Origin of the sequence: Ensifer sp. Root1252, assembly GCF_001425885.1 — a bacterium.
Classification (GTDB): domain Bacteria; phylum Pseudomonadota; class Alphaproteobacteria; order Rhizobiales; family Rhizobiaceae; genus Ensifer; species Ensifer canadensis.
In genome coordinates, this window is the sequence record NZ_LMDT01000024.1 from 1 (window position 1) to 55,141 (window position 55,141).

The 55,141-nt window shown below is 60.6% G+C and carries 59 protein-coding genes and 2 pseudogenes (1 of these 61 cut by a window edge); 30 read left to right on the forward strand and 31 right to left on the reverse strand.

Annotated features, from left to right (window positions below; all coding sequences use genetic code 11):
- Together ASD02_RS24470 and ASD02_RS24475 are read right to left on the reverse strand one after the other, a co-directional pair.
- Nucleotides 1-441: pseudogene (locus tag ASD02_RS24470) on the reverse strand (3-deoxy-8-phosphooctulonate synthase); the annotation flags it as partial.
- Nucleotides 441-1,331 (reverse strand): VOC family protein, encoded by an 891-nt coding sequence (locus tag ASD02_RS24475; RefSeq protein ID WP_025426761.1) that lies wholly within the window; start codon nt 1,329-1,331, stop codon nt 441-443. The pseudogene ASD02_RS24470 and the gene ASD02_RS24475, both read right to left, overlap by 1 nt.
- A 993-nt stretch (nt 1,332-2,324) precedes the next feature.
- Between ASD02_RS24475 and ASD02_RS24480 the strand changes: the two genes are divergently transcribed.
- The 5 genes from ASD02_RS24480 to ASD02_RS24500 all read left to right on the forward strand — a co-directional run bounded on the left by ASD02_RS24480 (nt 2,325) and on the right by ASD02_RS24500 (nt 6,430).
- A complete protein-coding gene (locus ASD02_RS24480; RefSeq protein ID WP_025426760.1) occupies nt 2,325-2,969 on the forward strand; it encodes a lysophospholipid acyltransferase family protein in 645 nt (214 codons plus the stop codon).
- Nucleotides 2,966-3,916 carry a phosphatidate cytidylyltransferase gene (locus tag ASD02_RS24485; protein WP_025426759.1) on the forward strand — a complete coding sequence of 317 codons (951 nt, stop codon included), beginning with the start codon at nt 2,966-2,968 and terminating at the stop codon, nt 3,914-3,916. The genes ASD02_RS24480 and ASD02_RS24485 overlap by 4 nt, the downstream gene beginning before the upstream one ends.
- Nucleotides 3,913-4,299: a hypothetical protein gene (locus ASD02_RS24490; protein WP_025426758.1), complete on the forward strand. Its 387-nt coding sequence runs from the start codon at nt 3,913-3,915 to the stop codon at nt 4,297-4,299. Before ASD02_RS24485 ends, ASD02_RS24490 begins: the two co-directional genes overlap by 4 nt.
- A 3-nt stretch (nt 4,300-4,302) precedes the next feature.
- Complete coding sequence (locus ASD02_RS24495) at nt 4,303-4,956, forward strand: CDP-alcohol phosphatidyltransferase family protein (protein ID WP_025426757.1); 654 nt, start codon at nt 4,303-4,305, stop codon at nt 4,954-4,956.
- A gap of 280 nt (nt 4,957-5,236) precedes the next feature.
- Nucleotides 5,237-6,430 carry a DUF418 domain-containing protein gene (locus ASD02_RS24500; protein ID WP_063963221.1) on the forward strand — a complete coding sequence of 398 codons (1,194 nt, stop codon included), beginning with the start codon at nt 5,237-5,239 and terminating at the stop codon, nt 6,428-6,430.
- Nucleotides 6,431-6,571: 141 nt separating this feature from the next.
- On the opposite strand, the gene ASD02_RS24505 is transcribed toward ASD02_RS24500, so the two are convergent.
- The 5 genes from ASD02_RS24505 to ASD02_RS24525 form a co-directional block, all read right to left on the reverse strand.
- Nucleotides 6,572-8,200, reverse strand: a complete 1,629-nt coding sequence (locus ASD02_RS24505; protein ID WP_025426755.1) for a CTP synthase — start codon at nt 8,198-8,200, stop codon at nt 6,572-6,574.
- A gap of 149 nt (nt 8,201-8,349) precedes the next feature.
- Complete coding sequence (gene secG / locus ASD02_RS24510; RefSeq protein ID WP_025426754.1) at nt 8,350-8,820, reverse strand: preprotein translocase subunit SecG; 471 nt, start codon at nt 8,818-8,820, stop codon at nt 8,350-8,352.
- Between the two features lie 134 nt (nt 8,821-8,954).
- Nucleotides 8,955-9,725 carry a triose-phosphate isomerase gene (gene tpiA, locus ASD02_RS24515; RefSeq protein ID WP_025426753.1) on the reverse strand — a complete coding sequence of 257 codons (771 nt, stop codon included), beginning with the start codon at nt 9,723-9,725 and terminating at the stop codon, nt 8,955-8,957.
- Nucleotides 9,726-9,950: 225 nt separating this feature from the next.
- Nucleotides 9,951-10,433: a GNAT family N-acetyltransferase gene (locus ASD02_RS24520; protein WP_025426752.1), complete on the reverse strand. Its 483-nt coding sequence runs from the start codon at nt 10,431-10,433 to the stop codon at nt 9,951-9,953.
- Nucleotides 10,434-10,492: 59 nt separating this feature from the next.
- Nucleotides 10,493-10,984, reverse strand: coding sequence for a GNAT family N-acetyltransferase (locus tag ASD02_RS24525; RefSeq protein ID WP_025426751.1), 492 nt, complete (start codon nt 10,982-10,984; stop codon nt 10,493-10,495).
- A 155-nt stretch (nt 10,985-11,139) separates the two neighbouring features.
- Here ASD02_RS24525 and ASD02_RS24530 point away from each other — a divergent pair, with 155 nt between their 5' ends.
- The gene (locus tag ASD02_RS24530) at nt 11,140-11,751 is read left to right on the forward strand and encodes a TetR family transcriptional regulator C-terminal domain-containing protein (RefSeq protein ID WP_025426750.1); all 612 of its coding nucleotides are present in this window, start codon (nt 11,140-11,142) and stop codon (nt 11,749-11,751) included.
- A gap of 271 nt (nt 11,752-12,022) precedes the next feature.
- Here the strand turns inward: ASD02_RS24530 and ASD02_RS24535 are convergent, their stop codons facing one another.
- Nucleotides 12,023-12,403: a hypothetical protein gene (locus ASD02_RS24535; protein ID WP_057220549.1), complete on the reverse strand. Its 381-nt coding sequence runs from the start codon at nt 12,401-12,403 to the stop codon at nt 12,023-12,025.
- A gap of 264 nt (nt 12,404-12,667) precedes the next feature.
- Between ASD02_RS24535 and ASD02_RS24540 the strand changes: the two genes are divergently transcribed.
- Together ASD02_RS24540 and ASD02_RS24545 are read left to right on the forward strand one after the other, a co-directional pair.
- Nucleotides 12,668-13,282: a cytochrome b gene (locus ASD02_RS24540; protein ID WP_025426748.1), complete on the forward strand. Its 615-nt coding sequence runs from the start codon at nt 12,668-12,670 to the stop codon at nt 13,280-13,282.
- Nucleotides 13,283-13,285: 3 nt separating this feature from the next.
- Nucleotides 13,286-13,888, forward strand: coding sequence for a YceI family protein (locus ASD02_RS24545; protein WP_025426747.1), 603 nt, complete (start codon nt 13,286-13,288; stop codon nt 13,886-13,888).
- Between the two features lie 34 nt (nt 13,889-13,922).
- On the opposite strand, the gene ASD02_RS24550 is transcribed toward ASD02_RS24545, so the two are convergent.
- From ASD02_RS24550 to ASD02_RS24575, 6 genes are all read right to left on the reverse strand, one after another.
- A complete protein-coding gene (locus ASD02_RS24550) occupies nt 13,923-15,383 on the reverse strand; it encodes an aspartate aminotransferase family protein (protein ID WP_025426746.1) in 1,461 nt (486 codons plus the stop codon).
- A 5-nt stretch (nt 15,384-15,388) separates the two neighbouring features.
- The gene (locus tag ASD02_RS24555; RefSeq protein WP_025426745.1) at nt 15,389-16,399 is read right to left on the reverse strand and encodes an NAD(P)-dependent oxidoreductase; all 1,011 of its coding nucleotides are present in this window, start codon (nt 16,397-16,399) and stop codon (nt 15,389-15,391) included.
- On the reverse strand, nt 16,396-16,836 hold the full coding sequence (locus ASD02_RS24560) for a transporter (protein WP_025426744.1): 441 nt from the start codon (nt 16,834-16,836) through the stop codon (nt 16,396-16,398). The genes ASD02_RS24555 and ASD02_RS24560 overlap by 4 nt, the downstream gene beginning before the upstream one ends.
- 93 nt (nt 16,837-16,929) lie before the next feature.
- A complete protein-coding gene (locus ASD02_RS24565) occupies nt 16,930-18,252 on the reverse strand; it encodes an FAD-binding oxidoreductase (protein ID WP_025426743.1) in 1,323 nt (440 codons plus the stop codon).
- Entirely contained in the window at nt 18,249-19,691 is a 1,443-nt protein-coding gene (locus tag ASD02_RS24570) for a UbiA family prenyltransferase (protein WP_025426742.1), read from the reverse strand. The genes ASD02_RS24565 and ASD02_RS24570 overlap by 4 nt, the downstream gene beginning before the upstream one ends.
- A 129-nt stretch (nt 19,692-19,820) precedes the next feature.
- Nucleotides 19,821-20,753 carry a phospholipase gene (locus ASD02_RS24575; protein ID WP_051509160.1) on the reverse strand — a complete coding sequence of 311 codons (933 nt, stop codon included), beginning with the start codon at nt 20,751-20,753 and terminating at the stop codon, nt 19,821-19,823.
- Nucleotides 20,754-20,963: 210 nt separating this feature from the next.
- Here ASD02_RS24575 and parE point away from each other — a divergent pair, with 210 nt between their 5' ends.
- A complete protein-coding gene (gene parE / locus ASD02_RS24580; RefSeq protein ID WP_025426740.1) occupies nt 20,964-23,027 on the forward strand; it encodes a DNA topoisomerase IV subunit B in 2,064 nt (687 codons plus the stop codon).
- Between the two features lie 127 nt (nt 23,028-23,154).
- Here the strand turns inward: parE and ASD02_RS24585 are convergent, their stop codons facing one another.
- The gene (locus tag ASD02_RS24585) at nt 23,155-23,637 is read right to left on the reverse strand and encodes a GNAT family N-acetyltransferase (protein WP_057220550.1); all 483 of its coding nucleotides are present in this window, start codon (nt 23,635-23,637) and stop codon (nt 23,155-23,157) included.
- A 227-nt stretch (nt 23,638-23,864) separates the two neighbouring features.
- On the opposite strand from ASD02_RS24585, the gene ASD02_RS24590 reads away from it, so the two are divergent.
- Nucleotides 23,865-24,281 carry a hypothetical protein gene (locus ASD02_RS24590; protein WP_025426738.1) on the forward strand — a complete coding sequence of 139 codons (417 nt, stop codon included), beginning with the start codon at nt 23,865-23,867 and terminating at the stop codon, nt 24,279-24,281.
- 86 nt (nt 24,282-24,367) lie between these two features.
- Here the strand turns inward: ASD02_RS24590 and ASD02_RS24595 are convergent, their stop codons facing one another.
- Nucleotides 24,368-25,507, reverse strand: coding sequence for a DUF2336 domain-containing protein (locus tag ASD02_RS24595; RefSeq protein WP_057205100.1), 1,140 nt, complete (start codon nt 25,505-25,507; stop codon nt 24,368-24,370).
- A gap of 73 nt (nt 25,508-25,580) precedes the next feature.
- Here ASD02_RS24595 and ASD02_RS24600 point away from each other — a divergent pair, with 73 nt between their 5' ends.
- A complete protein-coding gene (locus ASD02_RS24600) occupies nt 25,581-26,285 on the forward strand; it encodes an aldolase/citrate lyase family protein (RefSeq protein WP_025426736.1) in 705 nt (234 codons plus the stop codon).
- A gap of 23 nt (nt 26,286-26,308) precedes the next feature.
- On the opposite strand, the gene ASD02_RS24605 is transcribed toward ASD02_RS24600, so the two are convergent.
- Together ASD02_RS24605 and ASD02_RS24610 are read right to left on the reverse strand one after the other, a co-directional pair.
- Entirely contained in the window at nt 26,309-26,911 is a 603-nt protein-coding gene (locus tag ASD02_RS24605; RefSeq protein WP_025426735.1) for a flavin reductase family protein, read from the reverse strand.
- A complete protein-coding gene (locus ASD02_RS24610) occupies nt 26,911-27,495 on the reverse strand; it encodes a nitroreductase (RefSeq protein ID WP_025426734.1) in 585 nt (194 codons plus the stop codon). The genes ASD02_RS24605 and ASD02_RS24610 overlap by 1 nt, the downstream gene beginning before the upstream one ends.
- A 99-nt stretch (nt 27,496-27,594) precedes the next feature.
- Here ASD02_RS24610 and ASD02_RS24615 point away from each other — a divergent pair, with 99 nt between their 5' ends.
- Nucleotides 27,595-28,599 (forward strand): hypothetical protein, encoded by a 1,005-nt coding sequence (locus ASD02_RS24615; RefSeq protein WP_057205104.1) that lies wholly within the window; start codon nt 27,595-27,597, stop codon nt 28,597-28,599.
- A gap of 47 nt (nt 28,600-28,646) precedes the next feature.
- Here the strand turns inward: ASD02_RS24615 and ASD02_RS24620 are convergent, their stop codons facing one another.
- From ASD02_RS24620 to ASD02_RS24645, 6 genes are all read right to left on the reverse strand, one after another.
- Nucleotides 28,647-29,486, reverse strand: a complete 840-nt coding sequence (locus ASD02_RS24620) for a lysophospholipid acyltransferase family protein (RefSeq protein WP_025426732.1) — start codon at nt 29,484-29,486, stop codon at nt 28,647-28,649.
- 183 nt (nt 29,487-29,669) lie between these two features.
- Nucleotides 29,670-31,652 (reverse strand): threonine--tRNA ligase, encoded by a 1,983-nt coding sequence (gene thrS, locus ASD02_RS24625; RefSeq protein ID WP_025426731.1) that lies wholly within the window; start codon nt 31,650-31,652, stop codon nt 29,670-29,672.
- A gap of 216 nt (nt 31,653-31,868) precedes the next feature.
- Nucleotides 31,869-32,423, reverse strand: a complete 555-nt coding sequence (locus ASD02_RS24630) for a DUF1697 domain-containing protein (RefSeq protein WP_057220551.1) — start codon at nt 32,421-32,423, stop codon at nt 31,869-31,871.
- 17 nt (nt 32,424-32,440) lie between these two features.
- Nucleotides 32,441-32,869: a DUF2267 domain-containing protein gene (locus tag ASD02_RS24635; protein WP_025426729.1), complete on the reverse strand. Its 429-nt coding sequence runs from the start codon at nt 32,867-32,869 to the stop codon at nt 32,441-32,443.
- Nucleotides 32,866-33,240, reverse strand: coding sequence for a membrane protein insertion efficiency factor YidD (gene yidD, locus ASD02_RS24640; RefSeq protein WP_025426728.1), 375 nt, complete (start codon nt 33,238-33,240; stop codon nt 32,866-32,868). The genes ASD02_RS24635 and yidD overlap by 4 nt, the downstream gene beginning before the upstream one ends.
- Nucleotides 33,241-33,243: 3 nt before the next feature.
- Nucleotides 33,244-33,690 (reverse strand): iron-sulfur cluster assembly scaffold protein, encoded by a 447-nt coding sequence (locus tag ASD02_RS24645; RefSeq protein ID WP_025426727.1) that lies wholly within the window; start codon nt 33,688-33,690, stop codon nt 33,244-33,246.
- Between the two features lie 343 nt (nt 33,691-34,033).
- Between ASD02_RS24645 and folE the strand changes: the two genes are divergently transcribed.
- From folE to ASD02_RS24660, 4 genes are all read left to right on the forward strand, one after another.
- Nucleotides 34,034-34,651 (forward strand): GTP cyclohydrolase I FolE, encoded by a 618-nt coding sequence (gene folE, locus ASD02_RS24650; protein WP_025426726.1) that lies wholly within the window; start codon nt 34,034-34,036, stop codon nt 34,649-34,651.
- A gap of 23 nt (nt 34,652-34,674) precedes the next feature.
- Entirely contained in the window at nt 34,675-35,127 is a 453-nt protein-coding gene (gene hisI / locus ASD02_RS24655; RefSeq protein WP_025426725.1) for a phosphoribosyl-AMP cyclohydrolase, read from the forward strand.
- Between the two features lie 134 nt (nt 35,128-35,261).
- On the forward strand, nt 35,262-35,486 hold the full coding sequence (locus ASD02_RS38505) for a hypothetical protein (RefSeq protein WP_146160899.1): 225 nt from the start codon (nt 35,262-35,264) through the stop codon (nt 35,484-35,486).
- 46 nt (nt 35,487-35,532) lie between these two features.
- Nucleotides 35,533-36,498, forward strand: coding sequence for a patatin-like phospholipase family protein (locus ASD02_RS24660; protein ID WP_025426724.1), 966 nt, complete (start codon nt 35,533-35,535; stop codon nt 36,496-36,498).
- A 158-nt stretch (nt 36,499-36,656) separates the two neighbouring features.
- Here the strand turns inward: ASD02_RS24660 and ASD02_RS24665 are convergent, their stop codons facing one another.
- Together ASD02_RS24665 and ASD02_RS24670 are read right to left on the reverse strand one after the other, a co-directional pair.
- Complete coding sequence (locus ASD02_RS24665; RefSeq protein WP_025426723.1) at nt 36,657-37,085, reverse strand: CBS domain-containing protein; 429 nt, start codon at nt 37,083-37,085, stop codon at nt 36,657-36,659.
- A 265-nt stretch (nt 37,086-37,350) separates the two neighbouring features.
- Nucleotides 37,351-38,082, reverse strand: coding sequence for a rhomboid family intramembrane serine protease (locus ASD02_RS24670; protein ID WP_025426722.1), 732 nt, complete (start codon nt 38,080-38,082; stop codon nt 37,351-37,353).
- A 344-nt stretch (nt 38,083-38,426) separates the two neighbouring features.
- Here ASD02_RS24670 and ASD02_RS24675 point away from each other — a divergent pair, with 344 nt between their 5' ends.
- From ASD02_RS24675 to ASD02_RS24700, 6 genes are all read left to right on the forward strand, one after another.
- Nucleotides 38,427-39,035 carry a PAS domain-containing protein gene (locus ASD02_RS24675; RefSeq protein WP_051509159.1) on the forward strand — a complete coding sequence of 203 codons (609 nt, stop codon included), beginning with the start codon at nt 38,427-38,429 and terminating at the stop codon, nt 39,033-39,035.
- Between the two features lie 106 nt (nt 39,036-39,141).
- On the forward strand, nt 39,142-39,750 hold the full coding sequence (locus ASD02_RS24680) for a PilZ domain-containing protein (protein WP_025426720.1): 609 nt from the start codon (nt 39,142-39,144) through the stop codon (nt 39,748-39,750).
- Nucleotides 39,751-40,587: 837 nt separating this feature from the next.
- Entirely contained in the window at nt 40,588-41,196 is a 609-nt protein-coding gene (locus tag ASD02_RS24685; protein WP_057220552.1) for a transglutaminase-like cysteine peptidase, read from the forward strand.
- Between the two features lie 325 nt (nt 41,197-41,521).
- Complete coding sequence (locus ASD02_RS24690) at nt 41,522-42,256, forward strand: hypothetical protein (protein WP_025426718.1); 735 nt, start codon at nt 41,522-41,524, stop codon at nt 42,254-42,256.
- 184 nt (nt 42,257-42,440) lie between these two features.
- Nucleotides 42,441-43,958, forward strand: coding sequence for a D-alanyl-D-alanine carboxypeptidase (locus ASD02_RS24695; protein WP_057205111.1), 1,518 nt, complete (start codon nt 42,441-42,443; stop codon nt 43,956-43,958).
- A gap of 75 nt (nt 43,959-44,033) precedes the next feature.
- Complete coding sequence (locus ASD02_RS24700) at nt 44,034-44,303, forward strand: hypothetical protein (protein ID WP_057220553.1); 270 nt, start codon at nt 44,034-44,036, stop codon at nt 44,301-44,303.
- 250 nt (nt 44,304-44,553) lie between these two features.
- On the opposite strand, the gene ASD02_RS24705 is transcribed toward ASD02_RS24700, so the two are convergent.
- Nucleotides 44,554-44,991, reverse strand: a complete 438-nt coding sequence (locus tag ASD02_RS24705; protein WP_025426715.1) for a DUF1489 family protein — start codon at nt 44,989-44,991, stop codon at nt 44,554-44,556.
- Between the two features lie 77 nt (nt 44,992-45,068).
- Nucleotides 45,069-46,469, reverse strand: a complete 1,401-nt coding sequence (locus ASD02_RS24710) for an L-serine ammonia-lyase (RefSeq protein ID WP_025426714.1) — start codon at nt 46,467-46,469, stop codon at nt 45,069-45,071.
- Between the two features lie 692 nt (nt 46,470-47,161).
- On the opposite strand from ASD02_RS24710, the gene ASD02_RS24715 reads away from it, so the two are divergent.
- The 3 genes from ASD02_RS24715 (at nt 47,162) to ASD02_RS24725 (ending at nt 49,471) form a co-directional block, all read left to right on the forward strand.
- Complete coding sequence (locus ASD02_RS24715; protein ID WP_025426713.1) at nt 47,162-47,854, forward strand: DUF599 domain-containing protein; 693 nt, start codon at nt 47,162-47,164, stop codon at nt 47,852-47,854.
- A 132-nt stretch (nt 47,855-47,986) separates the two neighbouring features.
- A complete protein-coding gene (locus ASD02_RS24720) occupies nt 47,987-48,994 on the forward strand; it encodes a DUF1624 domain-containing protein (RefSeq protein WP_057205114.1) in 1,008 nt (335 codons plus the stop codon).
- 3 nt (nt 48,995-48,997) lie between these two features.
- The gene (locus ASD02_RS24725) at nt 48,998-49,471 is read left to right on the forward strand and encodes an isoprenylcysteine carboxylmethyltransferase family protein (protein WP_025426711.1); all 474 of its coding nucleotides are present in this window, start codon (nt 48,998-49,000) and stop codon (nt 49,469-49,471) included.
- Between the two features lie 73 nt (nt 49,472-49,544).
- On the opposite strand, the gene ASD02_RS24730 is transcribed toward ASD02_RS24725, so the two are convergent.
- Both ASD02_RS24730 and mgtE read right to left on the reverse strand, forming a co-directional pair.
- Complete coding sequence (locus tag ASD02_RS24730) at nt 49,545-49,931, reverse strand: MerR family DNA-binding transcriptional regulator (RefSeq protein ID WP_025426710.1); 387 nt, start codon at nt 49,929-49,931, stop codon at nt 49,545-49,547.
- Nucleotides 49,932-50,001: 70 nt separating this feature from the next.
- Nucleotides 50,002-51,423 (reverse strand): magnesium transporter, encoded by a 1,422-nt coding sequence (gene mgtE, locus ASD02_RS24735; protein ID WP_025426709.1) that lies wholly within the window; start codon nt 51,421-51,423, stop codon nt 50,002-50,004.
- A 288-nt stretch (nt 51,424-51,711) separates the two neighbouring features.
- Here mgtE and ASD02_RS24740 point away from each other — a divergent pair.
- From ASD02_RS24740 to ASD02_RS24755, 4 genes and pseudogenes are all read left to right on the forward strand, one after another.
- A pseudogene (locus ASD02_RS24740) lies at nt 51,712-52,194 on the forward strand (peptide deformylase); the annotation flags it as partial.
- Nucleotides 52,195-52,342: 148 nt separating this feature from the next.
- Nucleotides 52,343-52,603, forward strand: coding sequence for a hypothetical protein (locus ASD02_RS24745; protein ID WP_025426707.1), 261 nt, complete (start codon nt 52,343-52,345; stop codon nt 52,601-52,603).
- Nucleotides 52,604-52,763: 160 nt separating this feature from the next.
- Nucleotides 52,764-53,126 (forward strand): hypothetical protein, encoded by a 363-nt coding sequence (locus ASD02_RS24750; RefSeq protein WP_025426706.1) that lies wholly within the window; start codon nt 52,764-52,766, stop codon nt 53,124-53,126.
- 448 nt (nt 53,127-53,574) lie between these two features.
- Nucleotides 53,575-54,345 carry an adenylate/guanylate cyclase domain-containing protein gene (locus tag ASD02_RS24755; RefSeq protein ID WP_025426705.1) on the forward strand — a complete coding sequence of 257 codons (771 nt, stop codon included), beginning with the start codon at nt 53,575-53,577 and terminating at the stop codon, nt 54,343-54,345.
- A 92-nt stretch (nt 54,346-54,437) separates the two neighbouring features.
- On the opposite strand, the gene ASD02_RS24760 is transcribed toward ASD02_RS24755, so the two are convergent.
- Nucleotides 54,438-54,644: a hypothetical protein gene (locus tag ASD02_RS24760; protein ID WP_025426704.1), complete on the reverse strand. Its 207-nt coding sequence runs from the start codon at nt 54,642-54,644 to the stop codon at nt 54,438-54,440.
- A gap of 126 nt (nt 54,645-54,770) precedes the next feature.
- Here ASD02_RS24760 and ASD02_RS24765 point away from each other — a divergent pair, with 126 nt between their 5' ends.
- On the forward strand, nt 54,771-55,141 hold the 5' portion of the coding sequence (locus tag ASD02_RS24765) for a cation diffusion facilitator family transporter (RefSeq protein ID WP_057220554.1). Its footprint extends 211 nt past the window's final position; the window shows 371 of its 582 coding nt (coding positions 1-371); its start codon is at nt 54,771-54,773; its stop codon lies off the right edge, out of view.

Genomic DNA, 55,141 nt, shown 5'->3' on the forward strand with positions numbered 1-55,141 from the left:
CTGGCCCTTCTTGACGTTGATGGTGCGGCCAGTCTTGGCAGCTGCCACCAGAAGGTCGGTCTGGCGCGACAGGAAGGCCGGGATCTGCAGGATGTCGACGGTCTCGGCGACGACGGCGCACTGCTCCTCGGTGTGCACATCGGTCAGGACCGGGAAACCGAACTCCTTCTTGAGATCGGCAAAGATTTCCATCGCCGTGTCGAGGCCGATGCCGCGCTTGCCAGAAAGCGATGTACGGTTGGCCTTGTCGAAGGACGATTTGTAGACCAGGCCGATATCCAGCGACTTGCATAGTTCGGCAAGCTTTCCCGCCATCATGAAGGCGTGCTCGCGGCTTTCCATCTGGCAGGGGCCGGCGATCAGCGACAGGCGCTCCCTCTGCGAGAAGGCGACCTGCTTGGCACCTTCACCGACGACTACTCTGGCATTCGTTTCCATCATCAAGCTCCAAACGCGAAGATCACCCCTTGCCCCGGCATTTCGGGGACAATGAGGCGTCCGCCCATTTCTGAAAATTCGATATCGTTGCGCGCGAAGAGCGCACGCGTCACTTCGAGGTCCGCGACGCGGAAGATCACGGCCCGGCCGCGCAAGCCGCGCTCGGCGCTGCGGACCGAACGGCCGAAGAAAGCCTCCATGCCGGCGGCGCTCAGCACAGAGATCTTGGCGTTCGTCGTCTCGATATCCATGCCGAAGGAGTGAGCCGCGACTTCGCGCTCATCGACCGCCTCTTGCAGCAGGTACTGGAAATCGGTCGGGTTCGTCTCCGAAAGCACGACCTCGGAAATGCCGAGCACGCTGTTGTCGTGCCGCTCGAGCGCGCCACGATCGATTGGAAGCGCGCGCACCCGCTGACAGCTGAACAGGAAGAAATCCGGCGAGCGCAGGTCGGCGGCAAAGGCCAGCCGGAAGGAGCCAAGCCCTTCCCGGCCATCCGGCAGCCGCATGGGCCGCGAGAACTCCAACATCTCGCCGCCCGAGATGCCACGGGCGCGAAACCGCATATGATCCGTCGCAGCGTCTTCAGTGCCGAGCACGATCGCTGACAGACCTTCCGGCCCCTGACGGAATCGGAAAGCCTGGTCGCGGGCGACGAAGGCGTTGCCGTCCAGGGCTGCCATTTCGCATTCTTCGCGCGAAGCGACGGCAAGCGGCTCAAGATAAGTGTTGTCGGAGAAGAAGACGCAGGCGTTTTCGGTGCCGAAGGGATGGCGAGCATCCTCGGCCACCGTGAAACCGAGATCATTGAGGCGACGCCGTGCCTGTTCAAGTGCGTCCACCGGTAGCACGAGATGATCGAGCGGGCGGGTGGTGCGCTTGGAGAGGCTCATGGCGGTTTCCCTGATGGTTTGCCGCTGTTTGCAACTTTTGTCCGGCGATTGCAAGCCGACTGGCGGCCATGGCACCGATTGCCCGTCTGGACCCAAACATCTGCAGAGAACAGAATCCATCCGCGCCGGGCACCGCCCGCCGCAGATTTATGGTTGCCACCAGGTGCCGAACTGCCCGAGCGTCAATAGTATCCCGGCGCCGCGGTGGCGTTGCCCGTATTCGAAGCCCCGAGACCGGGGGCGAATGTTTGCGGCTGCGCGTAGGTCGTATTGCTCGAGGACGTCGTGGCACAGCCCGAAAGCCCTAGCAGGGCGATCGTCAAAGGCACGAACAACAAAGTTATGAAGCGCATAGGTACTGACCCTTTCTTTAGCTGAAGAACAGAAAAGGCTGAAACCGGTGTTTTGGGGAGTACGTAACAGTAACACGACGTAACACGGCGACACGAGGGACTGGGAACCGCAGCGTCGCGTCGGCCGCTGCGGTTGTTCTCGTTACACCTGCGTTCAGCGCCCGAACAACGAGGTCGGGCCATTCGCGTCAAACACTAAGATCGCGTTTGATGGCGCAGGTCGCGATAAAGGTCGGCACAAACCTGTCGATCAGGAAACTGGCGCATTGAACGACGCTCCTCTTACAACACTCGAAAATTGGCGGCTGCGCTGCAAGCGGTCAACGTTCAGTAGAAGCCGCCTTTCGGTAAAAGACTGCGGTGTGACGTCGCATCGTTTTCAGCGTGTCAGCTAAAAACGTGCAGAGATCGAAGAATTTGCGGCGCCCACACGTCATCATCCCAGGAGCGACTTCGGCCGCTTGTGAAGCGGACGCAATCGCGTAAAGTCGGCCGATGCAGCCTGAGGTTACGATGGGCCTGCGCGTTTTTAGGGGCAACATTTGATCATTTCATTGCACGGCGGGGGACACATCCGGATACGCGGAGCAAGGCAACCTTCGATACCTGGATGCCTTCAACATGGAGTTGAGGCGGCATGATTCGCGATTTGATTGCCAAGCTCGCTTCGGTCGCCATCATGATGTTTGCCCGCGCACTGACAGCTGCCCGGGCACTCTGGCACGAAACCGGCCTGCCGCCGAGACAGAGCATCTATTTCGCCAACCACTCCAGCCATGGCGATTTCATCCTGATCTGGGCCGTGCTGCCGCCTTGGCTGCGCGACCGCGCCCGCCCGGTTGCCAGCGCCGAATACTGGCTGAAGTCGAAGCTGACATCGTTCATCGGCCGCGACGTCTTCAATGCGGTGCTGATCGAACGCGACCCCGCCGCGCGCACAAGCGACCCGGTCGAACAGATGGCGACGGCTCTGGACGAAGGTGCCTCGCTGATCGTGTTTCCCGAAGGCACGCGCAACCAGACCGAGGCCAAGCTGCTGCCATTCAAGAGCGGGCTCTATCACCTCGCACGCAAGCGGCCGGACGTGGCGCTTGTCCCTGTCTGGATCAACAATCTCAACCGCGTGATGCCGAAGGGCGAGTTCGTTCCGATCCCGCTGATCTGCACGATCAACTTCGGCGAGCCGTTGAAGGTTGGACCAGACGAGAGCAAGGAAGACTTCATCGCCAGGGCGCAAGCAGCACTGCTTTCCCTCGCCCCGGCACAGACGGATAACGACGCATGAGTACCACGACTTCCGATATGGTCACCCTGCTGCTCGGCGTCGGCGGCATCCTGCTGTTCGCCTCTTCGGTCGGTTACGTACTGCAGCGCAGGCTTTCGCCCGACGGCTCCAATGGAGCGATCGAGAACCTCAACGCCCGCATCAAGGCCTGGTGGGCAATGGTGTTCCTCATTGCCATCGCCTTCATCGCCGGACGTGTCGGGGTGCTGCTGCTTTTCGCCTTCTGCTCATTTGCGGCGCTACGTGAATTCATCACGCTGATCAATACGCGCCGCGCCGACCATTGGGCGATCGCTGCTGCCTTTTTCCTGGCCTTACCGATCAACTATTATCTGCTCTGGGCCGAAGAATACGGCATCTACGCGATCTTCATTCCTGTCTATGCCTTCCTGCTGATGCCGATCATTGCGGTCCTGCGGGGCGATACGCAAAACTTCCTGCTGCGGATTTCCGAAGTCCAATGGGCGTTGATGATCTGCGTGTTTTGCGCCTCGCACGTACCGGCCTTGCTGACGCTGCAGATACCCGGCTACGGGGGGCGCAACGTGTTGTTGATCGCCTTCCTGGTGATCGTCGTGCAATCGAGCGATGTGCTGCAATATGTCTGGGGCAAGCTCTTCGGGCGCACCAAGATCGCGCCGAAGCTCTCGCCGTCGAAGACAGTGGAGGGGTTCGTCGGCGGCGTTGCCAGCGCGACGCTGCTCGGCGCCTCGCTCTGGTGGATCACGCCGTTTACCCCGATCCAGGCCGGGGTGATGTCGTTCATCATCACGATGATGGGCTTCTTCGGCGGGCTGGTGATGTCGGCGATCAAGCGGGATCGCGGCGTCAAGGACTGGGGCCACCTGATCGAAGGCCATGGCGGCTTGATCGACCGGCTGGATTCGGTCGTATTCTCGGCACCGATCTTCTTTCATCTGACGCGATACTGGTGGTCGTTGACATGAGCGGCCACCTGCGCGCTTTTGCCCGCAGCAGCATCGTCCACGTGCTTTTTGCTTTCATAGCAATGGGCGGATGGGCGCTGTTTGCCAACAGGCACCACCCAATGCCGCGACCACTCGTAGCCGGCCTGGTGCAGGGCGCCCTTTCAGCCGCGCTGACACTGTGCCTGAAATCGGCCATCGACGCGCTGTCTCTTCGTTTCCGCGGCACTTCGCAGCTTTGGATGCCGCCGCTCCTCGCCTGCCTTGCTTCGACAAGCATCCTCGTCGCCGTGCACGCGGCAACCGGAACACCGGAAATTCTCAAAACCATTGCCGTGCCGCTGCTGGTATCGGGCAGTTATGCAGTGCTCTACAACTATTCGATCAGCCGCGGGGGAGCTTGACCAATGACAGAAACCGGCGACCGCAGGCCGTTGGCCAGCCGAAACACCCGCTGGGCGCAGGCAATCGCCCGACGCCTCGCCGCGATGTCGATCACGCCCAACCAGATATCGCAGGCAAGCATGGCGGCCGCGGCTCTGGCAGGCGTTGCTTTCTGGCTGACCAGCGAGACCCAGGACGGACTTCGCGCCCTGCTTTTCATCGCGGCGGCCCTGTTCTGCCAGATGCGTCTGCTCTGCAATCTATTTGACGGTATGGTTGCCGTCGAGGGCGGCAAGGGTGAACCGGACGGTCCGTTCTGGAATGAATTTCCCGATCGGGTCGCCGACCTCTTCATTTTCGCCGGCGCCGGCTATGGCGTCGGCCTGCCTGCGCTCGGCTTTGCCGCAGGCGCCTTCGCCGTGCTCACCGCCTATGTCCGCGAACTCGGCCGTGCCAATGGCGCACCGAGCGACTTTTCCGGCCCGTTGGCAAAACAGCACCGCATGGCGGTGATCACGTTGGCGGCCGTCGTTTCGGCTTTTGAAGGGTTGTGGCTCGGCGATGGCGAAGTACTGCTCGTCGCCCTTGTTGTCGTCTCGGTCGGGGCAGCCGTTACGGCATTGCGCCGCGCGCGACGCCAGACCGCCTGGCTGAAGGCCAAAGCCGCAGCAAACTAGCCTCCGCGGACCGCACCCCCCAACCTCAATCCGTTGAACGCCGTCGCCTGCATCGGCTCGGCGAACCCCTTGACGTCCTCGAAACTTATTATTAGATAGATTACTCTATTTATTATAACGCCACTGAGCCGCCCTTGAACGTTTTGCGCCACCCACTGCCGACCCCCCGGTTGGCGGAGCTACGTCGACCGTTCGCCCAACCATGCCCGTTCGGCGATAGGCGTTTTGAATCAGATGGATCCGGCCGGCCGCCACATCGCCTGCCGTTACGGAGATGACCATGACCACCCAAGACCGCATAGACGGGGTCGATGCGCTGCGCGGCTTCGCGCTGCTCGGCATTCTGCTCGTCAACATCATGGCCTTCGCTTCGGCATTTTACGGCCTCGAATTGCCTGACCCATCGTTCGATACCGGCCTAGACCGCGCGGTGCACTTCGCTGTCGCACTGTTCTTCGAAATGAAGTTCTACCTGCTCTTTTCCTTTCTCTTCGGCTACAGCTTCACCTTGCAGATGCGCTCCGCCGAAAAGGCAGGCGACGCCTTCGTGCCGCGACTCTTGCGGCGGCAGGCGGGGCTCTGGCTGATTGGCCTGACGCATGCGGTGCTTTTGTTTCATGGCGACATCCTGACGACCTACGCCGTCCTTGGCATCGCCCTGATGATGTTGCGCACGCGAAGCGATGCCAGCCTCTGGCGTCTCGCTCGCCTGCTGGTGATCAGTACGGCGCTTGCCTGGTTCGCCCTTGGCGTCGCCGCCGTCCTGGAGCCTCCAGTCCTTGAGCGGTACGCCATCATCGCCGCGGCTGCAGCGACGGAAGCGGCCTTTCGGGGCGATTGGCAATCCATCATCGGCCAGCACCTGACGGAACTGTCATCGGTCTGGGTCATCCTCGGCCTGTTGCAGGCGCCATCGGCGCTGGCCATGTTTCTTGTCGGCCTGATTGCCGGACGTCGGCAGATCCTGTCTCGGCCGCAGGAGAACCGCGCCCTGTTCCGTTGGCTTGTTCGCCTCGGCCTTTTCGTCGGCCTGCCTGGCGCCGTCATCTATGCCTATACCAGCGTCCAAATGGCCGATTCGCCTCAGGCGATCACCGGACTTGCCGTCGGGCTGTTGACCGCGCCGTTTCTGACGGGAGCCTATGTCGGCGCGATGATGCTGTTCCTCGATAGTGCCGCTGGACGGTGGCTGCGCAACCTGTTGGCGCCGGCCGGCCGGACCGCGCTTTCCAACTACCTGCTACAGTCGCTCATCTGCGCGCTTATCTTTCATGGCTACGGTTTCGGCTTGATCGGCCATATCTCGCCGCTCGAAACCGTATCGATGGCCCTTGTCGTCTACGCCGCCCAGCTTGTTCTTAGCCGCTGGTGGCTGCAACGCTTCGCCTATGGACCGCTGGAATGGCTGCTGCGCCTCATCACCATTTGGCGCGTGCCGCAATGGCGCAACCTTGCAAGCGCCGATCGGCGGTAGACCATTCTTTTCGGCGAGATCGAGATCGCACCCGGCGACCCTGCTCGCCGGGCGCTTCGGTGTCGATGCGGCATATGAAGCCAAAACGAAAACGGCCGGTCACGTAGGACCGGCCGCAATTTTCAGAACCGTGCTGACGGATCAAACGAAGCGCGACTGTTCCAGCGCCGCTTCGACGAAGCTCGCAAACAGCGGGTGCGGATCAAGGGGGCGCGATTTCAGCTCCGGGTGATACTGCACGCCGATGAACCACGGATGGTCAGGGTACTCGACGGTCTCAGGCAGAATGCCATCAGGCGACATGCCCGAGAAGACCAGGCCGCAGGATTCAAGCTGCGGCTTGTAATCGACGTTGACCTCGTAGCGGTGGCGATGACGCTCCGAAATATCGGCCGTGCCGTAGATGTCGGCAATCTTCGTGCCGGTCTTCAGCGACGCACGATAGGCGCCAAGGCGCATGGTTCCGCCGAGATCGCCGGAAGCCGAGCGCTTCTGAAGTTCGTTGCCCTTAACCCATTCGGTCATGAGGCCGACGACCGGCTCCTTGGTCGGGCCGAACTCGGTCGAGGATGCCTTGTCGATGCCGGCAAGGTTGCGCGCCGCTTCGACGACTGCCATCTGCATGCCGAAGCAGATGCCGAAATACGGCACCTTGCGTTCGCGGGCGAAACGCGCCGCGTTGATCTTGCCCTCGGAGCCACGCTCGCCGAAGCCGCCGGGAACCAGGATGCCGTGTACCTTTTCGAGATACGGCGCCGGATCTTCCTTTTCGAAGACCTCCGACTCGATCCACTCGAGCTTGACCTTGACCCGGTTGGCGATGCCGCCGTGATAGAGCGCTTCGGTCAGCGACTTGTAGGCGTCCTTGAGGCCGGTGTACTTGCCGACGATCGCAATGGTGACTTCGCCTTCCGGCGTACGGATGCGATCGGCAACTTCTTCCCACGCTTCCATGCGCGGCTTCGGTGCCGGCTCGATGCCGAAGGCGGCAAGCACTTCGTTGTCGAGGCCTTCCTTGTGGTAGGCGATCGGCACGTCGTAGATCGAAGCGACATCGAGCGCCTGGATAACCGCCGACTGGCGGACGTTGCAGAACAGCGAAAGCTTGCGACGTTCGGCCTCGGGAATTTCGCGATCGGCACGGACGAGCAGGATGTCGGGATGAATGCCGAGCGCCTGCAGTTCCTTGACCGAATGCTGGGTCGGCTTGGTCTTCAGTTCACCAGCCGCCGGAATGTAGGGCATCAGCGTCAGGTGGACATAAACGGCGGTGCCGCGCGGCAGATCGTTGCCGAGCTGGCGGATCGCCTCCATGAACGGCATCGCTTCGATGTCGCCGACGGTGCCGCCGATCTCGCACAGCACGAAATCATAGTCATCGTTGCCTTCGGTAACGAAGTTCTTGATCTCGTTAGTAACGTGCGGGATCACCTGAACGGTTGCGCCGAGATAGTCGCCGCGACGTTCCTTGTCGATGATGTTCTTGTAGATCCGGCCGGTGGTGATGTTGTCGGTCTTCGTCGCCGAACGCCCCGTGAAGCGTTCATAGTGGCCGAGATCCAGATCGGTCTCGGCGCCGTCGTCGGTGACGAACACCTCGCCGTGCTGGGTCGGGCTCATGGTGCCCGGATCAACGTTGAGGTAGGGGTCGAGCTTGCGCAGTCTCACCCGGTAGCCACGCGCCTGCAGCAACGCTCCAAGAGCAGCCGCAGCTATGCCTTTTCCGAGGGAGGAAACCACGCCGCCAGTGATGAATACATATCGCGCCATGGGAGTCACCGGTTACCTTTTAACAAACGATTCCGCCACCGAAAAATTCGCCTATCCGAATTTTTCCGTCTTCGAAGGGAATCAGATTTCACACAAAATAAAACCGGCGGATGGTGCCATCCGCCGGTGGGTTCATTTAAATTGCGACCTTATTGGCCGCTGGGAACTTGCGATCCCGTGTTGCCGTTGGCGCCGCCTGCAGGCGTTTGCGTTGTCGTGGCACCGCTAGCCGGAGCCTCGCCTGTGGTCGCCGGAGCCGGTGCTGTTGCACCGTTGCCGGTCGCAGGCTGCTGGGTCGCGCCGCCGGCCGGAGCCTGAGTGTTGCCACCGCCAAGCGAATCGAGGACGCCGCCGCCCGAGCTGGTGCCCGGAATACGGTCGAGGATGTCGGTCGCCTGCGGCTGGTAACGGGCGAGGATACCCATCGCCAGGGCCAGAACGAAGAACAGTGCCGCGAGGATCGCCGTCGTGCGGGTCAGCGCATTGGCAGTGCCGCGTGCGGACATGAAGCCCGAGCCACCGCCGATGCCGAGGCCACCACCTTCGGAGCGCTGAATGAGAACGACGCCGATCAGGGCAACGACGACCATGAGATAGATGACGAGTAGTACGGTCTGCATCAGCTTCCAGTCCTGCCCTTTGGGCAAACGAATCAAATCTTGCGCGGACTCGGGGCTTCCCGGGCGCAATTTTCGCGCTTCTTTATACCAAGCCGTCCGCTATTCCAACCCCCTGCCCGGCCTGTGCCGGACAATCAGGCCGTCAAATCTTCATAAGCCCGGTAGATGGCGAGGAAGTCTTCGGCTTTCAAGCTCGCACCACCGATCAGCGCGCCATCGACGTTGGCAACGCCCATCAATTCGCGGGCATTGGACGGCTTGACCGAACCGCCGTAGAGAATGCGCATCTTGCCGCCGGCACCACCGAACCGCGACACCAGTTCCTGGCGCATGAAGGCATGCGCCTCTTCGACGTCGGCAGTCGTCGGCGTCAGACCCGTACCGATCGCCCAGACCGGCTCATAGGCAATGACAGTGTTTTCCGCCGTGGCGCTGTCGGGCAGGCTTTCGGCAAGCTGACGCTTGAGCACGTCGAGCGTCTTGCCCACCTGTCGCTCGTCACCGGTTTCGCCAATGCAGACGATGGCGACCAGTTCGGCGGCGTGGGCGGCGTCCGTCTTGGCGCGCACCAACCCGTCATGCTCGGCATGGTCGGTGCGTCGCTCGGAATGGCCGACGATCACATGGGTGCCGAAGCAATCGGCGATCATTTCGGCAGAAACTTCGCCGGTATGTGCGCCGGACTGCTTCTGATGGCAATCCTGGGCGCCGATCATCAGCGGGCTATCGTCGCAAAGCGCGGTCGCAACATAGAGTAACGTCGCGGGCGGGCAGATCAGCGTCTCGACCTTGCTCGACAGATCGCCCTTGACCCCTTCGGCCATCGCCTTGATCTGATCGAACGATGCGCGCGTTCCGTTCATCTTCCAGTTTCCGGCGACGAGCGGGCGGATGTCAGGCGTCATGAAATTTCCTCCGGGTCAGGTCATTTTCTCGGCAAGCGGCCTAGCAAATGCAGCCGGCAAAGGAAAGCATCCGTCGCTGAATATTCCGGCAGGACCAAAACGATCGGCCCGGCCGGTGGTCTCTCGCATTGCAGCGCCGCGCGTTAAGTATGACGCGCAAAGGATGCTGTAACGCTTTCAACCTGCTGAATAATATCGTCCTTGGATCGATTCCGAATTAAGGATCTATATGCGGGCGACGGTGCGAGCCATGTGGATCACCGCAAAAGGCAATCCTTCATCATCCCTCTCCTGTCGGCCCGTGACGACAAAGCCGCGACGGTGATAGAATTCGACCGCGCTCGCGTTGTCGGCGTAGACGCTGACGTCGAGATGACCGAGCCGCGTCGCGGCGTGTTCGATCAGTCCGCGGCCGATGCCGGCGCCATGGACTTCGGGATCGACGAACAACCCGCCGACAAAATTGTCGATCAGCCCGATGAAGCCCGCCGGATGCCCACCGACCTCTGCGACCCAATTGTCGGCCATCGGCAGGTACGTGTCGCGGACGATCTGCAGCTGGGTGACCAGCCGCTCTTCGCCGAGAAAGGGATGCCCGATGCGCGAGGCGGACAGCCAGATGGCCACCAGCCGGTCACGATCTTCCGCGCGGTAAGGCCGGATCACCGTTTCTGAGAGCCGATTGGCCTCGTGTTGGTCGTTTTGCATGTCTCTCTCATAAGATATTCTGAGCGGCAACCCGCCGAGCGCCGCCAGTGATGCCTCTTTCAGGCCGCAAACTTGAGCACGGCCTCCGGCTCTTCGCCGTAGCTATCGCCTGTCAGAACAAAGCCCAACCCCTTGTAGAAACCTTCTGGGCTCGCCTCACCCAGTCCGTAGCTGGTGTAGAGCTCGCGGATGCCACGCGCCTTGAGGTCGCGCACGACGAGTTCGATCGCCTTCTTGCCGATGCCCTTGCCCTGAAATGGACGGGCTATCATGAAGCGCCAGAGGTAGACGCCCGGGCAATCGATGCCGTCGTCCCAATCCGATCCCTGGTGCAGCATGATGAAACCGACGAGCGTCTCCTCGGCGTAGATCGCGCGGAACCAGGCATTCTCGGAGAAATGCGCTTCCGCAATCGAGGTGCCGTTGTCGGCGACCATATTGCGCTGTCCTTCGCTCAGCGTTTCGCTGAGCTCGCAGACCTCGCAAACGGTAAGCGCGGAGATACGGCGGAAGGTAATTTCTGCATCAGACGGCAATGCATGTTCGCTCATAAGCGACTCCTGAAAATCAAATGGATGAAAACGAGGACCAAGCCAAAAAGGCCGGCCGCGGTTTTAGATCGTCCGCCAACGATTTGAGCCAACGCTCAAATTGGACATATGATCAAATCTGCGCTATGTCAATCGCATACAACCGGAGACTGAATATGGTGTACATGACCCGCCTCGCCCGGCGCGAGGCGATCATTGCGGCGGCCATCGCCGTCATGCTGAAGGACGGCTTCGACGGGATGACGACACGTCGGGTTGCAGCCGAAATGGGAGCGGCCAACGGCATCATCCACCATCACTTCAAAACGGCAAGCGACCTCAAGTGTGCGGCCTTCCTGCATTACGAGGCTGCGGCCCGTGCCGAGTTCGTGGAGATGCGCCCTGCACTCAGTGCGACGGCAGCGCTCAAGCTCTTCGTCAGTGACCACACGGACGATACACGGGAAAGCGGTATGCGGTTCTGGGCGGAGGCATGGCGGGCAGCCCAGGCCGACCCAGAATTGGCCGGCGCTTACGCCCGGGCCGTTTCCGGCTGGCATCGTCTGCTTTGCGGCATCATTGCGGACGGTGTCGCGGCGGATGAATTCCGTGCAGGCGTGCTCGCAGAAACGATCTCCTGGCGGATCCTCGGTCTCGGAATTGGCCTTTCCAGCATGGCAGTGCTGCCTATGCCGCTGCTATCGCCGACAACCGTGCGCCGCCTGATGATGCAGGCCGTCGCGGACGATCTCGGCATCTCGTTTCAGGAGATAACCGGGGCATCCTGACCTATACCAAACCTGCGCTGATATTGACCTATTGCGTGGGACCGTGTGCGGTCATCCGGCGAGGAGCGGACCTGAGAGCGATGCCTTGGCATCGGTCGAGGATTGCGACGCTGCCAGTGGGCGACAGACGGCCCGCCCGAAGGGCCGGGCACTTTTGCCCCTTGATGGCGTTGACAATCCTCACCGGACCACGCGGTCCGGCTGCGGTTATCTCCTTGCCGGAAACCAAAATCGCTCCGGCGCAATCGGTCAATATCAGCGCAGGTTGGTATTACGCCTTTGCCGCAAGTGCCTTGCGGATATCAGCCACGTGCTGTCGGTCGAACAGGTCGAACACCTCGTCCCCCGTCAGCCGTTGGACGTCCTGGATATGGGGATAGACATGCTCAGCCTCACCGAGCGCCAGATAGGAGCGGGCGATGGTCATCGACCCGAGCGGCTGGCGCAGTGAAAGCGTCCATTCGCGAACGAGTTTCGAAACAGCGATGCTCTCGCGGTGAAGCCTGACATCGTGGAGCGCGGCACCGTAACCGCCTTTGACCCAATAATAGAGGTCTTCCCCCTCGAAGTTCGCGTCCGCCAGTTGCGCCGCATTGCTCGAGCGATTCTGCGAACCGATGCTCCGCCCCCAGCGCGATGCCGGCGTTGGCATGTTTCAACACCACGTTTTCAAGTGGGATCATCTCGGTCGTCGCGCTATTCTGCGTCATGTCTCATGTTCCGCAATACGTTGGATCTGCAACCATCAGACCAGCCCGTCGACTGCCCTGCGCGGAGCAGATGAGATATCTTTCGACTGTATCAACAGGATCGGCCTGCGAATTTACGGTATCGTCGGAGAATAAAAGATGGGGCCAACGGGTCTTATCCGGGTGACGAAGGCGAATATTTCGTCCGAATGCCGCAGGAGCGTGCCATGCTGCAAAACAGCAAGTCTACATTCGGCTGGGTGACGATCATCCTCCATTGGCTGATCGCCATGTCGATCCTTGGCCTACTGGCACTCGGCTTTGTCATGCGCAGGCTATCCCTGGATCCAGCCCTGCAGTTCTCGCTCTACCAATGGCACAAATCCTTCGGCTTCACCGTGCTTGCCCTCGCCGCGCTACGCGCCGTCTGGCATGTGCTCGATAGGCAACCACAGGCGCCTTCAGGCCTTTCCGTGCTCGAACGACGCGCGGCCCGGACCACGCATGCAATCCTGATCGGCCTGACCATAGCCGTGCCCCTTGCCGGTTGGGCGGTTGCGTCGACCTCGACGCTGAACATTCCAAGCTTCTATTTCGACTGGTTCGTCATCTCGCATCTGCCGATGGCGAAATCGGAAGCAGCCGAGAGCTTCTGGACGTCGACCCACGCAATCCTCGCCTACGCGACGCTGGCTCTTGTCGCGCTCCACGCGATGGCCGCGCTCTACCATCACATGGTGCGCCGCGACGAAGTTCTGGTTCGCATGCTGCCGACGCGACTGCTGCGGCGCGGCGAGGTCGAAAAGACCAAGGGCAGTCAGGTCATTGCCAAGAGGAAGTGAACCATGATCAAGCAGCAATCGAAGGCAACGCCAACAGCATTGGCACTTGGCGTCGTGCTTGCCACGACGTTCGGACCAAGCGCCACAAGTGCCAGTGCGCCGCAACTCTCGGACGCTGCCGGCAGCTACGGCATCACCGGTGCGTCACGTGTGCATTTCTCCGTTGCGCAAGTCGGTGGCGGCGGCATCATCGGCGACTTCGGCAAGTTCTCCGGCAATTTCCGTATCGATGGCAATAACATCGCCCGTTCGTCGGTCGAGTTCACCCTCTACCCGGAAAGTGTCGAGACGGGAGAAAGCCGCGTCGAAGATTTCCTGAAGTCGAGTGCGGTCTTCGACAGCGCGACCTATCGCACCGTCACCTTCCGCTCGACCAGCGTCAAGCAGACCGGCCCGGACACGGCCGCCGTCGAAGGCACGTTGACGGCGCGCGGCAAAGCGCGGAAGGAACGGTTCTCCGTCAAGCTGATGGACTGGAACAGCCGGTCGATCTCCTTCATAATCCGCGGCAGCATCTTTCGCTCACCCTACGGCATGGACGTCGGCACGCCGATCTATTCCAATGTCGTCGAATTCGACATGAACATAAAAGGGCAGAAGCACTAAGCTCCTGCCCTTCGAGGTATTTTTGGGTTTCCGCTCAGCCGCCGATCTGGCTACCGAGGAAATCCTTGACGATATGCACGATGCCGCGGCCAAGAAGCTCATCCAGTGCCGCGATGAACTGGTCGACGTGCGCGCGCTCGCAGATCAGCGGCGGCTCGAGCCGGATGACATTGCGATTGTATTCGGTAAAGGCAACCAGCACGTCGTAGTCGCGCAGAAGCAACGCACCGATGAAGCCAGAGAGCGAGCCCTTCAGCTTGTCATCCAACACGGAAACGACCGGACGCAGAACCATCGGCAACGTCTGGCTGAAATCCTGGAACTCCAGGCCAACCATCAGTCCCTTGCCGCGTACGTCCTTGATGATCTTCGGATATTTTTCCTTCAGCGCCTGCAGGCGTTCAAGCAGATAGTCGCCGCTGTCAGCGGCGCGATCGATCAGATGATCGTCGTAGAGCACATTGATGCCCTCGATCGCGGTGACGCAGGCTTCGCCCATGCCACCGAAGGTCGCCATGGCGTGGATCATCGCCGTCTTCGATGTGCCATAAGCCTTCATGTAGACGTCGCGGCGGGCGATCATTGCGCCAACCGCCGCCTTGCCGGCACCGAGCGACTTGGCGAGCGCGGTGACGTCAGGAATGACGCCATAATGCTCGAAAGCATAGAAGCGACCCGAACGGCCATAACCGCACTGCACTTCATCAGCGACCCACAGGACGCCATAGCGATCGCAGAGCGCACGCAGCTGCTGCCAGTACTCGGCCGGCGCCTGGATGATGCCACCGCCGCCCTGGATCGTCTCGAGCACGATCACGCCGATTTCGGGATCGGACTTGAAGGCGTTCTCGACGGCTTGGATATCGGCGAAGGGAACGCGGACCGTGTTGTCGGCAACCCTAAACTCGGCGCGGTAAAGCTGGCCGTCGGTAATGGCAAGCACGCCCTTGGTTTTCCCATGGAAGGAATTTTCCGCGTAGACGACCTTCGGACGCTTCGGGCCGGCGGCGCGCTCGGCGAGCTTGACGGCTGCCTCCATCGCCTCGGAACCGGAGGAACCGAGGAAGACCATGTCGAGATCAGCAGGCGAGCAGGCGGCAATGTTCTTGGCGAGCGCCGATGCATATTGCGACATGAAGGCGATCGCAATTTCGTGGCGCTTCTCGTCCTGGAACTTCTGGCGTGCTTCGAGAATACGCGGATGGTTGTGGCCGAAGGCCAGCGAACCGAAGCCGCCGAAGAAGTCGAGAATCTTCCGACCGTTCTGATCGGTGTAGTACATGCCCTCGGCGCTTTCGATCTTCACCTTGTGAAAGCCGAGCAGCTTCATGAAGTGAAGCTGACCAGGGTTGAGATGGTCCTTGAAGGCGGTCGTGATGTCCCCGATCGACATGGCTTTCGCCTGCTCGACCGTGATCAGATTTGGCCTTGCGACCCCGCCTTCGATCGACGGCGCCGAGACGCCTGTGCGGTTCGGTCTATCCAGCATTGTCATTCCCCTCACTCGGCCGGTACGGCTGCGGCGTTTTGCATGGCAGCGCCGGATTTCTTGGCCCGATACTCGTCATAGGCGGCAATCAGCATGTCGCCATCGTTGAACTCCGGCCGCCAGCCGAGCTGATGCTTCAGCTTGCCCGTTTCACGGACGCAAAGTTCGTCGGCAATCAGGTACTGCTCCGGATCCATGATCGGCTTGTTGATCAGATCGAACAGCGCCAGTGTCTGCTTCACTGCGAAGCCAGGCGTCGGCAGCAGGAAGGACTTTGAATCGGCGTGCTTGATCAGGTTGCCGAGAAGCTCACGCACCGAAGGAGGACTATCCGAGCCGAGGTTGTAGGCCTCGTTGGGCACGCCACCCTTCCAGGCGAGCCGCGCCGCTTCGGCGCAGTCGAACACCGAGATGAACTGGTACGGTACCCTGCCCGAACCGATCATCGGCACCGGCAGGTTCATGTCGATCAGCTTGAACAGTTTTTCGAGGATACCGAGGCGGCCGGGTCCGATGATCAGGCGTGGGCGGAAGATCGAGATGTTCATGCCCTGCTTGCGCCATTGAGCGGCAAGTTGCTCCGTTGCCCACTTCGATTTTCCGTATTCGCCGAGCGGCTTTGCCGGATGGTCCTCGGTCTGCGGCGACTGCACCGTGTGGCCGTAGATCATGTCCGTGGTGAACTGAACGAGACGCGACGCATTGGCTGCGCCCATGGCCTTCATGATGTTCTCGGCACCGTAGTAGTTGACCGGCCAGAAGAAATCCCAGCGCTTCGAACGGATCTGCAACGGTGACAGCATCTTGGCCGCCATGTTGTAGACCATGTCGTCAGGGCCGATACCGACCTTCAGCACATCGCTCATCTGCGTCACATCGCAATGGACGAAGCGGGCACGGTTGTAGTGCGGCAGATCGGACTTGACGATATCGGCGACCACGACCTCCTCGCCATCCTGAACGAGGCGCTGCGCCAGATGCCGGCCGACGAAACCGTCGCCACCAAAGATAATATGCTTCATGACTTGCTCCCGAAATCTGCTGTTCTTGCACCAGCCGTATCGATCGACTTTTCGTCGCCATGGGATGACATGCCCGACTGGGCGATCAGAACCGTTCCAACGCAGATGAGCGCGATGCCGGCGATGCGCCAGGCATTGAGGTCCTCGCGGAAGACGAAGTAGGCGAAGATCGCAACCGCCACATAGGCCAGGCTCAGGAACGGATAGGCGAAGGAAAGCTCTACCTTCGACAGCACATAGAGATGCGATGCCATCGAGATGACAAAGGTCGCGAGACCCGCGAAGACCCATGGATTGAAAACGATCTGGAACAGGCGAACAATCGCCGTCTCTGCCGTCATCGAGATCGGCCCGAGTGACATCATGCCCTGTTTCAGCATCAACTGTGCCGCCGCATTGGTCAGCACAGTGAAGAGAATGAATGGAATATATTTCATAGTTTTACCCCCAGTCCCGGGGAAGTACCTACACGCGAGAGACGCATATTCAGTGAAGTTCGCGTGTTTAATTTAATAAAATTGTCGGCATTCTCACTTTGGCAAAGCCAGCGCCGTGCGGCGCCAGAAGTTCGACGTCAGCGCTGGATCGCGCAAAGCCTCAAGCTCCCTCCAGGAAGTGAAAGATTTTTCAAAGACTTGCGGGCTCATACGCGCATCCTTGTAAGGATTGATCGCGCCCCCGGCTTCGACAACGATTGCATCCAGCCTGTCCAGCAGCTTAACCGTCCGTTCACCTTGATTGGCGAAGTCGAGCGTCAAAGTAAAACCAGGCCGCGGAAACGATAGGAGCCCGCGGGAGGCGACGTCCCCGAAGCGCTTCAAGACGGTCAGGAACGATGCGTGTCCGGCACGGCGCGCGGTCTCCATCAGCGTCGCGGTGATCTCCCGCGCATTCTCGGCGGGATAGACGCTCTGGTGCTGATACAGACCTTTGGGGCCGTACAGCCTGTTCCACGCGCCGATGGCGTCGAGCGGATAGAAATAGGAAGTCCACGGCACCGTCGACACGGCCTCGCCCGGTTTCTGCTTGCGGAAATAGTATTCGTTGAAGGCCTTGAGCGTCGCTGAATTGAGCAGGTTGAACGGTGGCGAAAACGGCACCGAGAGCTTCATGCCTTTCGGCATATCGGGAAGCTCGCAAGAGCCATCGGCATGGTCGCCGGCCAGCAGAACCCCACGGCCCATACGCCGTCCCGTTGCAAGCTGGTCGATCCAGGCGACTGAGTATTCGTGTTCTTCGTCGACGCGATCGACGAGACCAAAGTATTCGTCGAGATTATCGAAGCGGATCGCGTGCTGCTGCACATGCGGCGACGGCACCTTGGTGAGGCGAAGACTGACGGTCAGGATCAAGCCGGTGAGCCCCATTCCGCCGATCGTGGCGGAAAACAGCTCCTGGTTCTCCGCCGGAGTGCAGGCCAGGTGCTCGCCATTGGAACGCAGGAGCGTAAAGCCAGTCACATGATTGCCGAAGGTACCGCGGGCATGGTGGTTCTTGCCGTGGACATCGTTGGCAAGCGCGCCGCCAACGGTGACAAAAGCCGTACCTGGTGTCACGGGAAGAAAGAAGCGGTGCGGAATGGCGCGGGCCAAAACGTCGCCAAGGGTAACGCCGGCTTCGCAGGTCATCATCCCTGTGCCCGGATCGAAGGCGATTATGCGCGCGTGTCGACGGTTGTCGATCAGCATGCCGCGATCGTTATGGCAGCTGTCGCCGTAGCTGCGGCCGTTGCCGAACGGCAGGAAGGCATCGGGCTCGATATTGCCGATGCGATCTTCGTAGTCGTCGGGTGAAATGCCCTGTCGTGGCCGACGGTCGAGCCGGCCCCAACTTTCGTAGTCTTGTGTGTTCATTGCGGCCCGACGGCTCCGAAAAGAATAAGTAACGCCCCGATCAGCATGGTCAGCTGGCTGCGCCAATCGCGCATGATGAAGACCACCGGATCCTCGTGCAGCATGCCACGGCGCGCCAGCATCCAGATCCGAAGGAGCATATAAAGCACCAGCGGGCAAAGCGGCCACAATGCCCACGGCGTCGTGTACATTTCCTGCAGTTCCTTGCTGTGCACGTAAAGCGCAAGCACCAGAGCGGAAGTGAAGGCTGAGGCCACGCCTGCCTGCCCGACCATCTCGAAATCGACCGCGAGATAGCCGCGCCCGGGAACGGCACCGCCGTCCTTGTTGTCGAATTCATGCAGTTCGACGTAGCGCTTCACCAGAGCCAGGCTGAGGAAAAAGAAGATCGCGAACGACACCAGCCAGAAGGAAAGTTCCGTTCCGGTCGCCGCCGCACCGGCAACGATACGGGTCGTGTAGAGGCCGGCAAGCGTGAACACGTCGACGAGAAGCTTGCGCTTGAGCACAAAGGTGTAGGCCGTCGTAGCACAGGCATAAAACGCCAGCACGCCAGCAAACTTCCACGGAAGGAGAAAGGTCAGCGAAACCGAGGCCAGGGTCAGGCAGACGACCAGCACCAATGCCGTCGGCACCGACATCTGGCCGCTGGCAAGCGGCCGGTTGCGCTTCTTCGCGTGGCGCCGGTCGTTCGCCAGATCGGAGAGGTCGTTGATGACGTAGACGGCGGAGGCCAGGAAGCTGAACGCAAAGAATGCGATGGCAACACTCACCAGCGCATCCAGATGCAGCACCTCATGATTGAGGATCATCGGCACGCCGATCAGCACGTTCTTCGCCCACTGATGGACGCGGATCGACTTCAGCGGCGCAAGCATGCTCACTTTGCCGGTGTCGAGTTTCTCGGCATCGTGACTACGACGCCATTTCTCAGCCGCCGCATCGGGTGCCACGACGATTGCCCGGCGCGACGCCTCGAAGACCGCGATGTCGTCGCGGCTGTTGCCCATATAGTCGAAGCCACCTTCGCCGAACCGTTCCACCAACGCATCACGCTTTCGGCTGCTGGTCAGATTGAGTGCCTCCGACGAATGCATGATCGAAGAAAAGAGCCCGATATGCGCTTCGACCTCTCGCGCGACGGAAGGTGCAGCACCGGTAACCAGCACGATGTCGCGTCCTTGGGCCTTTTCGGCGGCCAATCGAGCAAGGACGGCCTGGCGATACGGCCAGTCCGCCGCCATTCGTCCGGAGCGCAAGGCAACCTCATGTTTCAGACGCGCCTTGCCCTGCGATAGCCACATGAGCATCGGGAAGAGCATCAGCGGATTGCGCAAAACGATGATCGCAGCACCTTCCCACAGTGTGTCGGCAGCCAGTAAGGTGCCATCCAAGTCGACACACAACGGAATTTGCCGTGTTTCGATATGCGCATTCATGAAATCTACCCCAGCAATATCTGCCGGGGATAATCGCGCCGATCACTTTCAAAGGTGGAAATAAGCAGCGCGCCTACACCCGGAAATTGCCGTTCTGGTTAACAAATGCCGAGCCGCGAGCGATGTCCGTCAGCGGCTGCCGATCCAGTTCAAGGCGTCGCGCCAATCGGTCATACGGACCGGCGTTCCATGCGATCCGGTCTCAAAGAGCACGAAGCGGGCCGGATAGCCCTGCCCTTTCAACGCGCTGTACAGCGCCTTCTGGCTCGCTGCCGGATAGACACTATCTCGGCTGCCATGGCTGAAGAACATCGGCAATTTCGCCTTGTAGGCGGCGCTCTTGGTAAAATCAGGATCGGCAGCGCCGCCCATGATCATCATGCCGCCAAGCGCTGCCACAGCGCCCGCGTCACGAGACACACCCCAGCAAATGAAACTGCCCATGGAGGCACAGGCCAGCACGACAGGTCTCCCGCCGGAGCGCTCGGCGGCAAGTTTGACCAGGCCTGCAACGTCCGCGGCCCCGGCCGCATCGAAGGACCGCACGCTCGGCGCGTAATAAACGCCCCCATTGGCGACAGCGAGGTTCTTCAGGCGATTGAAGTTGCCGCCGAAGGAGAAATCATTGGCGCCGAGGCGCCGGTCTCCCCCGCGTCCATGGATGAAAATCACGGTGAATGCTGCGCCGCGCTCCCGACCGACGCGCGTCACGTCGAGCGAGCGCCCGCCAACATCGAGCGTCTCGTTGACCTGCTCGCCTTTGACACCCAACGAGACGAAGGCGCGTTTGACGCGCCGCTCCGGAATTTCGTCGCGTTCATTGATATCGCGCAGTTCCTGATAGTCGACGACGCGGTAGTCACCGCCCTCGCTCTCCTCCAGCACCTTGCCGTATGAAAACAGATCGTCCTTGTAGGGCTTAAGCACCTGCGCCTCGGCGCAAACGATCGAGCTTGCAAAAAGGCCGACGGACAGAAAAATGGCGGCAAGCCGGCGAAAGCAAAAATCAGCTGTGGACACGGACAACGAAGGGCTCCCTGGTTCGCGGCAAAGCCTTGCCATCGGCCCGACAGCAAAGCAACAGTTGGTAACAAACGCCGACGCAGAGGCTTTATTTTGCAGGCATCCGGCGCGGCCATTCTCCTTTTGTTCGCACAATCGGCAAGAGTCTGGCAGAATTCGGGTGATTCGAATGACTGGGGATGGCGACAAGACCGAGGTCTTGCTATGGCCTTCAGCACCTCCGCACGACAGGAATGATCTAGACGCCCCATGGACGACAACAGCGACCTCTTCTCCGCAATACCCGAACAACCGAAGCCCGTCGTGGCAGACGCCGCGCCTGTTGCGCGAACGGCGCCGGCTCCGCGTGAAGAACCGCGCCCTGCTCCCAAAGGCAGCGACAGCGGCGACTATGATGCTTCGGCGATCGAGGTGCTGGAGGGGCTGGAGCCTGTCCGTCGGCGTCCGGGCATGTATATCGGCGGCACCGATGAAAAGGCGTTGCACCATCTCTTCGCCGAAGTCATCGACAACTCGATGGACGAAGCGGTGGCGGGGCACGCCAACTTCATCGAAGTCCATCTCGACGCCGACGGCTATCTGTCGGTAACCGACAACGGCCGCGGCATTCCGGTCGAAAACCATCCCAAATTCCCGGGCAAATCGACGCTCGAAGTCGTCATGACGGTTCTGCATGCCGGCGGCAAGTTCGACGGCAAGGCCTATGAAACTTCCGGCGGTCTGCACGGCGTCGGCGTCTCCGTCGTCAACGCGCTGTCGGACGATCTCGAAGTCGAGGTTGCCAGAAATCGCAAGCTCTATCGCCAGCGCTTTTCGCGCGGCGTGCCGCAGGGTGGCCTGGAGGAGCTAGGTGACGTCCACAACCGACGCGGAACGCGGGTTCGGTTTCATCCCGATCCGCAGATTTTCGGACCGCATGCCCGCTTCGAGCCGGCGCGCCTGTTCCGCATGGCACGCTCGAAGGCCTATCTCTTCGGCGGCGTCGAAATCCGCTGGTCGTGTGATCCGTCGCTGCTGCCGGAAGGCTCCGAGATACCGGACCGGGCGGTGTTCCACTTCCCCGGCGGCCTGAAGGACTATCTTGCCGCAACGCTCGGAAAGGAGTTCACGGTTACCCGCGAGATCTTTGCCGGCAAGTCCGAGAAGTCGAACGGCCACGGATCGCTCGAATGGGCCGTCACCTGGTATGGTGGCGACCAGCAAGTCCATTCCTATTGCAACACCATTCCGACGCCTGAAGGCGGGACGCACGAGGCAGGTTTCCGCATCGCGCTCACAAAGGGTCTGAAGAATTACGCCGAGCTGACGCAGAACAAGCGCGCCGCCATTATCACCACCGATGACGTGATGATTTCAGCCGCTGGCATGCTCTCGGTCTTCATTCGCGAGCCGGAATTCGTCGGCCAGACGAAGGACAAGCTGGCAACCGTCGAAGCACAGCGCATCGTCGAAAACGCCCTGCGCGATCCTTTCGATCATTATCTTGCCGACAACCCGGCCGAGGCGGCAAAACTGCTTGAATGGGTGATCGAGCGCGCCGACGAGCGCGTCCGCCGCCGCAAGGAAAAGGAAGTCAACCGCAAGACCGCGGTGCGCAAGCTGCGCCTGCCCGGCAAGCTTGCCGACTGCTCGCAGAACACAGCCGAAGGTGCGGAACTTTTCATCGTCGAAGGGGATTCGGCTGGCGGCTCGGCCAAGCAGGCGCGTAACCGCGCGAACCAGGCCATCCTGCCGCTTCGCGGCAAGATCCTCAACGTCGCCAGCGCCGGTCGGGAAAAGCAGGGCGCCAACCAGCAGATCGGCGACCTGATCCAGGCGCTCGGCTGCGGTACTCGCAGCAAATACCGGGAAGAGGACCTGCGCTACGAACGCATCGTCGTCATGACCGACGCCGACGTCGACGGCGCGCACATCGCCTCGCTGCTGATCACCTTCTTCTACCAGGAGATGCCGGAGCTCATCCGCGGCGGCCACCTCTATCTCGCCGTACCCCCGCTCTACCGCCTGAGCCAGGGCTCGAAGACGCTCTATGCCCGCGACGACGCCCATCGCGAAGAGCTGATGCGCACCGAATTCAACGGCCGCGGCAAGGTCGAAGTCGGCCGGTTCAAAGGTCTCGGCGAGATGCTGCCGGCGCAGCTCAAGGAAACGACAATGGATCCGAAGTTCCGCACGCTGCTCAAGGTCCAAATCGACGACGTCGATTTCGAAGGCACGCGCGAAGCCGTCGACAGCCTGATGGGCACCAAGGCCGACGCACGCTTCCGGTTCATCCAAGAACGCGCCGTGTTCGCGGATAATCTCGATATCTGATCGACCGAGACGTCGCGGTGCCTATGTGTTTACAAGCAGATAGGCACCGTGGGTGAAGCCGATAATGGCACGCCCGAAACGACGGGCGTTGCCCATTTGCGAGGCGCCTTCAAAGACGCCGCTCCGACTATCGATCGAGATCTGCAGGTGTGCGCAGCGCCTTCTCCATGAACAGGCTCAGCGGATCCGGCTGGTAGTTGCCGAAAGGCGGGCGCTCGACATATCCGGCGCTCCTGTAGAGCCCGATTGCTTCCGGCTGGTGAATACCGGTTTCAAGCCGGATGATATCAAGACCGCAGTTCTCGCCGTGCCGCTCGACTGTCTGCAACAAACGCTTTCCGACCTTCAGTCCCCGCGCCAGCGGGTCGACGAACATGCGGTTGATCTCCGCCGAACCATCGCCGGCTTCGACCAGCGCGCAGCAACCGACGACAACTCCATCAAAACGCGCGACGAAGAAGGATACGCTTGGCTTCTCCAGCGTCGGCACATCGACAAGGTGGTTGCTTTCCGCAGGATAGAGCAATGCGGCATAGGCGTCCGACATTTCCAGAAGGCGCAGGATTTCCGGCTGGCGTGGTAACTCTTCGGCGATCGTGACGTCAGGCAATTTTTATCCTCGGCAATGGCTTGGTTCGTTTGCGGTTCTGAAGCGAAACTAACGGCCTTTAGGTCGGCACCCAATACGTCAAATTGCGCAAGGACCAGACCTGCCCATCAATCCGAATGACGCGGCGAAACAAATTGTTTCTGCGCGTTCAGGCCATTGCCCTAATTCCGGAAGAATCACACAGGCAGAAGTCGTGCAACCGGCGCCCAGATGGATACAGCCAGACCATGAAAGCCACCCTGATCGTTATGACCATCCTTGGCTGTGACCACGACGTCAGCCAGTGCCAATATATCTCGACGGTCGACGGGACATGGCCCTCGATCGCCCAATGCGATACGGATTCGCAGAAACAGTTGCCGCGCTTTTCCAATGCCAACTATCCCGTGGTCGTCGCCGTCTGCGAGAGTTCCGGCCCCGGCTTCGCCACCAATGATCCGCAGCCGGAGGTCGTCGCTCCGCTTCCGCAGCCCGAGACGCCGGCGCCGCAGGCAGCAGAGGTGCAACCGACCCTGCCAAAGCGCGCCCTTGCGTTTCTCTCCGGCGCCGTTCCCGACCGTGAGAAGCTGAAGACCCTGGTCAGCAAGCCGGTTCACTACATCGAGGACGGTTATTCCTGGGTGGCGCGGCGGTTCACCGACTGACGCAATCAGGCGGGGTCATTCATCAGGCTTTCGGCGCTCGTGGTTTGGCGGCCAGCACGGCTGGCTGACCTTTCGGCGAATTGACGTCAGGCGGCCTGGCGCGCGGCCAATTGGGCATAGTCGCGGGCAGACTGCCGTTGCTCGGCAAAGGCCAGACGCTCGAGAATTTCCGCCATTGCATTGCAGGCCGGCGAAGGCGCCCTTTGACCGTGCAAGCTTGCGAGCAGCGCGGCACAGACGGAGGCGCGACAATCGTCCGTGCCGGTCGTGCCGTCCTTGCGCCAGAGCAGGACCGCCTCAGCGAACGCTTCGCTGACGTCACGCCCAAGGCCGGCGCTCTCGAACAGGGCGCGAATGGAATGGATGCGGCCGCTCGAGAGGATCGAGCGAACGCGCTTTTCCGTGACGCCAGAGAGATCGACGATGGCTGCCGAGAAAAACTCCGCCCGACCGGTGACAAGTGCATGCAACAGGAACGCCGGCGTCAGGCGACCGGTCCCGCGCAGATGAGCGACGAGGTCAGGCAATTCATCCACAGCCAAAGCGCCGGCCATGCCGACCGCTGCGACGTCGCAGGCCTCGCGCGTGATCCGCTCTACCCGCGTCTTTCCGATCGCCATCTGAACCAGACCGAAGGCGGCGAGAGCTGCCCCCACCTCTTCGACGAGCGCGTGCCGGGCATCGCTTGGCAAGTCGGCGCGGTCCAGCAGCAGATCGCGGATGGCAGCGGAATAGCCGAGACGCTCAGCGATCCGCTTCAACGACCGGCGCGGCAGCTGGGCACCGCCATTTTCAAGCAGGATCAGCATTTCTTCTTCGCCGCCGATTTCAGCGATAGCGGCTGAGACGGAACGTGACACGAATGCGCGGGCCGCAATCAGCGCCCGTGTCTCGACCGAGCCCCGGGCTGCAAGATCGACAAGGTCCTCGTCGGTCAGAACAGGCGAGCGGGAAATGACGATGTAGGCGATTTCCGGCTGGTCTTCGGCAAGCCCGAGAATGATGGCACGAGGAATATCGGAGGATGGCGCGAGCACTTCGGCCAGAGCCGAACGTACCTTCGGAGAGGGATCGTCGAGCAGAAAGGTCATTGCCATTTCGGCAGCCTGACGATCAATACCGTTCATCTGCGCGTCGACATAGGCGCGACCGAGGGCCCGGGCAGCGCGGGCACGATCGCCCGTTCTCGCCGTCTCCACCCAGCGAAGAAATGCTTGTATGATCACCGACGCCCCACTAGACACCCAAAGCCACCTGATGTTGGAAGCCTAGCCGGCAAAGGTTTAAGATTGGTTCACCATGTCCGTTAACCGCTTCAAAACCATGAAACCACTGCTGTTTCAGAGCGCCGGCGCGCCGCTACCGACGTCCGTCGATCTCAACGCTTTCGATGGCATTATTGTCGATCTCGGTTTTGGTGACGATGCACTAGCTCAGCTGGTGGCAGTCGCGCGCGGTGCCTGCCGTGTCTTCGCACGGATCGCTCCAATCAACCGCCTGGCAGCGGAGGACATGGCCTCGCTTCTTCGCAACGACATTAGCGGCGTCCTGCTTTCCGGATGCCGGAGCCGCGCAGATGTGCAGAGGCTCGATGTCATGCTGCGCGTCGCGGAGGCGAACGTAGGCAATCGCCTGCAGCAGGTCGCTATCCTTGCCGAATATGGCTCGGTCCCCGAAAGCGTACTTTCGCCCTACTCCCTTGGCGAAAGCTCGCCGCGTCTCGAAGGAATTATTTTCGATGCCTCTGCGCTGGCGGCGGCTATCGGCTGCAGACCATCGAAGGAGCCGCAGGATGAGGTTCTGGTCGCACCAATCGCCGCCGGGCGCGCCGCTGCTGCTCTTCGCGCCCATGAAGCGGGTCTTGGCTGTTACGAAATGCTGCCGCAAACGGCAGTGACTGAAAAGGCCGTCCGGCGCGCCTTCGCTGCCAGCCGCGCCAATGGCTTTTCTTCCGTGGTCTGCCGCTCGCCGGAGCAAGCGGCATGGCTGGATACAGGCGGCTGACGCTTCCTCCGACTACCCACGCCTCAGCGCGTGGGACGCACCATCTGGAAGACGTCGCCGCCGTCGCAGTAATCCATGTAGCCGAGGCGGGCGAGCGGGCGGACCGTCGCCATGTCGAAACGACCGTCGCGGATCGCCTCGTCGCGAATGTGGATGCCGACCACCTGGCCGATGACGACGTAATTGTCCGAGGGCTCGCCATCGAGCCCCTTTGGCTGGAACATCTCGGTCATCCGGCACTCCAGCGCCGCATAGGCCTCGCCCACGAACGGCGCCTTGACCAACGTCCCGTCAACCGGCGTCAACCCGGCTATCGTAAACTCGCTCTCGCCATGGGGAGCTGCAATCGAGGTCTTGTTGACCGCCTCGCTCAGATTCCGGCTGGCGAAGCTGGCGGTGAATTCGCCGGTGGCCTCGATGTTGCGCACCGAATCCTTGTAGCCGCTCGACGAAAACATCACGAGTTTCGGCCGGTCGCTGATCGCATTGAAAAAGGAATAGGGCGCGATATTCAGCGAGCCGTCCGTGGCGCGCGTGCCGATCCAGCCGATCGGCCGCGGCGAGACGATGGCCTTGAACGGATCATGCGGCAGGCCATGCCTGTTTGCGGCCGTGTCGTAGAACATCAGGCGTCTTCTCCGACCCAGGTGACGATCTCGGCCAGTTCCGGGCGTGGACGCTCCGTTGGCGGGACCGTAGCGGTGCCGATGTGGATAAAGCCGGCGATCTTCTCGCCCGGCTCAACGCCGAGCAACGGATAGGCAGCTTCGTCGAAGGCGTACCATTCGGTCAGCCAATTGGAGGCATAGCCGAGCGCATTGGCCGCCATAAGCAGGTTGAGGCAAACGGCACCGGCCGACATCTGCTGCTCCCATTCCGGGATCTTGAAATGCGGGGCTGCCTTGCTGACGACCGCAACGACGACCGGAGCCCGCGTCATCCGCGTCTCCTCGACCTTGATCATCTCGTCAGACAGATCGGGCTTCTTGGCGAGTGCCATTGTCTTCAGTTCGGCGCTGATGCGCGCCCGCTCTTCGCCGCGGTAAACGATGAACCGCCACGGAGCGAGCTTGCCGTGATCCGGCACACGCGAGGCGAGCTTCAGCATTTCCTCGACTTCAGCTCTACCGGGTCCTGGTTCACCCATCTGAAAAGCGGGAATGGACCGGCGGGACGCGAGATAGTCAACGAGCTTTATTTCGGTTTTCATATTGGGTGAATTCCACTATTTTGCCGCCGACCGGCAGCCACGAAAATGCCATACCGGCGTCTCAAGTGGAGTCACCCAGTCAGGAAGTCAACTGCTCTCATGCGCACCTGCCCTCGTATTTTCATCAGAACCGGTTTGGCGGTCGCACTCGCAAGCATCACCGCCGGCAGCGTCCTGGCGCAGGACGCCACGGAGGCCTTCGAGAGCTTTCCCTCCATTTCCACCACCGGCAAGACGCAGAAGCTGACCGGCTTCAGTCCGCTGACCAGCGACCCGACACAGGGCGGCACACTGAAGGACGTGAAACTCGAGGCGCTTCTGACCGGCAAGGGTCAGCCCGTCGAGGCCGGCCTGACCTGGCGCGTGTTCAGCCCGATCCCCGGAAGCGACGGCAAGCTGCCGCTGCTGGCGACGTCCGAAGGCGGATCGACGGCCTTCAGCCTGGTGCCGGGCGAGTATTTCGTCAACGTCGCATTTGGCCGTGCGGCCGCGACGCGCAAGATCCGCATCCCGGAAGACGGCGTGCTCGACAAGCAGGTACTGGTCCTTGATGCTGGCGGCATGACGTTGAATGCGGTCTCAGGCAGCGATGTGCGCATCCCGCCGGGCGAACTCAGCTTCTCCATCTATTCGTCCGAAACGCAGAGCGATGGCGAACGGGCCTTGATTGCCGCCGACGTGAAGCCCAGCACCGTCCTTCGCCTCGGCGCCGGCACCTATCATGTCAGCTCCAACTACGGCACGACAAATGCGGTGATCACGGCCGACATCCAGGTGGAAGCCGGCAAGCTGACCGAAGCGACGATCCAGCACAAGGCTGCGAAGCTGACGCTGAAGCTGGTCTCCGAGCCGGGCGGCGAAGCCATCGCCGACACCGGCTGGTCGATCCTGACTTCGGCCGGCGACATCGTCGACCAGGAGGAAGGGGCGTTCCCGACGCTGGTTCTTCTCGAGGGCAACTATACGGCTGTCGCAAGAAACAAGAACAAGATCTACCAGCGCGATTTCACGGTGAAGGCCGGCGTCAACACCGATATCGAAGTGCTGCTGACCAATGGCGGCGCGGCCGCAAGCCCGGAAGCAGCCGCGGAAGCACAGGATTGATCTGACGCCGCCAGGCTGACCGTGCGGCAGGCACGCCTGACGCTACGTCAGCCGGCACGCTTGAGGAAACGGCGACGCGGCGGTGCCATCGAAAAGACCGCCTCGTAGATGCGACCGAGCAGATCCTTGCGGTCAGCATGCAAGCAAAGCTCTTCCCAGGTGAGGATATGCCCGATGCGGGCCGCGATCGTCGTGCCCGACAGCCTTCGGAATTCGCGGATCAGGAGAGAGATCCTGAGCGTCAGCGAGACCTTGCTGGCGAGATGGAAGATGCGGCCGTTCTGCCCCTCGAAATAGATCGGTATGACGTTCGCGCGCGCGGCCTGTATCAACTTGGCCGGAAAGATCTTCCACGGCAGATCCTCGGCCCTGCCCCAGCCCGAGCGCGCCGTTGCTACGCCGCCGGCCGGGAAGATCACGATCGTCACGCCGTCCTTCAGCAATCGCACCGCTTCGTGGCGCGTCGCCATGTTCAGCGCCAAGGCCTCCTTCGTCTCCTCGAAGGACACCGGCAGCGAATAGGGCGCCATCTCCGGCACCTTCAACAGCTCGTTGTTGATCAGCACCCGAAACGGCCTGCCGAGTTGCTCGGCAAGCGCCAGAACGGCAATGCCATCGCCGATGCCGAAGGGATGATTGGCAACGATAACCAGGGGGGTGTCCGGCAGGTGCCGAGGCGGCCATTCGCCCTGAAGCCGCAGGCGGACATCGATCAGCTTCAGCATCTCGCCGAAGATCCGGTCGCTCTTGCCGACGACGTCGGATTGCCAACGCGCGTAAAGCTTGACGTATCGGTTGCGACCCGCCAGGCCCTCCATGGAGCGGATGAACCAGCGCTTCAGGCGCCGGTCATTTTCATTTGCGTAAGACAGCTCTTTGAACTGCACGGAAGTCTCCGATGGATGGCCTCCTGCATGCTTCCTTAAATCGTACCCGGTTTAAGGATAGGAACATGCAGCAACTCGAAGTACGACGGCGACCTTTGCGCGTCTGATAAGACGCGCGGCGCTGTAGCATCCGGATATTCCGCTAATATGACAGTTTGCTGACAGAGCGAAGGTCCCGGGGTGTTAACCCCGGGCTTTCTTTTCAGCCTTGCGCTTGAGATCAGGCGCCGTGGCCTCAGCCGAGAGCGAAGCGATCGCCTCGTCGAGCGACATCGCCGTCTGGGCCTGCGAGCCGAGACGCCGGATGTTGACCGAACGCTCTTCCGCCTCGCGCTTGCCGCAAACGACGATGACCGGAACCTTGGTCACCGAATGCTCACGGACCTTGTAGTTGATCTTCTCGTTGCGGAAGTCGGTCTCGACCGTAAGTCCGGCATCACGCAGAAGCTCCGCGACCTCGCGACCATAGTCGTCTGCCTCGGAAGTAATTGTCGCGACGACGACCTGCAGCGGCGAGATCCACAGCGGCATGTGGCCGGCGAAGTTTTCGATCAGAATACCGAGGAAGCGTTCCATCGAACCGCAGATCGCCCGGTGGATCATCACCGGCTGACGCTTCTCGGAATCCTTGTCGATATAGAAGGCGCCAAAGCGCTCCGGCAGGTTGAAGTCGACCTGTGTCGTGCCGCACTGCCATTCGCGGCCGATCGCGTCCTTCAGTGTATATTCGAACTTCGGACCGTAGAAGGCGCCCTCGCCCGGCAGGATGCCGGTCCTGATGCGGCCTTCGGACTGCGCCTCGATCGTCTTCAGCACGTCGGTCATGACGCTTTCGGCGCGATCCCAGAGCTCGTCGGAACCGACGCGCTTATCCGGACGGGTCGACAGCTTGACGACGACTTCCTTGAAGCCGAAGTCCTCGTAGACCGAAAGGATCAGATCGTTGATGCGCAGGCACTCGGCCGCCATCTGCTCGTCGGTGCAGAAGACGTGGGCATCATCCTGGGTGAACCCGCGCACGCGCATCAGCCCGTGCAGCGCACCGGATGGCTCGTAACGATGGACGTTGCCGAATTCGGCCAACCGCACCGGCAGTTCGCGGTATGACTTCAGGCCATGCTTGAAGATCTGGATATGACCCGGGCAGTTCATCGGCTTCAGCGCGAAGACCCGCTCGTCATCGGTGTCGTCGCCGGCGACCGTCACCTTGAACATGTTGTCGCGGTACCAACCCCAGTGACCGGACGTTTCCCACAGCGACTTGTCGAGCACCTGCGGCGCGTTGACTTCCTGATAGGTGTTGGCGAGCCGGCGGCGCATATAGGCCGTCAGCGTCTGGAACAGACGCCAACCCTTGCCGTGCCAGAAGACGACGCCCGGACCCTCTTCCTGGAAATGGAAGAGATCCATCTCGCGTCCGAGGCGGCGATGGTCGCGCTTTTCCGCTTCGGCCAGGATATGCAGGTACTGGTCAAGCTCTTCCTGGGTATGCCAGGCCGTGCCGTAGATGCGGGTCAGCATCGGGTTGTTGCTGTCGCCGCGCCAATAGGCTCCGGCAACCTTCATCAGCTTGAATGCCGTACCGATCTGGCCGGTCGAGGCCATGTGCGGGCCGCGGCAAAGGTCGAACCAGTCGCCCTGATAGTAGATCTTGAGATCCTGGCCCTCCGGGATCGCATCGACCAGCTCTACCTTGTAGGCCTCGCCCTTGTCGGCGAAGACCTGGCGTGCCTTTTCGCGCGGCCAGACTTCCCTGGTGAACGGCTTGTTGCGAGCGATGATCTCCTTCATGCGCTTCTCGATGACCGGCAGGTCGTCGGGCGTGAAGGGCTCGTTCTTGGCAAAGTCGTAGTAGAAGCCGTTGTCGATCACCGGTCCGATGGTCACCTGCGTGCCCGGCCACAGCTCCTGCACGGCTTCCGCCATCACGTGCGCCGCATCGTGGCGGATCAGCTCAAGCGAACGCTTGTCGTCGCGGGTGACGATTTCGATGCGGCCATCGGCGATGGTATCGGACAAGTCGCGCAGCTCGCCATCGAGCGCGATGGCGACGGCCTTCTTGGCCAGCGACTTCGAAATCGACTCGGCGACATCGCGCCCGGTCGTGCCCGGGGCGTATTCGCGGACGGAGCCATCAGGAAATGTAAGGGAAACGGGATTCGACATCATGATCTCCTATCCAGTCCCGCCAACGAATGCGGGTGGTATGGTGTGGTATGACTGACCGGCTTCCGCCGGCTATTTGACGCAGGCCTGATAGAGGTTTTTCGAAACGGAGTAAAGGCAAGGACAGCCTACAGCGCCGCGCGTCTTATCAGACGCGCAAAGGTCGCTGTAGCACTTTGAATGGCTGCATGTTTTTATCCTTAAATCGAATAGGATTTAAGGAAACATGCAGGATGCACGAAGCATCGCGGCGAGGCCCTTAACCGTGTTCCAGTTGCGGAACGTGCCGATGCGGAGACGTTTTTTGGTCAAGGCGCCGAGCAGTTTCGATTCGCTTGCCTGGCCGGTGAAATGAACCCAAAGGTCGCCATCGACGACCGCCAGACGCTCGCCGGCAGTGCAATAGCGTTCGAAATCCGAAGGCACGGCGCCGGAAAGCGGCTCGCGCATCACGCGAACATGGACGCGGGTGCCGTCCTCCTCGCCTTCAACGCGAAACGGATTGGCTGCGGCAAGCCTCAGCCAATCGGAACCAGGACGAACGATGATGTCGACCTGCCGGCCGAACGTCTCGGCGAATGCCGTCTCGAGCGCCGCCTCCAGCTCTCCGACGGCAACCCTGTCCGTTTCGAACAACAGGTTGCCCGTGGCGGCGAGTGTGCGCGGTGACCGGTGACCGAGCCGCTCGGCCATGGCTTTCAGATCACCCATCACAACGCGCCGCCCTTCGCTGAGCACGATACTATAGAGCAGCGCGACGTAGCTGTTCACGCAGGGAACTCCTTGGCTCATGCACGCCAGTAGTCGGCGGCACCGGCCGGCAAATGGGCCAATACGCGATCGAGCTTCGCTTCGTCGACGTTCTTCCGCAAGGCTGCCGCCACATCGGCAATTGCCGTATCCGGCGAAATATTGTGGTCTCCACGCAGCGCTTGCACTTCGAGCGTCATAGCCGTCCTTCCCGAAAACGGGCTCGTGGGTTCTTCGAGATCCCACTCGGCGATAAAGATCGCTCTTAGAACCGGCGGCAGCACGTCGGCAAACAGGATCGCATCCTCGACATCCAGGCGACGACGAAAGGTCTGCAGCACGGCCTGAACCATCGTATAGGCCTGGTTCGTCGTCTGGAGCCCTGAGATATCGCGGGCATCGGTGATGAAGCGGTCGAAATCGACCGAAGCCTGCCGATATTCCATCGGGATCGTCATCGCGTTCATCCGCCCTTTGGCCGCGGCTGCCAGTAGCGCCACGGCGCATACCAATGATGCCTGCCCTTCAGGCGCTCCGGCACCGGGTCGAACCCATGGGTTCCGCCCGGGCCACAACGCGCGACGCGAAAAAGCGTCATCCAACCACCGGCCCACAGGCCGTGGCGTGCGACTGCCTCATAGCCATATTCCGAACAGGTCGGCAGATGCCGGCAGGCATTGCCGATGAAACTGGAAAGGGTCAACTGATAGGCACGGATGAAGGCCATGCCAAGCAGGCGCCCCGGCGTCCTGCGGAAAGGACCGGACCAGTTGCGCCCGCCGCCCGCAGACTCAGAGCCAGCCATGGGCGGATGTTCGCAATGCGGATCCCGGCACATGGCTCAGACGGCCGTCGCCAGACGCCTGGCCTCGATCTGGCCGATCGCATCGACGACAGCATCGAAAGTGAGCATGGTCGAGGCGTGCCGGGCCTTGTAGTCCTTCACCGGCTTCAGGAACCGCATGTCCTCGAAACGGCCAGAGGGACCTTCCCCGTCGGCCTTCAGCATCGCCAGCATCTCGTCGCGGGCCTTTCGGATTTCGCTCGCCTGCGCGCCGACGACATGACGAGCCATGATCGACGACGATGCCTGCCCGAGCGCGCAAGCCTTGACGTCATGGGCAAAATCCGTGACCACGTCGCCGTCCATCTTCAGCCAGATCCGGACCTTCGAGCCGCAAAGCTTCGAATGCGCAACCGCTTCGGCATCGGCATTTTCCAGAACCCCGATACGCGGGATATTGCCGGCGAAGTCGAGAATACGATTGTTGTAAATGTCATCCATCATTTGACGCGATCCGGCTGATTTTTCGCGGTTTTGGGTGATCGGCGCATGATTTTCTCCTATAGGCAGGAAAAAAGCACGACGCAGTCCCCTCGGCCTCTTTCATCTCTGTGGCACCATACTATATGCTATGTCGTGTTGGGGCGACAGTTCCGCAAGAGGATCAAAATGTCGCCTGTTGTTTGGGAAACCGTGCCGGACGGTCCATTGCACTGCTAAGCAAGGACCAGAAAGCCCCGGAGCCCGCCGACGGAACCCAAGCCTGCAGGGTTAGGCGAATGGCCAGTGGCGAGTTGTCCGAAAGATAAAACGTCAAGCAATCCCCGTATTGCGCAAAGAGGCCATTATGGATGCCATAGTGAAGAATTTCCCCGTGCTCGACAATGCGAGCGACCGGCCGACGCAAAAAGAGGCCGAGGACGCCGTGCGCGTTCTGCTGCGCTGGGCAGGTGATGATCCGAGTCGCGAGGGCCTGTTGGATACGCCGGCACGCGTAGCCAAGTCCTACCGCGAGCTTTTCAGTGGTTACGATCTCGCAGCCGAAGACGTGCTCGGCCGGACCTTCGAAGAGGTTGCCGGCTACGACGACATGGTGCTGGTCAAGGACATTCCGTTCTATTCCCATTGCGAACACCACATGGTGCCAATCATCGGAAGGGCGCACGTCGCCTATCTGCCGAATGGAAGGGTTCTTGGGCTTTCGAAGATCGCCCGCGTGGTCGATATCTATGGTCGCCGGCTGCAGACGCAGGAATCGATGACGGCCCAGATCGCCAAGGCGATCGACGAGTCGCTGGCGCCCCGCGGGGTCGCGGTGATGATCGAGGCTGAACATATGTGCATGGCGATGCGCGGCGTTCAGAAGCAAGGCTCGACAACGCTGACCACCACATTTACGGGTACTTTCCAGACCGAACCGGCCGAACAGGCCCGTTTCATGACGATGCTGCGGGGCTTCAAGTAAGGCTCCTACCAACGGAGCCTTTCATGACGCTCACATTCGAGACCCCCTCCTCCAACAATGCCGAACTGGAAAACGGTCCGGCCTTCACGCCCCGCTTCGATGAAAAGGGGCTGATCACCGCCGTCGTCACCGACGCACGCGACGGCGAGTTGCTGATGGTCGCGCACATGAACGCCGAAGCGCTGGCGCTGACGATCGAGACCGGCGTCGCCCACTATTACAGCCGCTCCCGAAAGAGCCTCTGGAAGAAGGGCGAGAGCTCCGGCAATCTTCAGACGGTGAAAGAGATTCGCACCGATTGCGACCAGGACGCCATCTGGCTCAAGGTGTCGGTCGCCGGACACGACGCAACCTGCCACACCGGCCGCCGCTCCTGCTTCTATCGAACGGTCGGCACCGATGGCGGCCGTGCTACCGTTACGATCACCGACGACATCAGGCATTTCGACCCGACCGAGGTTTATGACAAAAATTAAGCATTGCGCATCTTTTTGGGGCGGGTGCATACTGCGTTGATATTTTGGTAACCCAGCGGGCGCCTAATCCTTCGGCAAGGATGCAGTTTCCCTGGGAACGGCCGCAAGCCGGGTAACATTGCAAACTGTAGTGAATGTTTATCGGCCCCGCCGCACGCGGCGACAGGATCGATGGTAATCTGAATAACGGTGCCAGTCTTTCAGCGATGAATAAGGACAAGGCCGGCACCAGCGCCGGCTTGGCAGGTTTTCCTCCAGACAAGTGCGCTCAAAATTATTGCGTCGTTCCAGGATCGAATCTGGTCTTCGGAAGTTTGAGTCAATGCATGGAGCGCCACGACGCCCTTCGCGCATTCTGAAGGACGTGTTGCGCTGCCACGTGTTCGGCGGTGTTGGAGGTGCCGGATGTTGAACTGGACTTTTACGCGTAGCAGCCAGATTGCCGACCTGACCGACCCGGACGGGTCATCACTCTCGACAACACCATCTGAACCCGCCGTGCCGCCCAGACCGCCCAAGATCGCAATCGCGCTCGGCGGCGGCGCCGCTCGCGGCTGGGCCCATATCGGCGTGCTCAGAGCGCTCGACGAAGAAGGCATCGAGGTCGGCATGATCGCCGGTACCTCCATCGGCGCTCTTGTCGGTGGCTGTTATCTCGCCGGCAAGCTCGATGAACTGGAAGCATTTGCCCGGTCACTGACTGTACGACGCATTGCCGGCCTGCTCGATTTCGCCATCGGCGGCGGCGGCCTCTTCGGTGGGCTGCGCTTGACCAAGCGCATGCAGGAGCATCTCAAGGGCCTAAGCATCGAGAGCCTCGACCGACCGTTCATTGCGGTTGCAACCGAGGTGCATAGCGGCCACGAAGTCTGGCTGGAAAAGGGCTCTCTGATCACCGCCATCCGCGCGTCCTATGCCCTTCCCGGCATCTTCGAGCCGATCAATGCCAACGGCCGGACATTAATGGACGGCGCACTGGTCAACCCCGTACCGGTTTCGGTATGCCGTGCGCATGAACAGCAGCTCGTCGTTGCCGTGAACCTTAACTACGATCTCTATGGCCGCTCTGCCGTGGTCAAACACAGCGCCGGCACAGAGACCCTGGATATGCCGGCCATCAACGAGCCGACGCACCACTCGGCGCGCATGGGCATGACCAGCGTCATGGTTCAGGCCTTCAACATCATTCAGGATCGCATCTCGCGTGCGCGCCTTGCCGGCGATCCTCCGGATCTGGCCCTCCATCCGAAGCTCAACGACATCGGGCTCTCGGAATTCCACCGCGCCGGAGAGGCGATTGATCGCGGCTATCAGGAAGCGAAAGCCAAGCTCGCCGAAATCCGCCGGATGCAGGAAGTCCTGGTTCGCTGACAACGGGCGCAATGCCAGGTTTCCGCGTTGCTCCAAGGGATTGCTGTACCGGTCGCACATTTAGCGATGGCGGAAAGTGCCAGCGCGCGTTCAGCACGACTGTTCGAGATTGCGCCGCAGACGGACAACAAAAGGGCGGCGGAAACCGCCCCTTTCAATTATCCAGCTATATAGGCCTTGATGTGCTCGGCCTCTTGCTCCATCGCGCGAATGTGATGCTTGATCACGTCACCGATCGAAATAATGCCGGCCAGGTGCCCATTCGTTTCAACTGGCAGATGACGGGCTCGCAGCTTGCTCATCATTTCCATCAGCGTATCGACGGACATTTCCTCGGTGCAGCAATAGACGTTCTGCCACATCACGGCCGAGACCGGCTTCTCCAGACAGGCAGCGCCATGTTTGGCAATGGCGGCGACGATATCGCGCTCGGTCAGGATGCCGGTGATCTGATCATCCGCATCGATGATGATCACTGCGCCGATATGATTGTCACGCAGAAGGACTGCGGCCTGTTGAACCGTCATGCGAGGACCGACGGTCACGACGTTCCGGCCCTTTTCATTGAGTATCGCTTTTACTGACATGCACACTTCTCCCCGTTGCGACGACGCCGGGTCGGCGGGGAAGGTTCCAGCCTGTCGTGTGCGGCACAGTCGGGCAACGGAACCTATACCCACTCCGGTACCTGCAAGGCTGACGCGTCGCTCCTCAGAAACGCGCTATACCTTTGAGCACCCGGCCTTCACGGGCCGCACCGTCCATGGACAATATCGGCCGTTTCAAATGGTGCGCCAGCGTTCCCGGGAAATCAAGCGTTCTGACAATGATCGCAACAGGATCGGTGCGTTCTCAATCGCGTGGGTCGAACAACGCGAACAGGAGGAAGCCAAAGAGGAAACCGCCGATATGCGCTTCCCACGCCACGCTGTCGGCTCCGCCAGGCGTGAACATGCCGAACCCGACGAGGAAATTCGTCAGGAACCAGATGCCGCTGAAAACGACGACTGAGCGATTGGAGAGCGCCTCGCTGAAGGAAAGCCTGCGATTGAGGTGGGCGAACTGCCGACTGATGCGGCCGCTTGGCGAAAACACGAATCGCGCCGCGCCACCCATGAAGCCCGAAACGACCCCCGAGGCGCCGACCACGACGATCATCTCGCCCCAGTGAAATACTGTGTGAAGTGCTACGGCAGCGGCGGCCGAAAGAGCCCAGAAGAGAGCCAGCCGCGCCATGCCGATGCGCCGGGCCACCGGTGCCCCAAAGGCAACCATCCAGAAGATATTGAAGATCAGGTGCTCCCAGCTTCCGTGCAGGAACGAATACGTCACCGGGCTCCAGAGCCACGCAAGGCTCTGCTCGGCAAGCGGATGATCATAGCGCGCTGGAAGGAAGGCGAAGTTCAGGATGATATCCTGGTCGAGACTGCTCGAGAAGACATAGGTGCGAAGCGCATGAATAGCGACGAGGAACAACAGGATGCACGTCAGCCCCGCCGGCAGGTTGAATGCGGGCTCGTGCGTGCGCTGGACGGCGCCTTCCCGCTCCGCCTCCGGTGGCGTCGCTGCCTGATCTCGTTCCATGGCTGCTGCTCTCTTCCGTCCGCATGTCCGTTTCAATCCGACCCAGTCGGCCGGGCAATTGCGCATCGCCGGACAGCGCGCCCAGCCATAAGCAAACAAAAAAAGACCGTCCAGTAAAAACTGAACGGTCGGTGAGCTCCCAATACCCAGAGCTCAAAATCTGTGCCGAAGGCAATCCTTCGTGAAGTGATGTTCATTCAGGTGCCAGCCCGCTGCGGCCGAAGCAATCGAAACCGTTTGTTAACCTTAATTTCCAGGTGGCACGGAATTCGCTCTGTCATCAGGACAACCGGTATGAGCGGTCGAATTTGTGCCGGATCGGCACACAGATCGCGCGAAATGGAATGAACGACATCATGCGCAGCAAGACATCAACGCAGTTGTTCCAGTATTGGAACCTCATTCGTGGCGACCGTGAACTACCGCGTCGCGACGAAATCGAACCGTCGGCCATCCGGACACTCCTGCCTGAGCTCTTCATCCTCGAGAGGGACAGTTTCGCCAGTATAAAATTCCGCCTGGCTGGAACGCATGTCTGCGCCCTCTTCGGCCAGGAACTGCGCGGCCAGCAGTTCGGTACACTCTGGTTCGGGACCCAGGCTGGCAGAACGCTTCAAGTCAGCACGCAGGTGATGGCACGACACGTGCCCGTCATGCTGTCGGCGATTGCACTGACGGAAGACAGGAGAGAATTGGAGATCGAGGCTCTGCTCCTTCCCCTCGCCTCCAACGAAGGTCACAGTGACCGCATTCTCGGTTCTCTCTCACCATTGTCGCGCCCGTACTGGTTGCACGCCGCACCGGTCAGCGGTCTCGATGTTAGGGGCCTCAGAGTGCTCGATCCGGATCGGACGGCGGCGCTCCTAAGGGAACCGGCCATGGACGAGGCATTTTCTCCCGGAATCCGGCAGGTGCAACACTTGCGCGTCTTCGAGGGCGGCCGCGACGCCTGACAAACGCCTGTGCCAAGATCCGCGCAGCCACCAACCGCAGGGCGAACATTCTATTAACCGGACCGCACTATGCTTTGCCTGCCAAGATACGTCATGCAGAGTGATCATGTTCTCGTTCCAGCAAGCTCAAAATACCGGTCCGAAGCCGCACCAGGAAGGCGCATTTCAGCGCGTCTCGGTGAACCTTACCGGGCGACTGATGCTTGCCAACCACGACGAATTCGACTGCACCGCCGTCGACATGTCACCGGGTGACGTGCTTCTGTTATCGCCAGCCCGCCCACGTGCCGGCGAACGCATCATTGCCTACATCGATCACGTCGGCCGGCTCGAAGGCACCGTGTCTCGGCTCGCCGAAAACGCCTTCGTCATCCAGCTCAACGCCACGGAGCGCAAGCGCGAGAAGCTTGCGGCGCAATTGACGTGGATTGCCAACAAGCACGAACTCGGCCTTCCCGAAGATCGTCGCCACGATCGTCTTGCTCCGCGCAAGACGCTGACCGAGCTGACGCTCGATACCGGTGCCAAGTATCCCTGCCGCATCATCGACCTTTCGATGTCCGGCGCCGCGGTGGACATTGAAAACCGCCCCCCGATCGGCACGCAAATCAAGCTCGGCAACATGAAGGGCAAGATTGTCCGTCATTTCCAGGAAGGCGTTGCCATCGAATTCTCGGGCGTCCAGTCCCGCGAAGCCCTGACGGAATTCCTCTAAACCGCGTCGCGGCCTCTACGGCGCCGCGCGTCAACGCGCAAAGGACGCTGCAGCACTTTAAATCTGCTGCATGATTCTCTCCTTGAATCGATTCCGATTTAAGGATTTAAGCAGTCGTATCCGCGGACTGCGCCTCAAACTCTTGTGATGCGCATGACGTTATCGCAAAATCGCTGCGTTCGTTTGCGCGATAGCGCTTTGGGCGATTTCGGCCGCCGCCTCAACGGCATTGCCAGCCCTCAATCGTGACGCTTCGTCCTCGGCGGCATCCGTATGCGGCCGAGCATAATCGGCAACGCCGACGCGGTAGACCGCCCTGGATCGGGGCTATTCCGGCCCAACACTCTCGACGATCGAACCGATGTTTCCGCGCGTCCGTTCCGACCGCGGCGCCTTGTTGCTCCATTTCAGCACAGCCCGTGGCTCCCTTTGCCGATTTTCGGCACAACTTTTTTCAAATAATTTTTCTCCGTATTTTCGCTCGTCGCGTTGATTTCACGTTGAAATCAAGCATTGCGGCCAAACGCAAAGTGGCGAAATTGCCCCTCCCCGACACATCCAGCTGCCGCCATGCACCCGGGCATTGGCACGCTATCCGTCGATATGCGCTCACAAAACCCCACTCTTGCAACCATTTAGATGCTTAACAGATTCCACTTGCGTGCTCGACGGCCGTTCAAGATCGATAAAATTTGAATCAAATTCGACTAAAATATATCTCAAAATCTGTTCTTATTTTATTCTGATACGATTTTCATTTGTACTTTGTTTTACCTCGCATATTCGCCAGCGATAAAAATGTCCGTGCCATTGTCGAACCATAACGGGGAGACAATCATGCTCAAGACAATCACCAAGATGATCGCTGTCGCCGCACTTTTGACCGGCGGCCTGGTCGAAGGCGCAATGGCCCTTCCGGCGAACATGACCGTGACCGGTGCGACCAACCCGCCGATCGGCCACTATGAGTTCTGCATGATCAATCCGGGCGAATGCCGCTCGAACGGCGCCGATCGCGGCCCGATGGTCCTGACGCGCGAAAGCTGGCAGAAAATTCTCGAGGTCAACTACGACGTCAACCAGGCGGTCACGCCGATGACCGACATGGAAATCCACGGCGTCGAGGAAAAGTGGTCCTACCCGGACAGCGTCGGCGACTGCGAAGACTACGTTTTGCTGAAGCGCCGCAAACTCATCGAAAGCGGCTTCGCCGGCTCTGACCTTTTGATCACTGTCGTCCTTCAGCCGAATGGCGATGGCCACGCGGTCCTGACCGTGCGCACCGATCGCGGCGACTTCATCCTCGACAACATGCGCAACAAAGTGCTGCTGTGGTCGGATACCGAATACACATACCTCAAGCGGCAGTCGACCGAACATGCTGGCCGCTGGGTCAAGCTGCAGGATGGCCGCACGGTCGCAGTCGGCAGCGTCCGCACCCAGTAACCCTCACAGAATGACCGCGGCGTGGTTGGGTGATTTCCCGCGCCGCGATCAGTTATCCGGGCTTCGGTCAGTCCCATCCCCGTTTCAGACCAGGCCCTGGCCGGTTCCGCTGTCCCTCGGAGCCGGCTTTCTTGTTCTCGGCCACCCCAGCGCGCCGAGATCAGGCGCGCACAAGCGGAAGACGCGCCTATTTAATCGAAAATTAACCACCTTCGACCAGCGTCAGGCAAGCCACCCCTGCCAGAGTCCAACTTGCGCTGCCGACCGACCAGCGGCAGCTGAACCGCCACATATCGCGCGGCTACCGCGACGGGACGCCCCATCGATGAGCACCTCTTCCAACGGGAACTCGGAGCCGGAACTCAGCCCGCTCCTTTCGAGGCGCTTCGTCTACAAGATCACCGCGGTCGTTGTCCTGCTTGCCGCGATCACCGCCGCACTTTCCCTGTCGGGGCGTTGGTTCGGGGAAAACCTCGCACTGGCCGGCCACACGTCAAGCCTCGTGCCCTACGATATCTTCATCGGTCAGGATCACCTACGCCTGCCCGCCAACGTCATTCGCTTTGAAAACCAGCGGGCGACGTCGATCGCCGAACGGGTCGACGTTTACGTGACATGGCCAGCGCTCGAGGGGTACAGCGACGACAACCGCAACCTCTTCAATGACGTCAGCCGTCCGGAGGCCCTGATCTTCCTGCAGATCGCGCAGAGCACGATGTCGCGCGACATGTCCGGTCGGCTCGACCCCATCTACACCCAGGTCTTCGAGGGCGCCACAGGCCCTGGCCCCAATGGGTTGACGCGGCACGGCGTCAAGGCGACGTCGAGCTATGCCGGCGAGGCCTTCTTCACAGCTGCGCGTGGAAAGGAGCCACCCTACGTCGTGCGCTGTCTGGAGCCTCGCGCGAACGAGGCCTCCACGAGTGCGGACTGCCAGCGCGATATTCATGCCGGCAAGGATCTCGTCGTCCTTTACCGCTTCTCCCGCAATCTGCTGCCGCAATGGCGCGAAATCGACAATGCTGTGGGTGGCTTCGTGAAAAGCCATCTCGTGCCCTGATTTTGTCCAAGTGGTGTGATGCTGGCTTGTGCGCCGCACCATTGCGCTACACCGGTATCACCTCTGTACAAATGCGTCCGATTCCGGAAACCAATCATTCATCATAAACCGATTGGTAACGCTATGCCGATACTGTCTCAGGAACGGTCGTTCCCGGAGGCGGCGTCCGGACAACACCCATGACATGAGAATGAAGAGCAGCGTAGTGTCCCAATCAGGTTTTCTTGATCTCGCGAAACGCCCGTTCGGCGCCTTTTCAAAGATGGTAGGACGGATCGTCCTTGCGGGCGCCGTCGCATCGGTTGCCTTCGCAGCACCCGCTTTGGCCAACCCGAAGTATTCGGGCATCGTCGTCGACGCGAAAACCGGCAAGGTTCTCTACGGCGAAGATGCCGACGAGTTGCGCTACCCCGCTTCGCTGACCAAGATGATGACGCTTTATCTGGCGTTCGAGGCGCTCGAAGCCGGTCGGATCAGCAAGTCAACGCCTGTTCCCTTCTCCAAGAACGCTTCCGCCGAACCGCCTTCGAAGCTCGGCGTGCGCGCGGGGCAATCGATCACGGTCGAGCAGGCGATCCTGTCGCTCGTCACCCGTTCCGCCAATGACGCCTCGACGGCGCTTGGCGAACTGCTGGGTGGCTCGGAGCAGCGTTTTGCCCGCATGATGACCAACAAGGCGCGTGCGCTCGGCATGACCCGCACCACCTATCGCAACGCCAACGGCCTGCCGAATACCGAACAGCGCACCACGGCCCGCGATCAGGCACGCCTCGGCCTCGCGCTTCGCCAGCATTTTCCACAGTATTACGATTACTTCTCCACGCGCAGCTTCCGCTTCGGCAAGCAGACGATCGGCAACCACAATCGCCTGCTTGGCAATGTGCGTGGCGTCGATGGCATCAAGACAGGCTACACCCGTGCCTCAGGCTTCAACCTGGTGACCTCTGCTCAACTCGAGGGTCGCAGCATCGTCGCCGTCGTCATGGGCGGCACCTCTGGCGCCAGCCGTGACGCCCAGATGCGTCGCCTGGTGGCAAAGTACATGCCGGCGGCATCGCGCCGCGGCGGTGGCAACCTGATCGCTGAAACCGCACCGACGCCGGTTGCGCCTGTCGCCGAAGAGCCTATCGCTGTCGCGCAGGTCGCGGAAACGCCGGTCTCCAGCCCGGTCGCAGCTGCCGCTGGCCTCGACCTGCCGAACACCGGACCGGTTCCGTCCGTGCGCTACAGTGGCGAAAATACCAACAGCGTGCAGATGGCCTATGCCGGCACCAAGCGCGCATCGGACAACCCGGTCCTGTCGCCGAAGATCGTCCCCAATACGCTTGACGCCCAGAGCATCAAGCTGTCGCGTCAGCCGGTTGCCGCAGGCATGGTCGACGGTCAGATCACCAACTCCGTTCCCAAGCGCGAGCCGGTCGCAGCCGAAGCCGAGCCGCAGGCTGTACCGCAGCCCCAGGGTTGGGTCATCCAGATCGGTGCGACGCCGGACAAGGAACAGGCCATGACCCTGCTCGGCAACGCCAAGGACAAGGGTGGCAAGGCGCTCAGCAAGGCAACGCCCTTTACGGTCGCCTTCAGCAATGGCGGTGCTCAGCTCTACCGCGCTCGTTTTGGCGGGTTCGACGACCAGAATGCAGCGGTAAACGCATGCAAGACGTTGAAGAAGAAAGGCATTTCCTGCTGGGCTGCCCAGCAGTAGACGGCATTTAGTTTCGGTGGCCGATCTGTTAGTCCGACCACCCTCCTCGGTTTTGTAAAGCGTACGAGGTTAGTTATGGCAATGAACGAGAATGTTCCGGGTGTCACTCCCTTGCCCGGGCGACGGGCGAAACCGTCGCGCATCAATCTGCATCCGCTGCATGAGGCAGCGATGCGCATTGCCGATCTCGGTCTGAACCGCCCGAAGGCGAAGACCAAGGATCTGGTAGGCATGCTCTTGACCCATGGTGCACGCGCCTGGCGCTCGACACAGCCACGCACCGGCATCCATCTTCACGTGACGGCACCCGGTCGTCGCCACCCGCTGAAGATGCGCATCCTTTGAATAGACTGAGATTGAAAGGCGGCTTCGGCCGCCTTTTTCGTCTGGCCACAGCGCCGCGCGTCTTATTAGACGCGCAAAGGTCGCTGCAGCGCTTTGAATTGCTGCATGTTTTTATCCTTAAATCGAATAGGATTTAAGGAAACATGCAGTTGAGCGCTCCGTCCTAAACGGAGCCATTGAAGCGTTCTATTTCTTTGGTTCTTCGCGTTTCCTGGCGGAAAACCGCTTCGCACTCTTCCTGGAAAGGCTCTTAGAGCAGACCGAGTTCGGCAAGCTCGCGCCGGAGCTCGAGAGGCATTTCGGCCCCATCGCCCGAAAGCGACGCCAGATCTCGAGGCGCTTCGTTAGCCTTGAGATAGCGCCAGCCCTGGAAGGCCCGACGCGGCTGCAGCTCCGTTTCAACGACTTCGGGTCCGAGCAGCAGATTGCAGCGACCGATCCCCTCACCGTCCGTAAAGGTTTCGATACCGATCAGCGGTTGGCGCGCCTGAACCTGACCCTTGATGACCCAATAGAGCGAGCCGCCTTCCAGCAGCTCGTCCATGCGTTTCGGCACCATTCGGGTGGTGTGGTATGAATGCGGTTCAAGGCCGGCGGCAATCGCAGCCAGGGCCTTGCGCGAAACCCATTCGCGCAGATCATCGATCGATTCCGCTCCGACGCAGAGCTTTATGAGATGCAGAGACATGGCTGTTTTTGAACACCCGTCCGGCCGTCACGGTCAAGCGAATTGCGCAGCGTCATCCACAATCGTTCGTGCGCCGCTCAACATTCGACGACATTGACCGCCAGGCCGCCGGTGGACGTTTCCTTGTATTTCTCGTTCATGTCGACGCCGGTCTGGCGCATGGTTTCGATGCAGGCATCGAGCGGCACGAAATGCTGACCATCGCCCTTGAGCGCCAGCGACGCTGCAGTAACGGCCTTGACGGCGCCGAGTGCGTTTCGTTCGATGCAAGGCACCTGTACCAGGCCGGCGACCGGATCGCAGGTCATGCCGAGATGATGTTCGAGCGCGATCTCGGCGGCGTTTTCGATCTGCTCCGGAGAACCGCCCATGACAGCAGCAAGGCCCGCTGCCGCCATGGCCGAGGCCGAACCGACCTCGCCCTGACAGCCGACTTCGGCGCCTGAAATGGAGGCGTTGTGTTTGATGATACCGCCGATGGCAGCTGCCGTCAGCAGATAGTCGCGAACGCCGTCCTGATCGGCATCGTCGTGGAAATGCATGTAATAGCGGATGGTCGCCGGAACGACGCCGGCGGCACCGTTCGTCGGCGACGTCACAACGCGGCCGCCGGCGGCGTTTTCTTCGTTCACCGCCATGGCGTAGACGCTCAACCAGTCGTTGGCGAGCAGCGGGTTGATCTTGTTGGAGCGCCACTCTTCCTGCAGCTTGTCGTGAATGGAGCGGGCGCGCCGGCGCACCTTGAGACCACCGGGCATGATGCCGTCCTGGCTAAGGCCGCGGTCGATGCAGCTGCTCATTGCGCCCCAGATGCGGTCGAGCCCCTCATTCAGTTCCTGCGGCGACATGGTGGTTTCTTCGTTTGCCCGCTTCATCTGCGCGATGGTCATGCCGGAGCGGGCGGCCATGTCGAGCATTTCCTGGGCAGTGCTGAAGGGGAACGGGACCTTGACGCCAGCAGGCTTGTTCTTGGAAGCGCGCATCGCTTCGAGTTCCGTATCGGTCACGACGAAACCGCCACCGATCGAATAGTAGATGCGCTTGAGCAGAAGGCGGCCGTCCTTGTCGAAGGCCGAAAAGGACATGCCGTTGGCGTGGCCTGGCAAGGGCACCTTCTTGTCGAAGATCAGATCGGTCTTCGGCTGAAATTCGTAAGATGGATGGCCCGGCGGCGTTATGCGCCCGGTGCGCTCGACGTCGTCGATCAGTGCATCCATGCGGTCGGGGTCGACGCGATCGGGACGCTCGCCGACAAGCCCGAGCACAACCGCCCTGCCCGAACCATGGCCGATGCCGGTGTGGGCAAGCGAGCCGTGCAGGCTGACCTTGATGGCGGCGACGGAGGCATGCGACGGACGCGGCCATTCGTCGGACAGGATGAGTTCGAGAAAGCGATTGGCGGCCGACATCGGGCCCATCGTATGCGAACTCGAAGGACCAATGCCGATCTTGAAGACGTCGAAGACGGAAAGAAACATGAATTGCCTGCCCGGAGCCTGAACATATGCCGCCGGCCCATCGCCGGATGCGGTCATATGCATGATTGCACAGTCGATACAAACTCGATCCCTCCTCAGGACCGAAGCAATACCGTCACCCTTAGATATAGGATCAAACTCTAAGCCATCCTATCCCTGTCGATCAGGCGATCAACCGACATAAGTTCCCGTTGGTGCGACATTGCGCCGACGATTCGGTCCGCAGCCGCCCGAACCCGCGATACGACTGCCCGGAATCAAAACAGCGCGGCTTCCGGGAAGCCGCGCTGTCAATCAGAGGACTTTTGGGTATCAAAGGCCGCCGAAAAGATAAGCAAGAACAAGAACGCCAGCGAAACCGGCTACGGCGCGAGCAGTCACGCCCCAGCAAGACTTCTGTATTGTATTGTCCATGATGTCTCCGAAAAACTCTCAACGGCTGCGGGCCACACATCAAGGGCCCGTGCATGGCGCAATCCATACTGAAGAAAGTGTAAAGACGCAACGGTGAAATATGGCGAAAAGGTGACAGGGGCGCATCCGCACTCCGGTCAACACAGCAAACGTTGGGGTTCGCGCATTTTTGCGGGAAGAAATTCCGCCGCAATTTCATCACACTAGTTGATGCAGCGCCGATTCTCCACAGGCGCGCCCACCTTGCAATTTCCAAAAGCCATGCCAAAAACACGTGTATGACCTTCGAAGATTACATAGCACTTACCGTGTTCATCCTGCTGTGGGCCGGCTTCAGCTGGGCAACAGACGGTACCCGTGGCTTCAAACGCATCAGTCTCACGCGGCTGATGAACGAGCATCGTGGCCGGTGGATTCGCAATTCGCTCAACCGAGACCTGAAAATGATCGACACCCAGATCATCGCCGGGCTGCAGGCGGGCACCGCCTTCTTCGCTTCGACAACAATCTTTGCGCTCGGCGGCTGCTTCGCTCTCTTGGGCGCGACCGAGCAGGTGCAGATGATCTTCGCCGACATGCCCTATGTCTTCCACGGGGGCCGAACGGCCTTCGAGCTGAAGGTCGCCGGGCTCACCTGCCTCTTCGGCTATTCCTTCTTCAAGTTCGGCTGGTCCTATCGCCTGTTCAACTACTGCTCGATCCTCATGGGCGGCATACCGATGACGGCGGACATGATACGCGACCGGCACGCCGCCGAGATCGCGGCCGAACGCGCGGTGCGCATGAACGTGCTCGCCGCAAAGCACTTCAATGCCGGTCTCAGGGCGATCTTCCTGTCGATCGGCTATCTCGGCTGGTTCATCAGCCCCTACGCCTTCGTCGGCCTGACAATCTTCGTCATTTTCGTTCTGACCCGCCGGCAGTTCTTCTCGGAGGCGCGCGCGGCCCTGTTGGAAGACGCCGCCCGCTAACTGCTCGCGCCACGCGTCTCGGATATCTCAGGACGGGAATCCAGCCGTATATTCCATTTCCAAGCAATCAAAGCCGGTCTGGCGCAAGCCTGACCTGCCAATCTCATTGGCGCCAACAGGATGGCGAACACCATGTCCGATAGCAACATGACCTCAACCGCTGAACCGCAACCAACGACGAGCGCCCATCGCCGGCTCGTCTTTATCGATGTGCTGCGCGGCCTGGCACTGGTGGCCATGGCGCTTTACCATTTCGTCTGGGATCTGGAATTCTTTGGCTATGTCGCGGCTGGGACCGCCGGTACCGGCGGGTGGAAGATTTTTGCGCGCCTGATCGCCAGCAGCTTCCTGTTTCTGGCGGGCTACAGCCTCGTGCTCGGGCAACGGCCGAGGATACGTTTCGATGCCTTCATGCGTCGTTTTGCCAAGATTGCCGGCGCGGCCGCGGTTATCAGCATTGCGACCTGGTTCGCCTTCCCCAACACCTTCATATTTTTCGGGATCCTCCATTCGATTGCCGCGGCGAGCCTCGTCGGCCTTCTCTTCCTGCCGCTTCCGGCAATCGTTTCGTTCGTGGCTGCAGCCGCCGCCTTTGCCGCTCCGCTCTATCTCCGCTCTGCGATCTTCGACGCACCCTATCTCTGGTGGGTCGGCCTTTCCGAAACGATTCCGCGCTCGAACGACTACGTGCCGCTGCTGCCGTGGCTCGCACCGTTCCTCCTCGGTCTCGGCACCGCAAAGCTTGTGCATGCACGCCTGATGGCATGGCTTGCCAAGCGCCCGGTGAACGACGGAAAGAGACGGCTGTGGACGAAAGCGCTGATCTTCGGGGGGCGTCACAGTCTGGCCATATACCTCCTCCACCAGCCGCTGCTCATCGGATTGGTCTATCTCTTCTCACTGGTCTCGCCGCCGACACTGCCGGATCCCAAGCAGGCCTACCGCACCAACTGCGTCGAGGCCTGCGGCCGTGGCAATCCGGCCGTGCCTTGTGACGCCTTTTGCGGATGTACGCTCGACCGTCTGGTGGAACAGAACCTGTTCGACGACCTGAACAGGGGAAAGATCAACGTGAACACGGATGAACGCATTGCGCGAATCGCCGGCCAGTGCACAATGGACGTGCAATCAGGGGACTAGGACATGAATGCCTATCGTGCCAAGCCGCTGAGTTTCCCATGGCCGGCCCTGCTCTACGGGACCGCCACCCTCGCAGCCTTGCTGCTTGCACGATATTCGCCCATCCCGGTGGTTCATGGCCACGGCTGGGTGCCTTGGATTTCGGGCGCCATCCTTGTCGCGACAGCAATCTGGCTCGATCTCTGGGCCGTCAAGACGCTGCTGGATCGCCACACCGCCGTACTTCCGCAGCGGTGCGCCACGTGCCTTGTCACCTACGGACCGTTCCGCTTCACGCGCAATCCGATCTATCTCGGCTACACGCTGATGATGATCGGCTTTGGCCTGATCACACTCAATCCTTGGTTCTTCATCATGGCGATTGCGGCGGTGATGTTGACCACGATCTTCGCCATTCGCAACGAGGAGCGGCATCTGCTTTCGCGCTTCGGCTTCGAGTTCGAGCGCTACTGCCGGCATACGAGCCGCTGGATCTGATCGGCTGCTTATAGACAATAAAAAAGGCGGCCAAAGCCACCTTTTTAATCTTCATGCGCTGAATGGTACCCAATCAGGTGCCGACGCCGATCTCGGCGAGACGCGTCAGACATGCCTCCTCGACATTGTCTAGTTCGGTGAGCGTGTCCTCGATATCCTTGCGCTTCTGCCGGAGCTCTTCGCGCTTCGCCTCGACGCGGCTCATCAACAACTGCAGCTGACCAAGTTCGCCGGGCGGGTCCTTATAGACCTGAATGATCTCGCGGATCTCGGCGATCGTGAAACCGATGCGCCGACCCCGGAGAATCTCCTGTATCAACCGGCGATCCGCGGGGCGGAACATGCGGGTCCGTCCGCGACGCTCCGGATGAATGAGGCCCTCGTCCTCATAGAACCTCAGCGTTCGGGTCGAAATGCCGAATTCCCGCGTCAATTCGGTAATGCTATAGTACTTATTCACGCTGCCATTCCATGATTTCTTGACCATCACTATCGTTGACCTTGACGTAAAAGTCAAACAACCGGCAACGTCACGTGACGTGAAACCACCAGGTGGCGATACCGAGAAAACTGGAGAAGCCGGTGATATCGGTAATAGCCGTCACGAAGACGGCGGAGGAGACCGCCGGATCGGCGCCAAAGCGTTCCAAAAGGAGCGGAACCATGATGCCGGCAAGGGCCGCGGCCATCATGTTGATGAGCATCGCCGTGGCGATAATGCCGCCGATATTCGGATCCTGGAACCAGAGGCCGGCCAGAAGGCCGATCAGCGTGCCGAAGATCATGCCGTTCAAGAGACCCACCCCCGCTTCGCGCCGGATGATTCGTGGCGCGTTGTGAATGTCGAGGCCGCGGGTCGCAAGCGCGCGCACCGTCACGGTCATCGTCTGCGAGCCGGCATTGCCACCCATGCCCGCGACGATCGGCATGAGGATGGCAAGCGCCACGATCTGCTGGATCGTCGCATCGAAAAGGCCGATGACAGAGGCGGAGATACAGGCCGTCATCGAATTGATGAACAGCCACGGGACGCGTGAGCGGGAAGCGTCGGCGACCGAGTCCGACAACTCCTCATCGCCGACGCCGCTCAGACGCAGCAAGTCTTCCTCCGCCTCCTCCTGGATGACGTCGACGACATCGTCGATGGTCAAAACCCCGACGAGCCGGCCGTTGTCGTCCACCACAGCAGCCGAAAGAAGGTCGTATTGCTCGAAGAGCTGCGCCGCCTCTTCCTGATCCATCTCCGCTGGAATGGCATGGCTGGTATCGCGCATGATGGCGTCGACCTTGATCGAGCGCTTGGAGCGCAGAACCTTGTCTAGATCAACGGCACCCAGGAGCTTGAAGGTCGGATCGATGACGAAGATCTGCGTGAAACTTTCCGGAAGGTCCGCGTCCTCGCGCATATAGTCGATCGTCTGGCCGATGGTCCAGAACGGTGGCACCGCGACGAACTCCGTCTGCATGCGCCGGCCGGCTGTGCTCTCGGGATAATCAAGCGAACGACGCAAGCGAACGCGCTCGGTAAAGGGCAGCTTCGCCAGGATCTCGTCCTGGTCCTCTTGATCGAGATCCTCGAGAATGTAGACGGCATCATCCGAATCCATCTCGCCAAGCGCCTCGGCGATCTGCTCGTTGGGCAGATGCTCGACGATGTCGAGGCGAATGGCCTCGTCGACTTCGGTCAGCGACGAAAGATCGAAGTCCTTGCCAAGCAGCGAGACGAGCGCCAGGCGCTGTTCCGGCTGGATCGCCTCGAGCAGGTCGCCCATTTCGGACGAGTGCAGGCCGGCGACGTGTTGGCGGAGATAGATCGTGTCGCGGTCGGCAATCGCCGCGCCGACATGCATCAGGAAGTCGGAGCGCACCGAACCGTCTTCGGCATAGATGTCCGCCCCATCATAGGCGGGGATTTCTTCGGAATCGCGGTCGTCGTCGCCGGTATTGCTCATGAGCGCGCCCTCGAAACGATTGCCAACTTTCCAGCCCGCCAAGCGCGGTTCTGGAAAGGGTACATCACTGCCGGTTTTGCCGCCCAGATCTTCCTCTCAGAATTGGGCCTTACAGCCCTGCTAGCGCAAAGCCTTGCCGAGGTCCACATCGCAGACGCGGACGTCGCCACTGCGGCAACAGATTTATTCAAGCTGTTGCAAAGACATGGGAAACGCTCGTGCGCACGCGCAGTCGACATCGACGGGGCGATCGGATAGCACTATGCGGCCGCAGCCGAGGAGCTTCAGATGGCGATCCACCCCATCCTTCGTTTTCCAGATTCGTTGCTGAGCCGGGAAGCAAAGACCGTCGAAGAGTTCGACGCCGCCTTGCGTGCGCTTGCGGACGACCTCCTCGACACGATGCGCGCGGCACCGGGGATCGGTATCACCGCGCCGCACATAGGCATCCTGCAGCGATTGACAGTGATCGAACTCGACCGCGAAAGTGGTGTGCGTATCTTCGTCAATCCCGAGATCGTCTCGCACTCGACCAACATGGTCAAACATGCCGAAGGCAGCGTTTCGATGCCGGGAATTTCCGAAGACGTCGAGCGCCCCGGGATGGTGCGCGTTCGGTACCAGACACTCGACGGTACGCCTGTCGAGGAAGACGCTGACGGCCTGATGGCGGTCTGTCTCCAGCACGAGATCGACCAGCTCGACGGCATTTTCTGGATCCAGCGCCTGTCGCGACTGAAGCGGGAGCGCGCCGTCAAGAAGTTCGAGAAACCACAAGCGAGTTGGCGCGAAACTGACCTGGCGAGCGCCGTCCACCGAGGAGATCGAGCAGACTGCAGTATATCAATCGAACCCGAGCTTTTCGTCCCAGGACCAAATGTCTAGTGTCAAACACAGGTTTTCAATCAAGGATCAGCCTATGAGACCGACGCATGTCGCAATCCTCGCCCTTCTCGCTCTGGCGGGATGCAACACCGCCCCCCCCAACCTCGAGCCGTTACCGGGCAGCCTCACCTACGGCGAGACAGGTCCAATGCGAAAGACGCAGGCGGCGCCGGGTACGATGATTCAGAACCGCTTCTTGCACCAGGGCACCATGGTCTACGAAACCTACGAAGTTCAACCCGATCACAGCTACAAGCTCGTGCGTCGCAGTGTCGCCGACACCTGGTCGAACTGAACATCACGTTTCATGCTGAAATGACATATGAAGCCGGGCCGCCAATTCGTTGGCGTTCCGGCTTCTCTTATCCCTGGCCAATGACCGGGCGATTTGCCTCAAGACGGAACATTGTTGTTCTATGCCCGTTGTTTACGATGACAACAACGGAGGTCATCCGATGAGCAAATATCTGGATGAGCGAGGCGATCCTATCTCAGCAACACATGATCCCGACCGGGAGGACTTTACGGCGCGCGAAAGCCGTCAGGGTCCGCTGGGTGTGCGTGTTCTGGCAATCCTCGGTGCTGGCCTGTTTCTGGCGCTGCTTGTGTGGGGAGGCACCGAAATCTGGAGCGAAAACAGCGATAGCGAACGGACCACGGCAGTCGACCAGATCCAACCGCAACCATCACCGGAGCACACCGGCAGCATCGACAACAAGCAGGGCCGGATACCGGCACCGACGAATACCGCGCCGACCGCAGGTTCAAGCACCGGCGACGAAACACAACAAGTTTCGCCCGACGGCACGGTTAAATGACAGCAGCTGCCGGTTCGGGCTTTCGCCGAGTAACGAAGGTGCCGCAAAGAGCGCCTATCCTCGAAAGAGAAGCTCGAAGACCGGTTGAAGCGCGATAGGCGAAAGCTTGGGGAAGCTGGACAATGAACAATCCAGCTTTCGAGGAGCGGAGCGCGCGCCAAGCATCTCCGCCGGTCACCCCTTGCGCGGATCGCAAAGCGCAAGCGTAACCGCGACTTCCGTTATTCCCCCCTCGCAATTCCCTCCCTCGCACTTTTCGGGTTACCAGCGAAGTCGGATGTTCTGGCGGGCGGCAGTCGGCTGACACTGCAGGGTGAGACGCGCAGCAGAATACGCCGCGCCTTTATTGTCGCCCGATCCAAACCACGAGTTGCCAAAAGCAACTGAATATTAGAAGTTTATTAACGCGCGACCAAAAGGTTTCTGCGGCCTGACGAGATTGCAGGGCATGACGACTGCCTCTTCCCCCGAGCCTGCCCATCACAGCAACGCCAACATATGCCGGGGCTGCTGGGATCAGATGCGCGTACCTATCCCGATCCGCGGCCCGCTTGCCCTTCCCTTCCGCGCATTCGGCATCACCCGAAGCAAGATGAATCCAAACATCTGCACGATCTGCGAACGCTCCTTCCGTTACGTCAAGAAGCAACGCCACATAACCACCCGCGCTACCATCCTGTTTGCAGATATGCGGGGGTTCACGCATCTGTCGGAGCGGATCGAAGCGCTTGAGCTGAGCGAAATTGTCAGCCTTTTCCAGGATCGCTGCGCGCAGGCGGTTTGGGCGCATGACGGCATCGTCAACAAGCAGATGGGCGACGGCCTGATGGCGATCTTCAACTTCCCGATCGAGATAAAGGATCATGCTCGTGCTGCGATCAAGGCGGCGATGGATATACAGCGACATCACGCAGCCCTGGACGGCTCGAACCTGGTCCTCGAAGGCACCCTTGGTCATACGCTCGGCGTTGGTGTCGGCATCCATACCGGCGATGTCGAGATTGGCGAATTCTCAAGCTTCCGCAGCGATTTCACCGCAATCGGCGGCACCGTCAATCAGGCTGCAAGGCTCGAATCCCAGGCCGGTGCCGGCGAGATCCTGGTATCAGCGGAGACGGCCGCCCAAGCGCCGGACTTCATCGATGGCTCCGAGACCCGTCTGCTTTCGCTGAAGGGCATCGAGCACCCGGTGCAGGCGAACGTACTCAAGACAAGGTGACTATAGACGCTAAGCCGTTTCTCACTGTTGGCGCAACCAGCCAATTTTCTGCCGAATCGCTGCCGCAAGCTCCGGCGGCCGCTCGCCGTCGATCAAGCCTTCCACATCTTCACCCAAATGCGCCTTGCCTGTCGAAGGGAGCGCTCCATCTGACCTTCCGCACCGGTACCGATCTCGCGTTGCGCCAGACGCACCAGCAAGCGGTTCGCGATCAGCCGGACGACGGTGATCAGAGCACCTCCGTCTAAGGCGACCGGTGCGCAGCCGGCATTGCTGGCTGCGTTGGCAGAGGCTTCCATGAGCAGTGCATATCTCGAAACCTAACGCTCAGGATAGCAATCTATTGCTGGCAAGTGCGTCAAAATTGTCGATGGTGTATTTCGGTAGCTCTGAAGGAAACCCTTAGTGGATGAAGGAAACCCTTAGTGGATAACAATTTACGCCGCGTCGTGCTCATCGTCGCCTTATTGAACCTAGGCTACTTCGGGGTTGAATTCTTCGTTGCGCTTGCCATCGGCTCCGTTTCCCTCTTGGCCGATAGTGTCGACTTTCTCGAAGACACGTCCGTGAACATCCTGATCTTCTTGGCGCTCACCTGGACAGCGCGGAGCCGTGCACGTGTCGGTATGGCGATGGCATTCATTCTTCTGGTCCCCGCGCTGGCCTTCTTATGGACGGCTTGGGCGAAGTTCATGGATCCAATCCCGCCTGAGCCCTTTGCACTATCCCTGACTGGCTTTGGCGCTCTCCTGATCAACCTGTTCTGTGCATACCTTCTCGCCGCGTACCGCCATGG

Coding starts and splice junctions, on each gene's coding strand:
- ASD02_RS24475 (WP_025426761.1), bottom strand. CDS start 1,331: ATGAGCCTCTCCAAGCGCACCACCCGCCCGCTCGATCATCTCGTGCTA.
- ASD02_RS24485 (WP_025426759.1), top strand. CDS start 2,966: ATGAGTACCACGACTTCCGATATGGTCACCCTGCTGCTCGGCGTCGGC.
- ASD02_RS24490 (WP_025426758.1), top strand. CDS start 3,913: ATGAGCGGCCACCTGCGCGCTTTTGCCCGCAGCAGCATCGTCCACGTG.
- ASD02_RS24495 (WP_025426757.1), top strand. CDS start 4,303: ATGACAGAAACCGGCGACCGCAGGCCGTTGGCCAGCCGAAACACCCGC.
- ASD02_RS24500 (WP_063963221.1), top strand. CDS start 5,237: ATGACCACCCAAGACCGCATAGACGGGGTCGATGCGCTGCGCGGCTTC.
- ASD02_RS24505 (WP_025426755.1), bottom strand. CDS start 8,200: ATGGCGCGATATGTATTCATCACTGGCGGCGTGGTTTCCTCCCTCGGA.
- secG (WP_025426754.1), bottom strand. CDS start 8,820: ATGCAGACCGTACTACTCGTCATCTATCTCATGGTCGTCGTTGCCCTG.
- tpiA (WP_025426753.1), bottom strand. CDS start 9,725: ATGACGCCTGACATCCGCCCGCTCGTCGCCGGAAACTGGAAGATGAAC.
- ASD02_RS24520 (WP_025426752.1), bottom strand. CDS start 10,433: ATGCAAAACGACCAACACGAGGCCAATCGGCTCTCAGAAACGGTGATC.
- ASD02_RS24525 (WP_025426751.1), bottom strand. CDS start 10,984: ATGAGCGAACATGCATTGCCGTCTGATGCAGAAATTACCTTCCGCCGT.
- ASD02_RS24530 (WP_025426750.1), top strand. CDS start 11,140: ATGGTGTACATGACCCGCCTCGCCCGGCGCGAGGCGATCATTGCGGCG.
- ASD02_RS24535 (WP_057220549.1), bottom strand. CDS start 12,403: ATGCCAACGCCGGCATCGCGCTGGGGGCGGAGCATCGGTTCGCAGAAT.
- ASD02_RS24540 (WP_025426748.1), top strand. CDS start 12,668: ATGCTGCAAAACAGCAAGTCTACATTCGGCTGGGTGACGATCATCCTC.
- ASD02_RS24545 (WP_025426747.1), top strand. CDS start 13,286: ATGATCAAGCAGCAATCGAAGGCAACGCCAACAGCATTGGCACTTGGC.
- ASD02_RS24550 (WP_025426746.1), bottom strand. CDS start 15,383: ATGACAATGCTGGATAGACCGAACCGCACAGGCGTCTCGGCGCCGTCG.
- ASD02_RS24555 (WP_025426745.1), bottom strand. CDS start 16,399: ATGAAGCATATTATCTTTGGTGGCGACGGTTTCGTCGGCCGGCATCTG.
- ASD02_RS24560 (WP_025426744.1), bottom strand. CDS start 16,836: ATGAAATATATTCCATTCATTCTCTTCACTGTGCTGACCAATGCGGCG.
- ASD02_RS24565 (WP_025426743.1), bottom strand. CDS start 18,252: ATGAACACACAAGACTACGAAAGTTGGGGCCGGCTCGACCGTCGGCCA.
- ASD02_RS24570 (WP_025426742.1), bottom strand. CDS start 19,691: ATGAATGCGCATATCGAAACACGGCAAATTCCGTTGTGTGTCGACTTG.
- ASD02_RS24575 (WP_051509160.1), bottom strand. CDS start 20,753: ATGGCAAGGCTTTGCCGCGAACCAGGGAGCCCTTCGTTGTCCGTGTCC.
- parE (WP_025426740.1), top strand. CDS start 20,964: ATGGACGACAACAGCGACCTCTTCTCCGCAATACCCGAACAACCGAAG.
- ASD02_RS24590 (WP_025426738.1), top strand. CDS start 23,865: ATGAAAGCCACCCTGATCGTTATGACCATCCTTGGCTGTGACCACGAC.
- ASD02_RS24600 (WP_025426736.1), top strand. CDS start 25,581: ATGTCCGTTAACCGCTTCAAAACCATGAAACCACTGCTGTTTCAGAGC.
- ASD02_RS24605 (WP_025426735.1), bottom strand. CDS start 26,911: ATGTTCTACGACACGGCCGCAAACAGGCATGGCCTGCCGCATGATCCG.
- ASD02_RS24610 (WP_025426734.1), bottom strand. CDS start 27,495: ATGAAAACCGAAATAAAGCTCGTTGACTATCTCGCGTCCCGCCGGTCC.
- ASD02_RS24615 (WP_057205104.1), top strand. CDS start 27,595: ATGCGCACCTGCCCTCGTATTTTCATCAGAACCGGTTTGGCGGTCGCA.
- thrS (WP_025426731.1), bottom strand. CDS start 31,652: ATGTCGAATCCCGTTTCCCTTACATTTCCTGATGGCTCCGTCCGCGAA.
- ASD02_RS24635 (WP_025426729.1), bottom strand. CDS start 32,869: ATGAACGCGATGACGATCCCGATGGAATATCGGCAGGCTTCGGTCGAT.
- yidD (WP_025426728.1), bottom strand. CDS start 33,240: ATGTGCCGGGATCCGCATTGCGAACATCCGCCCATGGCTGGCTCTGAG.
- ASD02_RS24645 (WP_025426727.1), bottom strand. CDS start 33,690: ATGATGGATGACATTTACAACAATCGTATTCTCGACTTCGCCGGCAAT.
- folE (WP_025426726.1), top strand. CDS start 34,034: ATGGATGCCATAGTGAAGAATTTCCCCGTGCTCGACAATGCGAGCGAC.
- hisI (WP_025426725.1), top strand. CDS start 34,675: ATGACGCTCACATTCGAGACCCCCTCCTCCAACAATGCCGAACTGGAA.
- ASD02_RS38505 (WP_146160899.1), top strand. CDS start 35,262: ATGTTTATCGGCCCCGCCGCACGCGGCGACAGGATCGATGGTAATCTG.
- ASD02_RS24660 (WP_025426724.1), top strand. CDS start 35,533: ATGTTGAACTGGACTTTTACGCGTAGCAGCCAGATTGCCGACCTGACC.
- ASD02_RS24665 (WP_025426723.1), bottom strand. CDS start 37,085: ATGTCAGTAAAAGCGATACTCAATGAAAAGGGCCGGAACGTCGTGACC.
- ASD02_RS24670 (WP_025426722.1), bottom strand. CDS start 38,082: ATGGAACGAGATCAGGCAGCGACGCCACCGGAGGCGGAGCGGGAAGGC.
- ASD02_RS24675 (WP_051509159.1), top strand. CDS start 38,427: ATGAACGACATCATGCGCAGCAAGACATCAACGCAGTTGTTCCAGTAT.
- ASD02_RS24680 (WP_025426720.1), top strand. CDS start 39,142: ATGTTCTCGTTCCAGCAAGCTCAAAATACCGGTCCGAAGCCGCACCAG.
- ASD02_RS24685 (WP_057220552.1), top strand. CDS start 40,588: ATGCTCAAGACAATCACCAAGATGATCGCTGTCGCCGCACTTTTGACC.
- ASD02_RS24690 (WP_025426718.1), top strand. CDS start 41,522: ATGAGCACCTCTTCCAACGGGAACTCGGAGCCGGAACTCAGCCCGCTC.
- ASD02_RS24695 (WP_057205111.1), top strand. CDS start 42,441: ATGAGAATGAAGAGCAGCGTAGTGTCCCAATCAGGTTTTCTTGATCTC.
- ASD02_RS24700 (WP_057220553.1), top strand. CDS start 44,034: ATGGCAATGAACGAGAATGTTCCGGGTGTCACTCCCTTGCCCGGGCGA.
- ASD02_RS24705 (WP_025426715.1), bottom strand. CDS start 44,991: ATGTCTCTGCATCTCATAAAGCTCTGCGTCGGAGCGGAATCGATCGAT.
- ASD02_RS24710 (WP_025426714.1), bottom strand. CDS start 46,469: ATGTTTCTTTCCGTCTTCGACGTCTTCAAGATCGGCATTGGTCCTTCG.
- ASD02_RS24715 (WP_025426713.1), top strand. CDS start 47,162: ATGACCTTCGAAGATTACATAGCACTTACCGTGTTCATCCTGCTGTGG.
- ASD02_RS24720 (WP_057205114.1), top strand. CDS start 47,987: ATGTCCGATAGCAACATGACCTCAACCGCTGAACCGCAACCAACGACG.
- ASD02_RS24725 (WP_025426711.1), top strand. CDS start 48,998: ATGAATGCCTATCGTGCCAAGCCGCTGAGTTTCCCATGGCCGGCCCTG.
- mgtE (WP_025426709.1), bottom strand. CDS start 51,423: ATGAGCAATACCGGCGACGACGACCGCGATTCCGAAGAAATCCCCGCC.
- ASD02_RS24745 (WP_025426707.1), top strand. CDS start 52,343: ATGAGACCGACGCATGTCGCAATCCTCGCCCTTCTCGCTCTGGCGGGA.
- ASD02_RS24750 (WP_025426706.1), top strand. CDS start 52,764: ATGAGCAAATATCTGGATGAGCGAGGCGATCCTATCTCAGCAACACAT.
- ASD02_RS24755 (WP_025426705.1), top strand. CDS start 53,575: ATGACGACTGCCTCTTCCCCCGAGCCTGCCCATCACAGCAACGCCAAC.
- ASD02_RS24760 (WP_025426704.1), bottom strand. CDS start 54,644: ATGGAAGCCTCTGCCAACGCAGCCAGCAATGCCGGCTGCGCACCGGTC.